Source organism: Alloalcanivorax sp. C16-1, assembly GCF_046507805.1.
In the GTDB taxonomy this organism is placed as follows: Bacteria; Pseudomonadota; Gammaproteobacteria; order Pseudomonadales; family Alcanivoracaceae; genus Alloalcanivorax.
This window is the reverse complement of sequence record NZ_JBKFTK010000005.1, coordinates 114,794-170,344: the sequence shown is the minus strand read 5'-3', so window position 1 is coordinate 170,344 and position 55,551 is coordinate 114,794. Positions and strand designations below refer to the sequence as shown.

General features: G+C 66.9%; 51 protein-coding genes and 1 tRNA gene (2 of these 52 only partly in view). 19 read left to right on the top strand and 33 right to left on the bottom strand.

Annotated features, from left to right (window positions below):
• Window positions 1-189, top strand: partial view of a hypothetical protein gene (locus ACLD0W_RS16130; RefSeq protein ID WP_410308507.1) — the 3' portion only. The gene continues 558 nt to the left of window position 1, outside the view; 189 of the gene's 747 nt are visible here — the last part of the coding sequence; the start codon falls outside the window, past its left edge; the stop codon is at window positions 187-189.
• 60 nt (window positions 190-249) lie between these two features.
• Here the strand turns inward: ACLD0W_RS16130 and htpX are convergent, their stop codons facing one another.
• Window positions 250-1,146, bottom strand: a complete 897-nt coding sequence (htpX, locus tag ACLD0W_RS16125; protein ID WP_410308506.1) for a protease HtpX — start codon at window positions 1,144-1,146, stop codon at window positions 250-252.
• 151 nt (window positions 1,147-1,297) lie between these two features.
• Here htpX and ACLD0W_RS16120 point away from each other — a divergent pair, with 151 nt between their 5' ends.
• Window positions 1,298-2,191 (top strand): class I SAM-dependent methyltransferase, encoded by an 894-nt coding sequence (locus tag ACLD0W_RS16120; RefSeq protein ID WP_410308505.1) that lies wholly within the window; start codon window positions 1,298-1,300, stop codon window positions 2,189-2,191.
• A gap of 12 nt (window positions 2,192-2,203) precedes the next feature.
• On the opposite strand, the gene ACLD0W_RS16115 is transcribed toward ACLD0W_RS16120, so the two are convergent.
• Complete coding sequence (locus tag ACLD0W_RS16115) at window positions 2,204-3,433, bottom strand: pyridoxal phosphate-dependent aminotransferase (RefSeq protein WP_410308504.1); 1,230 nt, start codon at window positions 3,431-3,433, stop codon at window positions 2,204-2,206.
• A gap of 83 nt (window positions 3,434-3,516) precedes the next feature.
• On the opposite strand from ACLD0W_RS16115, the gene ACLD0W_RS16110 reads away from it, so the two are divergent.
• The 8 genes from ACLD0W_RS16110 (at window position 3,517) to ACLD0W_RS16075 (ending at window position 12,063) form a co-directional block, all read left to right on the top strand.
• Window positions 3,517-4,185 (top strand): DNA-3-methyladenine glycosylase I, encoded by a 669-nt coding sequence (locus ACLD0W_RS16110; protein ID WP_410308503.1) that lies wholly within the window; start codon window positions 3,517-3,519, stop codon window positions 4,183-4,185.
• A 76-nt stretch (window positions 4,186-4,261) separates the two neighbouring features.
• Entirely contained in the window at window positions 4,262-6,199 is a 1,938-nt protein-coding gene (locus ACLD0W_RS16105; protein ID WP_410308502.1) for an FTR1 family protein, read from the top strand.
• A gap of 92 nt (window positions 6,200-6,291) precedes the next feature.
• Window positions 6,292-7,122 carry a hydroxypyruvate isomerase family protein gene (locus tag ACLD0W_RS16100; RefSeq protein WP_410308501.1) on the top strand — a complete coding sequence of 277 codons (831 nt, stop codon included), beginning with the start codon at window positions 6,292-6,294 and terminating at the stop codon, window positions 7,120-7,122.
• Window positions 7,119-7,946, top strand: coding sequence for a co-chaperone DjlA (djlA, locus tag ACLD0W_RS16095; RefSeq protein WP_410308500.1), 828 nt, complete (start codon window positions 7,119-7,121; stop codon window positions 7,944-7,946). Before ACLD0W_RS16100 ends, djlA begins: the two co-directional genes overlap by 4 nt.
• Before the next feature lie 58 nt (window positions 7,947-8,004).
• Complete coding sequence (locus ACLD0W_RS16090; protein ID WP_410308499.1) at window positions 8,005-8,244, top strand: YdcH family protein; 240 nt, start codon at window positions 8,005-8,007, stop codon at window positions 8,242-8,244.
• A gap of 101 nt (window positions 8,245-8,345) precedes the next feature.
• Window positions 8,346-9,335 (top strand): LLM class flavin-dependent oxidoreductase, encoded by a 990-nt coding sequence (locus tag ACLD0W_RS16085; protein ID WP_410308498.1) that lies wholly within the window; start codon window positions 8,346-8,348, stop codon window positions 9,333-9,335.
• A 38-nt stretch (window positions 9,336-9,373) separates the two neighbouring features.
• The gene (locus ACLD0W_RS16080; protein ID WP_410308497.1) at window positions 9,374-11,329 is read left to right on the top strand and encodes an ATP-binding protein; all 1,956 of its coding nucleotides are present in this window, start codon (window positions 9,374-9,376) and stop codon (window positions 11,327-11,329) included.
• Window positions 11,329-12,063: a response regulator transcription factor gene (locus ACLD0W_RS16075; RefSeq protein ID WP_410308496.1), complete on the top strand. Its 735-nt coding sequence runs from the start codon at window positions 11,329-11,331 to the stop codon at window positions 12,061-12,063. The genes ACLD0W_RS16080 and ACLD0W_RS16075 overlap by 1 nt, the downstream gene beginning before the upstream one ends.
• A gap of 257 nt (window positions 12,064-12,320) precedes the next feature.
• Here ACLD0W_RS16075 and ACLD0W_RS16070 read toward each other — a convergent pair whose 3' ends face one another.
• From ACLD0W_RS16070 to ACLD0W_RS16040, 7 genes are all read right to left on the bottom strand, one after another.
• Complete coding sequence (locus tag ACLD0W_RS16070) at window positions 12,321-13,613, bottom strand: DUF1835 domain-containing protein (RefSeq protein ID WP_410308495.1); 1,293 nt, start codon at window positions 13,611-13,613, stop codon at window positions 12,321-12,323.
• Between the two features lie 190 nt (window positions 13,614-13,803).
• Window positions 13,804-14,658, bottom strand: coding sequence for a helix-turn-helix transcriptional regulator (locus ACLD0W_RS16065; protein WP_204428006.1), 855 nt, complete (start codon window positions 14,656-14,658; stop codon window positions 13,804-13,806).
• Window positions 14,659-14,670: 12 nt separating this feature from the next.
• Window positions 14,671-15,636, bottom strand: a complete 966-nt coding sequence (locus tag ACLD0W_RS16060; protein ID WP_410308494.1) for an XdhC family protein — start codon at window positions 15,634-15,636, stop codon at window positions 14,671-14,673.
• Window positions 15,623-16,264, bottom strand: a complete 642-nt coding sequence (locus ACLD0W_RS16055) for a UbiX family flavin prenyltransferase (protein ID WP_410308493.1) — start codon at window positions 16,262-16,264, stop codon at window positions 15,623-15,625. Before ACLD0W_RS16055 ends, ACLD0W_RS16060 begins: the two co-directional genes overlap by 14 nt.
• Window positions 16,251-17,201: a LysR family transcriptional regulator gene (locus ACLD0W_RS16050; protein ID WP_410308492.1), complete on the bottom strand. Its 951-nt coding sequence runs from the start codon at window positions 17,199-17,201 to the stop codon at window positions 16,251-16,253. The genes ACLD0W_RS16055 and ACLD0W_RS16050 overlap by 14 nt, the downstream gene beginning before the upstream one ends.
• Before the next feature lie 21 nt (window positions 17,202-17,222).
• Window positions 17,223-18,665, bottom strand: a complete 1,443-nt coding sequence (locus ACLD0W_RS16045; protein ID WP_410308491.1) for an aldehyde dehydrogenase family protein — start codon at window positions 18,663-18,665, stop codon at window positions 17,223-17,225.
• 77 nt (window positions 18,666-18,742) lie between these two features.
• Window positions 18,743-20,164 (bottom strand): UbiD family decarboxylase, encoded by a 1,422-nt coding sequence (locus ACLD0W_RS16040; RefSeq protein WP_410308490.1) that lies wholly within the window; start codon window positions 20,162-20,164, stop codon window positions 18,743-18,745.
• A 379-nt stretch (window positions 20,165-20,543) separates the two neighbouring features.
• Between ACLD0W_RS16040 and ACLD0W_RS16035 the strand changes: the two genes are divergently transcribed.
• The 5 genes from ACLD0W_RS16035 to ACLD0W_RS16015 all read left to right on the top strand — a co-directional run bounded on the left by ACLD0W_RS16035 (window position 20,544) and on the right by ACLD0W_RS16015 (window position 24,972).
• A complete protein-coding gene (locus tag ACLD0W_RS16035) occupies window positions 20,544-21,428 on the top strand; it encodes a TRAP transporter substrate-binding protein (RefSeq protein ID WP_410308489.1) in 885 nt (294 codons plus the stop codon).
• 65 nt (window positions 21,429-21,493) lie between these two features.
• The gene (locus ACLD0W_RS16030) at window positions 21,494-22,063 is read left to right on the top strand and encodes a TRAP transporter small permease (protein ID WP_410308488.1); all 570 of its coding nucleotides are present in this window, start codon (window positions 21,494-21,496) and stop codon (window positions 22,061-22,063) included.
• Window positions 22,064-22,067: 4 nt separating this feature from the next.
• Window positions 22,068-23,327 (top strand): TRAP transporter large permease, encoded by a 1,260-nt coding sequence (locus tag ACLD0W_RS16025; RefSeq protein WP_410308487.1) that lies wholly within the window; start codon window positions 22,068-22,070, stop codon window positions 23,325-23,327.
• An 11-nt stretch (window positions 23,328-23,338) separates the two neighbouring features.
• The gene (locus tag ACLD0W_RS16020; protein WP_410308486.1) at window positions 23,339-24,097 is read left to right on the top strand and encodes an SDR family NAD(P)-dependent oxidoreductase; all 759 of its coding nucleotides are present in this window, start codon (window positions 23,339-23,341) and stop codon (window positions 24,095-24,097) included.
• 83 nt (window positions 24,098-24,180) lie between these two features.
• A complete protein-coding gene (locus ACLD0W_RS16015) occupies window positions 24,181-24,972 on the top strand; it encodes a sterol desaturase family protein (RefSeq protein ID WP_410308485.1) in 792 nt (263 codons plus the stop codon).
• Window positions 24,973-24,975: 3 nt separating this feature from the next.
• Here ACLD0W_RS16015 and ACLD0W_RS16010 read toward each other — a convergent pair whose 3' ends face one another.
• The 9 genes from ACLD0W_RS16010 to ACLD0W_RS15970 all read right to left on the bottom strand — a co-directional run bounded on the left by ACLD0W_RS16010 (window position 24,976) and on the right by ACLD0W_RS15970 (window position 33,868).
• Window positions 24,976-26,046 carry an acyl-CoA dehydrogenase family protein gene (locus tag ACLD0W_RS16010; RefSeq protein ID WP_410308484.1) on the bottom strand — a complete coding sequence of 357 codons (1,071 nt, stop codon included), beginning with the start codon at window positions 26,044-26,046 and terminating at the stop codon, window positions 24,976-24,978.
• The gene (locus ACLD0W_RS16005; protein ID WP_410308483.1) at window positions 26,043-27,203 is read right to left on the bottom strand and encodes an acyl-CoA dehydrogenase family protein; all 1,161 of its coding nucleotides are present in this window, start codon (window positions 27,201-27,203) and stop codon (window positions 26,043-26,045) included. Before ACLD0W_RS16005 ends, ACLD0W_RS16010 begins: the two co-directional genes overlap by 4 nt.
• Window positions 27,204-27,242: 39 nt before the next feature.
• Window positions 27,243-28,790, bottom strand: coding sequence for a class I adenylate-forming enzyme family protein (locus ACLD0W_RS16000; protein WP_410308482.1), 1,548 nt, complete (start codon window positions 28,788-28,790; stop codon window positions 27,243-27,245).
• Window positions 28,791-28,824: 34 nt separating this feature from the next.
• Window positions 28,825-29,247 (bottom strand): Zn-ribbon domain-containing OB-fold protein, encoded by a 423-nt coding sequence (locus ACLD0W_RS15995; protein ID WP_410308481.1) that lies wholly within the window; start codon window positions 29,245-29,247, stop codon window positions 28,825-28,827.
• Between the two features lie 2 nt (window positions 29,248-29,249).
• Window positions 29,250-30,416: a thiolase family protein gene (locus ACLD0W_RS15990; protein WP_410308480.1), complete on the bottom strand. Its 1,167-nt coding sequence runs from the start codon at window positions 30,414-30,416 to the stop codon at window positions 29,250-29,252.
• 5 nt (window positions 30,417-30,421) lie between these two features.
• A complete protein-coding gene (locus tag ACLD0W_RS15985; RefSeq protein WP_410308479.1) occupies window positions 30,422-31,216 on the bottom strand; it encodes an enoyl-CoA hydratase/isomerase family protein in 795 nt (264 codons plus the stop codon).
• Window positions 31,213-31,932 carry an ABC transporter ATP-binding protein gene (locus ACLD0W_RS15980; protein ID WP_410308478.1) on the bottom strand — a complete coding sequence of 240 codons (720 nt, stop codon included), beginning with the start codon at window positions 31,930-31,932 and terminating at the stop codon, window positions 31,213-31,215. The genes ACLD0W_RS15985 and ACLD0W_RS15980 overlap by 4 nt, the downstream gene beginning before the upstream one ends.
• A gap of 104 nt (window positions 31,933-32,036) precedes the next feature.
• On the bottom strand, window positions 32,037-32,873 hold the full coding sequence (locus tag ACLD0W_RS15975) for an ABC transporter permease (protein WP_410308477.1): 837 nt from the start codon (window positions 32,871-32,873) through the stop codon (window positions 32,037-32,039).
• Window positions 32,870-33,868 carry an ABC transporter substrate-binding protein gene (locus tag ACLD0W_RS15970; protein WP_410308476.1) on the bottom strand — a complete coding sequence of 333 codons (999 nt, stop codon included), beginning with the start codon at window positions 33,866-33,868 and terminating at the stop codon, window positions 32,870-32,872. Before ACLD0W_RS15970 ends, ACLD0W_RS15975 begins: the two co-directional genes overlap by 4 nt.
• Before the next feature lie 264 nt (window positions 33,869-34,132).
• Here ACLD0W_RS15970 and ACLD0W_RS15965 point away from each other — a divergent pair, with 264 nt between their 5' ends.
• Complete coding sequence (locus ACLD0W_RS15965) at window positions 34,133-35,032, top strand: LysR family transcriptional regulator (protein ID WP_228233719.1); 900 nt, start codon at window positions 34,133-34,135, stop codon at window positions 35,030-35,032.
• Window positions 35,033-35,074: 42 nt separating this feature from the next.
• Here the strand turns inward: ACLD0W_RS15965 and ACLD0W_RS15960 are convergent, their stop codons facing one another.
• The 15 genes from ACLD0W_RS15960 to ACLD0W_RS15890 form a co-directional block, all read right to left on the bottom strand.
• Window positions 35,075-36,715, bottom strand: a complete 1,641-nt coding sequence (locus tag ACLD0W_RS15960) for a thiamine pyrophosphate-binding protein (protein ID WP_410308475.1) — start codon at window positions 36,713-36,715, stop codon at window positions 35,075-35,077.
• Window positions 36,712-37,707, bottom strand: coding sequence for a TAXI family TRAP transporter solute-binding subunit (locus ACLD0W_RS15955; protein WP_410308474.1), 996 nt, complete (start codon window positions 37,705-37,707; stop codon window positions 36,712-36,714). The genes ACLD0W_RS15960 and ACLD0W_RS15955 overlap by 4 nt, the downstream gene beginning before the upstream one ends.
• 37 nt (window positions 37,708-37,744) lie before the next feature.
• Window positions 37,745-39,709 (bottom strand): TRAP transporter permease, encoded by a 1,965-nt coding sequence (locus ACLD0W_RS15950; RefSeq protein ID WP_410308473.1) that lies wholly within the window; start codon window positions 39,707-39,709, stop codon window positions 37,745-37,747.
• Window positions 39,706-40,944 carry a benzoate/H(+) symporter BenE family transporter gene (locus ACLD0W_RS15945; RefSeq protein WP_410308472.1) on the bottom strand — a complete coding sequence of 413 codons (1,239 nt, stop codon included), beginning with the start codon at window positions 40,942-40,944 and terminating at the stop codon, window positions 39,706-39,708. Before ACLD0W_RS15945 ends, ACLD0W_RS15950 begins: the two co-directional genes overlap by 4 nt.
• A gap of 73 nt (window positions 40,945-41,017) precedes the next feature.
• Window positions 41,018-41,821, bottom strand: coding sequence for an enoyl-CoA hydratase/isomerase family protein (locus ACLD0W_RS15940; RefSeq protein ID WP_410308471.1), 804 nt, complete (start codon window positions 41,819-41,821; stop codon window positions 41,018-41,020).
• Between the two features lie 24 nt (window positions 41,822-41,845).
• Entirely contained in the window at window positions 41,846-43,381 is a 1,536-nt protein-coding gene (locus tag ACLD0W_RS15935; RefSeq protein ID WP_410308470.1) for an AMP-binding protein, read from the bottom strand.
• Window positions 43,374-43,904: a (2Fe-2S)-binding protein gene (locus ACLD0W_RS15930; RefSeq protein WP_410308469.1), complete on the bottom strand. Its 531-nt coding sequence runs from the start codon at window positions 43,902-43,904 to the stop codon at window positions 43,374-43,376. Before ACLD0W_RS15930 ends, ACLD0W_RS15935 begins: the two co-directional genes overlap by 8 nt.
• Complete coding sequence (locus ACLD0W_RS15925; RefSeq protein WP_410308468.1) at window positions 43,888-44,715, bottom strand: FAD binding domain-containing protein; 828 nt, start codon at window positions 44,713-44,715, stop codon at window positions 43,888-43,890. The genes ACLD0W_RS15930 and ACLD0W_RS15925 overlap by 17 nt, the downstream gene beginning before the upstream one ends.
• On the bottom strand, window positions 44,712-47,702 hold the full coding sequence (locus ACLD0W_RS15920) for a xanthine dehydrogenase family protein molybdopterin-binding subunit (RefSeq protein WP_410308467.1): 2,991 nt from the start codon (window positions 47,700-47,702) through the stop codon (window positions 44,712-44,714). Before ACLD0W_RS15920 ends, ACLD0W_RS15925 begins: the two co-directional genes overlap by 4 nt.
• A gap of 131 nt (window positions 47,703-47,833) precedes the next feature.
• Window positions 47,834-48,196: a DUF488 domain-containing protein gene (locus ACLD0W_RS15915; RefSeq protein ID WP_410308466.1), complete on the bottom strand. Its 363-nt coding sequence runs from the start codon at window positions 48,194-48,196 to the stop codon at window positions 47,834-47,836.
• A 61-nt stretch (window positions 48,197-48,257) separates the two neighbouring features.
• A tRNA-Thr gene (locus ACLD0W_RS15910) sits at window positions 48,258-48,333 on the bottom strand.
• 78 nt (window positions 48,334-48,411) lie between these two features.
• On the bottom strand, window positions 48,412-48,837 hold the full coding sequence (gene msrB / locus ACLD0W_RS15905; RefSeq protein WP_410308465.1) for a peptide-methionine (R)-S-oxide reductase MsrB: 426 nt from the start codon (window positions 48,835-48,837) through the stop codon (window positions 48,412-48,414).
• 28 nt (window positions 48,838-48,865) lie between these two features.
• Window positions 48,866-49,486, bottom strand: a complete 621-nt coding sequence (gene msrA / locus ACLD0W_RS15900) for a peptide-methionine (S)-S-oxide reductase MsrA (protein WP_410308464.1) — start codon at window positions 49,484-49,486, stop codon at window positions 48,866-48,868.
• A 106-nt stretch (window positions 49,487-49,592) separates the two neighbouring features.
• Window positions 49,593-50,204 carry a hypothetical protein gene (locus ACLD0W_RS15895; RefSeq protein WP_410308463.1) on the bottom strand — a complete coding sequence of 204 codons (612 nt, stop codon included), beginning with the start codon at window positions 50,202-50,204 and terminating at the stop codon, window positions 49,593-49,595.
• 120 nt (window positions 50,205-50,324) lie between these two features.
• Window positions 50,325-52,346: a neutral/alkaline non-lysosomal ceramidase N-terminal domain-containing protein gene (locus tag ACLD0W_RS15890; RefSeq protein ID WP_410308462.1), complete on the bottom strand. Its 2,022-nt coding sequence runs from the start codon at window positions 52,344-52,346 to the stop codon at window positions 50,325-50,327.
• Window positions 52,347-52,597: 251 nt separating this feature from the next.
• On the opposite strand from ACLD0W_RS15890, the gene ACLD0W_RS15885 reads away from it, so the two are divergent.
• The 3 genes from ACLD0W_RS15885 to ACLD0W_RS15875 all read left to right on the top strand — a co-directional run.
• Window positions 52,598-53,689: an OmpA family protein gene (locus tag ACLD0W_RS15885; RefSeq protein WP_410308461.1), complete on the top strand. Its 1,092-nt coding sequence runs from the start codon at window positions 52,598-52,600 to the stop codon at window positions 53,687-53,689.
• Window positions 53,690-53,700: 11 nt separating this feature from the next.
• Complete coding sequence (locus ACLD0W_RS15880) at window positions 53,701-55,119, top strand: thrombospondin type 3 repeat-containing protein (RefSeq protein WP_410308460.1); 1,419 nt, start codon at window positions 53,701-53,703, stop codon at window positions 55,117-55,119.
• A gap of 170 nt (window positions 55,120-55,289) precedes the next feature.
• Window positions 55,290-55,551, top strand: partial view of a transporter substrate-binding domain-containing protein gene (locus ACLD0W_RS15875; RefSeq protein ID WP_410308459.1) — the beginning only. 1,817 nt of this gene lie beyond the right edge of the window; 262 of the gene's 2,079 nt are visible here — the first part of the coding sequence; its start codon is at window positions 55,290-55,292; the stop codon falls past the right edge of the window.

Genomic DNA, 55,551 nt, shown 5'->3' with positions numbered 1-55,551 from the left:
GCCGCCCGCATGGACGGCTGGGGCAGCCGCTTCCGGCTATCCTGCTCGGACTGCCACAACGCGGTGATCGCCTTCACCCGGCAGCCGGCGCGCAGCATTCACCTGCGCCGGCGCCTGGAGAAACACCCGGACCTGGGCAAGGCGCTCCGCAAAGGCAAGCTGGATTATCATATTCGGCAGTTGGATTGATCGGTCTTGGCGGCCTCAAGCTGCAAGCAGGCCCGGCCTGGCTTGCAGCTTGCCGCTGTTTTACCCGTACCGCTTTTCGTTGAGCGCCTGGATGCGGTCATCCAGCGGCGGGTGGGAGCGGAACAGGGCGGCCAGGCCGTGGCGCACGCCGCTGTTGATGCCGAAGGCCACCAGCGAATCCGGCATCTGATTGGGCACCTCGTACTCCGTCTTCAGGCGCTGCAGGGCGCTGACCATATCGCGGCGGTCGGCCAGCTGCGCGCCGGCCACGTCGGCCCGGTATTCCCGGCGCCGGGAGAACCACATCACGATGGTGCTGGCGGCGATGCCGAAGATGATCTCGGCGACGAACACCACGATGTAATAGCCGAAGCCCAGGCCGCCGTTGCCGTCCCGGCGCAGGAAGCTGTCCACCACCGAACCCACCACCCGGGCGGCGAAGATCACGAAGGTGTTCACCACGCCCTGGATCAGGCTCAGGGTCACCATGTCGCCGTTGGCCACGTGGCCGATCTCGTGGGCCAGCACCGCGCGCACTTCTTCCGGGCGAAAACGCTGCAGCATGCCTTGGGACACCGCCACCAGAGCGTCGTTCTTGTTCCAGCCGGTGGCGAAGGCGTTGGACTGTTGGGCCGGGAACACACCCACTTCGGGCATCTTGATGCCGGCCTTGTCGGACAGTTCTCGAACCGTGTCGAGCAGCCATTTTTCGCCGCTGTTGGACGGCTGTTTGATGGTCTGAACGCGCGCCGACCATTTGGCCATGGGCTTGGAGATCAGCAGCGATACGAAGGAGCCGGCGAAACCGAACACGGCACTGAAGATCAGCAGATTGCCCAGATCCAGGCCGGTGCCGCTCTGCGCCAGATAGGAATTCACGCCCAGCAGGCTGAGGGTAATGCTGGCGACCACGATCACCGCCAGGTTGGTAAGCAGAAACAGCGCGATGCGCATCATTCCGAAAGTACTCCCGAAAAATGGAACGAACGTCTGGAAAGCAAAGCTTCAATGGGGGCGCGGCGGTTGTGTTCAAGACCGGTGACGGCGATACTCGCCGCCTTTGAGCCGTCCCTGACCCCGCATCATGACCCCAGAGAATGTAGACCTATTGGCGCCCTTTCTGGTTCCCCCGAAAGACGCCCGACACCGTCTTTTTCACGGCCGTGGCAAGACCCTGCCCGGCTGGGAAGGGCTGACCCTTGACCGGTTTCCGCCGGTGTTGATGGCCACCTTGTTCGACGATTACCCGGCGCCGCTGCTGGAGGCCCTGCGGGCACGGCTGATCCAGGTGCTGCCGGCGCTGGGTTGCGACACCCTGGTGGTTCAGCATCGCCATCGCCGTCCGGCGGAAACCCGGGTGGTGCACGGCGCCTTGCCGGCCACCCCCTGGGTGGAGGAGGACGGCCTGCGCTACCGGCTGGATTTCGAGCGCGGCCAGAACCTGGGGTTTTTCGCCGACATGGCCCCGGGCCGCGCCTGGCTGCGTGAGCGGGCGGCGGGCAAGCGGGTGTTGAACCTGTTCAGCTTCACCTGTGCGTTTTCCGTGGCGGCCCTGGCCGGCGGCGCCGGGCGGGTGGTCAATATCGATCTGTCGCGGCCGGCGCTGGCCCTGGGGCAGGTGAACCAGCGGGCCAACGGCTTCGGCGACGCGGACGTGCACTACCTGCCGCACAATGTGTTCCGCAGCTGGAAGAAGCTGCACAGCCTGGGGCGCTACGATCTGATCGTGGTGGACCCGCCCAGCGCCCAGAGGGGCAGTTTTCAGGTGGAGCGGGACTACGCCAAGGTGCTGCGCCGCCTGCCCAAGCTGCTGGCACCGGAGGCGGAGCTGCTGATCTGTCTGAACGCCCCCTGGCTGGGGGCGGAGTGGCTGGAAGCGCGAGTGGCGGAGGAGCTGCCCGGCGCCACCCTGGAAGGGCGGTTGCCCGGCGCCCCGGGTTTCGACGAAGCCGCCGAACCGGCCCTCAAGGCGCTGGCTTACCGGTACCGGCGTGGCCATTAACTGGCACGCCGCTTATTTCTTGCGAATGCGGTCCAGGTACTCGGCGATGCGGCCGATGGAATCCTGCAGGTCGTCCAGGCGCGGCAGAAACACCACCCGGAAATGGTCCGGGTGGGGCCAGTTGAAAGCGGTACCCTGAACCACCAGCACCTTCTCCTGACGCAGCAGATCGAGCACGAACGCCTCGTCGTCCTGGAACGGGAACACCTTGGGGTCCAGTTTCGGGAACAGATAGAGCGCCGACTTGGGCTTCACGCAGCTCACCCCGGGGATGCTGTCGAGCATTTCCCAGGCCTTGTCGCGCTGGCGGCCCAGGCGCCCGGTGGGCAGCACCAGGTCGCTGATGCTCTGGTAGCCGCCCAGGGCGGCCTGGATCGCGTGCTGGCTGGGCACGTTGGCGCACAGCCGCATGCTGGCCAGCATATCCAGCCCCTCGATGTAGCTCTCCGCCCGGTACTTGGCGCCGGAGATCACCATCCAGCCGGCGCGGAAACCGGCGGCCCGGTAGTTCTTGGACAGGCCGTTGAAGGTGATGCACAGCAGGTCCTCGGCCATGGAGGCGATGGAGGTGTGCACCTCGTCGTCGTAGAGGATCTTGTCGTAGATCTCGTCGGCGAAAATGATCAGGTTGTGTTCCCGGGCGATCTTCACCATCTCCGCCAGCAGGTCCGGATGGTAGTTGGCGCCGGTGGGATTGTTCGGGTTGATGATCACCAGCGCCTTGGTGCGGCTGGTGATCTTGGCGCGGATATCGTCCAGGGCCGGCTGCCAGTCCTGTTGCTCGTCGCACAGGTAGTGCACCGGGTTGCCGCCGGACAGGCGCACGGCGGCGGTCCACAGCGGGTAGTCCGGCGCCGGCAGCAGCACTTCATCGCCGTTGTTGAGCAGCGCCTGCATGGCCATCACGATCAGCTCGGAGACGCCGTTGCCGATGATGATGTCGTCCACCGTCACGTCGGCGATGCCCTTGGTCTGGGTATACTGCATCACCGCCTTGCGGGCCGGAAACAGCCCCTTGGAGTGGCAATAGCCGGTGGAGTCGGGCAGGTTGTGGATCACGTCCTGCAGCAGTTCTTCCGGGGCCTCGAAACCGAACGGTGCCGGGTTGCCGATATTGAGCTTGATCACCCGGTGGCCTTCGTCCTCGAGGCGATGGGCCTCGCGCAGCACCGGCCCGCGAATGTCGTAGCAGACGTCGTGGAGTTTGTCCGATTTACTGACCGTGGTTTGATTGCTGCTCATGAAGCTGATCCGTCCTGGTCCGGGTAAAGACCGGGATTCTACAATGGCGCGAAAATACTGTATATGAAGCCCAGAGGATGCCGATGATTGAATTCAGGGAGCTGATGGCGCTGGCCGTGAACCGCAAGGGCGGGGTCAGGCAGGTGGAAGCCCAACTGCCGGCGGTGAAGACGCCGGCGCAATTGCGCAAGCCCGACGACGCTTTCTACTTCTCGGCCATGACCCGGCGCGTGTTCCGCGCCGGGCTCACCCATTCCCTGGTGGACGCGCGCTGGCCGGCCTTCGAGGAAGCCTTCTTCGGCTTCGACCCGGAGAAGCTGGTGCTGATGCCGGACACCATGCTGGAAGACCGCATGCAGGACACCCGCCTGATCCGGCACTGGGGCAAGATGAAGGCGATCCGTCACAACGCCCGGCTGGTGCTGGACCTGCGCGAGGAATACGGCAGCGTCGGCAACTGGCTGGCGGACTGGCCGGTGGACGACACCGTGGGCCTGTGGCAGCTGCTCAAGAGGCGCGGCAAGCAGCTCGGTGGCAACTCCGGGGCCGCCTTTCTGCGCATGGTCGGCCGCGACACCTGGTACCCCACCGGCGACGTGGTGGCGGTGCTGAAGAGCCACAACATCATCGACAAGGCGCCGTCCAGCCAGCGCGATCAGCGCGCCGCCCAGGCCGCGTTCAACGCCTGGCAGGCGGAGTCCGGGCGGCCCCAGGCGCACATCAGCAAGATCCTGGCGTTCACGGTGGGTTAAAAACTTTTGACAGACACCGCCCGGGATAGGAACATAAATAAGAATTATTCACCTTTAGGCTTTGGAATCCGGATCCATGACCTTGTTCGCGCGGCGCCCCCTGGGCGTCTTTTTGTTGTTGTCCCTCCTCGCGTTGAGCCTTTCCACCCTTAGCCTTTCCGCCCGGGCGGCGGACCAGACCGCTCTGGTGCAGCTGGTGGAATACGTCGGCGCGGACTACGTCAACGCGGTGCAGGACGGCGAGATCGTCAGCGACGCGGAATACGCGGAGATGGACGAGTTCACCGCGCTGCTCAGCGAGGGCATCGAAGGTCTGCCCGAGGCGGACGGCAAGGACACCCTGCTTCAGCAGGCCCGTGATCTGGAAGCGGCGGTGGACGACAAGGCCCCGGAAGCGCGCATCCAGAGTCTGGCGCAGAAGATCCGTGGTTCCCTGGTGGACGTTTACGGCCTGCCGGTGGTGCCCAAGCAGGCCCCGGACATGGCCGCCGCCGAACAGCTCTACCAGACCCATTGTTTCGCCTGCCACGGCCGCGAGGGCTACGGCGACGGCCCCGCCGGCGCCAACCTGGAACCGGCGCCCACCGACTTTCACGAACGGGCCCGCTACATGGGCCGCTCGGTGCTGGGCCTGTACACCACCATCACCGGTGGCGTGGACGGCACCGGCATGGCCGCCTACGAGAGCCAGCTCAGTGACGCGGAACGCTGGGCGCTGGCGTTCTACGTGGGCAGCATGGCGGTGGACGCGGAAGAGGCGGCCGCCGGCAAACAGGCCCTGGCCGGCGACCCGGAACTGAAAACCGACATGACCCTGGACACGGTGATCGCCAAGGCCCCGGCGGACGCCCGCGATGCCTATGGCGACGACGCCCTGGCGGCGATGGGCTATCTGCGCAGCGAGCCCGGCGCGCTGTTCAGCCAGAACCGGTTCGTGGAAATCAGCGCCGCCAAACTGCGCGAGGCGGACCAGGCCTACGCCGCCGGCGACGCGGCCGCCGCCCGCTCGGCGGCGCTGTCCGCCTATCTGGACGGCTTCGAAATGCTGGAATCGCAGATCGCCGCCCTGGACAGCGGCCTGATGCGCACCACCGAACGGAAGTTCATGGCGGTGCGCGAAGCGATCCAGGAAGGCGACCCCGCCGAGCAGGTCAGCGAGCGCGTGGCCGAGGCCCTGGAAGGTCTCGAGCAGGCCGCCGACGCCCTGGGCGGCGACGGCCTCAACGCCGCCGCCACCTTCTCGGCCAGCTTCTTCATCCTGTTCCGGGAAGGTCTGGAAGCGCTGCTGATCGTGGCCGCGCTGCTGACCTTCACCCGCAAGGCCGGCGCCACCTCCGCCACCCGCCATATTCATTTCGGCTGGTTCGCGGCGATTCTCGCCGGCATCGCCACCTGGTTCGCCGCCTCCACGGTGATCAACTTCAGCGGTGCGTCCCGGGAGCTGACCGAAGGGGTGGCTGGCCTGGTGGCGGCGGTGATCCTGTTCTACGTGGGTTTCTGGATGCACAGCAATTCCAACAGCCAGAAATGGCTCGGCTACCTGAAGGGCAAGGTGGACACCGCCCTGGGCAGCGGCACGGTGTGGACCCTGACCTTCGTGGCGTTCATCTCCGTGTACCGGGAAATGTTCGAGACCATTCTGTTTTATCAGGCCCTGTGGACGCAGGTCACCGAGGTCACCCAGCCGTTCCTGCTGTACGGCATGGGCGCCGCCCTGGTGGCGCTGGCGGTGGTGTGCGTGCTGATCTTCCGCCTCGGCATGAAGCTGCCCCTGGGGCTGTTCTTCAAGGCCACCAGCCTGGTGCTGCTGGTGCTGTCGGTGATCCTGCTCGGCAAGGGCATCGCCGCCCTGCAGGAGGCCGGTCTGCTCAACGCCAACTATCTGCCGGGCTGGCCGACCCTGGAGTGGGTGGGCTTCTTCCCGACCCTGCAGGGCGCCCTGGCCCAGGCGGTGGCGGTGGTGCTGGCGGTGCTGGCCTGGTGGCGCTCCGGCCAGAGCGCCGCCCGCGCCTAGCGCGACGCGGCGGCGTACCGCCGCCGCGATCCAGGCTTGTCATTCAACCCGGGGTCGGTAGGCTGGGGACTCCCCGACCCGGATCGAACCCCATGCCCCGTATCGCCGCCAATATCACCCTGCTGTTCGACCCGTTGCCTTTTCTGGAACGCCCGGCCGCCGCCGCGGCGGCGGGCTTCCAGGGGGTGGAGTGCCTGTTCCCCTACGCCTGGCCCGCCGAGGCCCTGCGCGCCGCCCTGGACCACGCCGGCCTGCCGCTGGTGCTGTTCAATCTGCCGCCGGGGGACTGGCAGGCCGGTGAGCGCGGCCTGGCGGGGCTGCCCGGCCGCGAGGCGGAGTTCCGCGACGGCCTGGACCGGGCCCTGGCCTACGCCGAGGCGCTGGACTGCCCGCGCCTGCACTGCATGGCCGGCATCCCCGGCGCCGGGTTGGCGCCGCACCGGGCTCTGGATACCCTGATCGCCAACCTGGACCATGCCGCCGGGCGCTGCGCCGCCCATGGGCGGGTGCTGACCCTGGAACCGATCAACAGCCGCCTGGACATGCCCGGCTATCTGATCGACACCCCGGGCCGGGCCCGCGCGGTGATCGAGGCGCTGGACCATCCGGCGGTGCGCCTGCAATACGACCTGTACCACGCCCGGGTGATGGGCGAGGACCTGTTCGCCTCCCTGGCCGAATACCTGCCGCTGATCGAGCATGTGCAGTTCGCCGACCACCCGGGGCGCCACCAGCCGGGCACCGGTGATCTGCCGCTGGCGGCGCTGCTGGAGCATCTGGACGGGCTCGGTTACCCGGGCTGGGCCAGCGCCGAATACTTTCCGAGCACCGCCCACGGCGGCGGTGGGCACACCGACTGGCTGGCGAACCTTCGCCGGCGCGCGGGGTCCCTTACAGACCATCGAGAAGGAGAAGTGGATTGAGAAGTTGGGGCGGCAAAATCATCGTCGGCCTGTTGGGCATGCTGGTGGGCGGGCCCATCGGCCTGATCGTCGGCGTGCTGGTGGGGCATTTTCTGGACCGGGGCGTGGAGCGTGTGCGCACCTTCAATCCGTTCCGGCCCTACGCGCCCGGCGAAAAGGAAGCCCTGCAGGAAGCCCTGTTTTCGGCGGGGTTTTCCATCATGGGGCATCTGGCCAAGGCCGATGGCCAGGTCAGCAAGCAGGAAATCGGCGCCGCCGAGGCGGTGATGACGCGCATGCAACTGGACGAGGACCAGCGCCGTCGCGCCCGGGACGCGTTCCGGCGCGGCAAGGAGGACGATTTTCCGCTCGACCAGACGGTGGCGGCGTTCCGTGAGCAGGTCCGCCACCGCCGCCATATGGTGCTGGTGTTCCTGGAACTGCTGCTGCAAATGGCCCTGGCCGATGGCGAACTGGCCCCGGAGGAGGAGCGCATACTGTTCCGGGTGGCCGAAGGGCTGGGCGTGCCGGAGGCGCAGTTCCGCCAGATTCTCAATATGATTCTGGCGCAATCCCGGTTCAGCGGTGCCGGCGCCGGTGCCGGCGGGGCCGCCGCCGACCGCTCGCGGCCGTCGCTGAGCCAGGCCTATCAGGTGCTCGGCGTGACCGAGTCCGCCTCCGACCAGGAGATCAAGAAGGCCTATCGCAAGCGGATGAGCGAGAACCACCCGGACAAGCTGGCCGCCCGGGGCGTGCCGGAAGAGATGATCCGGGTGGCCACCGAGAAGACCGCCGAGATCAGCAAGGCCTACGAAATGATCAAGGAATCGCGCGGTTTTCGTTGATCCGCCCGGTGCCCGATAGTAGCGTGATATTCAGTGTTTCGCGGAGGAAGTAGCAGCCATGCTCGGAGAATCCCACAGCATCCACCAAGAGTTTCCCGAACACCACGCGCGCATCGACGCGTTGATGAAAGACCATCCCGAGTTTCACGCCCAGGTCGAGGAGCACGACCGGTTGGACAAGACCATCCGTGGCCTGGAGCTGCGTGAGAGCCCCATCGCCGACCAGGACATGGAAGCCATGAAAGCCGAGCGGTTGCGCCTCAAGGACGCCATTCTGCGGCGCCTCAATCACGACTGACCTCACTCACGAGTGAAGAGGGCGGGCACGATTGAAAAGCCGGGCGGCGCCCCCACTTGCAAGGGTTCGTTACCGCAAGTCATGCCGGCTCGGGAGGCCCAATGACCGCCTATTCGATTCTTGATCTCGCGCCCATCCTGCGCGGCGGCGACGCCGGGCAGGCGTTGCGCCATTCCCTGGATCTGGCCCGCCACGCGGAGCAGTGGGGCTACACCCGCTACTGGGTGGCGGAGCACCACAACATGCCCGGCGTGGCCAGCGCCGCCACCAGCGTGGTGATCGGCCATATCGCCGCCGGCACCAGCCGTATCCGGGTGGGCTCCGGCGGCATCATGCTGCCCAACCACGCGCCGCTGGTGATCGCCGAGCAGTTCGGCACCCTCGCGGCCCTGTTCCCCGGTCGCATCGATCTGGGCCTGGGCCGCGCCCCGGGCACCGATATGGAAACCGCCCGCGCCCTGCGCCGGGACCTGAACAGCAACGCCATGGAATTCCCCCGGGACGTGGCCGAACTGCAGGGCTACCTGGACGACGCCGGCCCGGAGCAGCGGGTGCGGGCGATCCCGGGGCAGGGCAGCAAGGTGCCGCTGTGGCTGCTCGGCTCCAGCCTGTTCAGCGCCCGCCTGGCGGCGCAGATGGGGCTGCCGTTCGCGTTCGCCTCGCACTTCGCGCCGGAATCCCTGGAAGAGGCCCTGCACGTCTACCGCACCCATTTCCAGCCCTCCGAGCAGTTGGACAAGCCCTATGCCGCCGCCGGCATCAGCGTGTTCGCCGCCGATTCCGACCAAGAAGGCGCCTATCTGGCCACCTCCATGCAGCAGCAGTTCATGAACCTGCGTCGGGGCCGGCCGGGCCCGCTGCCGCCGCCGGTGGAGAACATGGACGAGCTGTGGTCGCCGATGGAAGCCCACGGCGTGCGTCAGGCGATGAAATACGCCATGATCGGCTCCCGGGATACGGTGATGGAGGGCCTGCGTGCCTTCCGCGACCACACCAACGTGGACGAGTTGATCATCACCGGTGGCATTTTCGATCACGATAAACGACTGCGCTCGTTCGACATCGCCGCGCAGCTTTGCCGGGACCTGTAACACCGTGACGGGTCCCCGCGGGAGGGGACCTGCTTTTGATGTTCAGGCGACCACCACCGGCCGCGTCGCGGCCGGCGTTCGTGCCCGCCGGGCTGGCCCTGGTGGCGCTGCTGGGGCTGTTGTTGAGCACGGTGGCGAGCGCATCGCCGCTGCGCCTTGGCCCGGATCTGCCCTACACCCTGGTCGCCGACCCGGGCGGCGCCGCCACCCGGGAGCAGGTGCTGCCGACACTGCGTGACGGCACCCCCCACCTGGACGTTTTCTCTCGCGGTTATACCCGTACCGCCTTCTGGTTAAGGTTCACGCTGCCACCGGACCGGGTCGCCGACGGCGAACACTGGCTGGAGGTAAAGCCCGCCTTCATCGACGATATCCGGCTGTTCATTCGGCCTCTCGGTAGTGACGGCCCCTGGCGGCAACGGCGCGCCGGCGACACCTTCGACGGCCCCATCGGCGACATCGATTACCGCTTTCCCCTGTTCGTGCTGCCGGCGGAGCCGCGCGGCTACGAGATGCTGGTGCGGGTGGCCAGCAGCAGCGCCGTCATGCTGCAGATGAAACTTTGGTCGCCGGCGGAATTTTTGCCGGCGGCGGCCGGGGACGCCGCGTTCTGGAGTTTCTATTTCGGCCTCGCCACGCTCTCCACCCTGCTTGCCCTGGTGCTGGCGGTGGTGCTCGGCAGCCGCCTGCTGTGGGCGGTGACCGGCATCTCCACCGGCTATGTGCTGGTCGCCTGCGTGCAAGGCTATGTGGCCTGGTTGGTGCCGGCGGTGGGCTGGCGCCTGCAGCATTATCTGACCGGCCTGTTGACCCTGGCGTGCTACGGCCTGCTGCTGTGGATGGCCTCCGAGGCCCTGCAACTGCGCCAGCGGCTGCCCTGGGCGCATCGTCTTCTGATGGCCGCCTGCGGATTGCTGGTGGTGCTACTGCTGAGCGTGCCGCTGGATCTGTACGGCGAGGCAATTCGCATTCACACGCTGGTCTATCTGAGCACCGGCGCGGTGTTCGTGCTGGCCTGCGGCTACGTCTGGTGGCGGGACCGTTTTCAGCCGTCCTCGGTGTTGCTGGGCCTGAGCCCGCTGATCTGCATGCTGGCCAGTCTGTTCGGCCTGTTTTCGGCGGTGGGCTGGATTCCGTTTCGCGAGGAGATCTACGTGGTCTGGCAGTACGCCCTGGTGGTGAACATGCTGATGGTCACCGGTCTGGCGGTCTATCAGGTGCGAATCAAGCACCTGCGCGAGCAGGAAAAAAGCCAGCTTGCACGGGCCCTGGACGTGGAGCGGGAAGCGCGCTTCAACCAGCGCCAGTTCATGGGGCTGGTGGCCCACGAATTCCGCACGCCGCTGGCGATCATCGCCGCCAGCTTGCAGAATCTGCGTTATCTGGGCGCCTCGGACCCGCGCCACACCAGCCGCTACGACAAGATCGGCCGTGCCACCGACCGGCTGGTACAGCTCACCGACAACTGCCTGGCGGACGCCCGGCTGGACGCCGACGACTTGTCCGTGGACCGGCGCCGGGTGTGCCTGCGGGAGCTGGTCACCGAGGCGGCGTCGCTGGTGCAACCGGCCGGGCACAGCTGGCGGCTGACCGTGGAGGGCCGGGAACCCGCCGAGCCGCCGTCGCCGCTGCCGGCCTGGCTGGATCCGGCGATGATGCGCATCGCCCTGTCCAATGTGATCGACAACGCGGTGAAGTACGGCGAGGGGCCGCTCCAGGTGGACATCCGCCGGTACGGCACCGCCTGGCGCGTGGCGATCCGCGACCAGGGGCCGGGCATCGACGCCGACCGGCGGGCACTGGTGTTCGAGCGCTATCGCCGGGCCGCGCCGGCCTCCGCCGGCGGTCGGCAGGGCGGGGTCGGCCTGGGGCTGTACGTGAGCCGCCGTATCGCCCGTGCCCACGGTGGTGACCTGGTGTTGGCGGACAACGAGGACCGGGGCTGCTGTTTTCTTTTCACCTTACCGCTATTGCCGGAGGACGTATCGCTCTGATGGAGAACACCGCACCACGGCTCGCCATCGTCGAGGACAACGACGACCTGCGCGAGGAATTGCTGTTTTTTCTGCGCCACAACGGCTACGCCGTCTGGGGCGCGGACAGCGCCGAAGCGTTCTGGAGGCAGTTGCACCGCAATCCGGTGGACATCGTGCTGGTGGATCTGGGCCTGCCCGGCGAGGACGGTTTCAGCGTGGTGGAATACCTGCACCAACTGACCGGCTACGGCATCGTCATCATCACCGCCAAGGGCGGCGAGTCGGAGCGGCTGCGCGGGCTGAACCTGGGCGCCGATCTGTTCCTGGTGAAGCCGTTGAATTTTTCCGAGCTGCATCGGGGCCTGGACACCCTGGGCCAGCGCCTGCGTCAGGCCGCCGACGGTGACCCGGGCCGGGTGCGCCACGGCGACGGGCCCGGGGCCTGGTGGCTGGACGCCGCCGGTGGCCGTTTGCAGGCGCCCGGTGACCGCCAGGTGTCGCTGTCCCAGCAGGAAACGGAATTGCTGAAAATCCTGCTGCGCGCCGCCCAGCAGGTGTTCAGCAAGGAAGCCCTGCACGATCTGATGTTCGCCCATGCGCCGTACCCGGACACCCACCGTATCGACGTGATTCTCAGCCGGCTGCGGCGCAAGGCCCGGGAACAGGGCGTCGATCTGCCGATCCGCTCGATCTTCGGCAAGGGCGTGGTTTTCACCGGCCAGGTCCAACACGCGGATGAGCGAAACGCGTGAGAGGTTTGAGAGAAATGAGACTGACACGGTCGCTTCAGGAAGCCGATACTGAATCGGTCGATGCGGGTGTGTGATTGCGCCGCCGGTATCGGACTGGGGGCGACGACGCCGGAAGGGGAGGTGTCTCGCCAGGGGTGGCGATGCAGGATGCATCGTCACCGGGGTCGGTGATACCGCGGGGGGCGGTATCACCGGCGGTGGCTTAAGCCAGCCCAAAGCCAACTCAAGCCACCGGCCTGATCGTAAAAGACTCTAAATCAAAGCGAATTGGCGGGCCGCCGCTGCGGCCGGCCGTTGGCCTTGTTCAGACACCAGCTCTGCCGATCTCCGTCCACCGCCACGCCGCCGACCCAGCGCCGGGGCGGGTGGGTATCCAGCCAGTTCTGGTGACCGCTGAGCACCGCATGGCCGTGGTCGGTGATGGCCAGCTCCCGATCCTGCCAGGAGCCTTCGTCATCGCCGTGCCATTCCAGTACCGGCGCCGGGCCGGACAGCAACGGCTGCAACATCCAGTGGAACAGGCTGTCGCCAAGATAGGGCAGCGGTTCACGCTCCAGCATCAGATCCCGGAAAATCTCGCCGGCGGGCTTGGGCCCGCGCTCCGCCACCAGCTGCACGATCAGTTGTTCGCTCAGCCCCAGGCCGGTTTCCTCGTCGGGCAACTCCAGCAGATGGCGGCGCAGGGCGCGGCCCAGCATCGGCAGCGCCGGCGTATTGCGTTGCGTGAGACGGTCCAGGGCTTCCGGCGTCTCGTCGCTGATCGAGCGCCAGGCGCGCCGTCCCAGTACCAGCAGCGGCTCTTCCACCGGCTGGCGGCGGTCCCACAGCCAGCCGAGCACCTCCGGCGCCAGCTGGCCGAGACCGACAAAGCGTTTGACGCCGGGAATGGCGTCGGTGGCCACCAGCTCCAGACGCACTCGCGGCCAGCGCCGGCCGAAATGCTCCAGCACATAGGCCAGAATCAGCTGGTCGTAGCTGTCGTGCTCGAACCACAGCACCACCCGCGCCTCGCCGCCCACTTCGCCCAGCTCCCGGTACTCCCGGCGCTGACGGTCCAACGTCTGTTGCGGATCGAGATGCAGGGCCTCGGACAGGAAGCGGGAGCGGTCTTCCACGAAACGTTCGCCGTCGGAGGGGCGTTGCACCGGCCCCACGCAGAACGGGTCGGCGAAGGTCAGGCAGCGGCCCCGCAGGCCGCAGCGGGGCAGGTTCTCGCGCAGATCGTCGCCGCAGCGAATGTGCACCGTATTCTGCTCACCGTCCAACACGTCGCCGGAGCGTCGCTCGGCGGCGTCCAGTTCGCCCACGTATTGCTCGAAGTTCTGCCAGCCGAGGAAACCCATTTCCCGCGCCACGGTGTGCAGGGCGTCCTTCATCTCCAGGGGCGTGCTTGCGGAGGAAGTCCGGTGCAAGGCCAGGCGGGCCTGGGCACGGCCATCGCCGTTACGCGCGGTATCGAGAAGGCGCCGCGCGTCTTCCACCGGGTCGTGCAGATGGAAGCGACCGTTACTGAGCGGTTCGTTTCCCTCAACGGTAACCGATGGCGTCATGTTGCCTCCCTGCCAGGGCCGCCGACTATGCAGCGGCATTCATTGTGTCGATCACATTTGCCTATGGTGAGGCCTGAGTCAATGAAGGAGGCGTGAGCGCGGCGCTCGCGGCGCGGGTTTTTATAAAGCTTTTACCCCGAGCGACCGAAACGGCCCGGATTCGGGCCGTGAAGTGGACGGGCGCGGCCCCTCAACGGGCGGCGTAGGTGTCGATCACGCGCCGGTACTGGCTGGGGGCGGCGCCGATGTGCTGTTGGAAAAAGCGGGTGAAATGGCCCTGCTCGGAGAAGCCCAGATCCTCGGCCAGCTGACCCAGGGTGCCGTTGCGTTCCGTTTCCAGCCAGTCGAAGGCGCGGCGCATGCGCGTGTCATTGAGCATCAGCATGGGCGACATGCCGGTGTCGCGCCGGAACAAGGTGAAGAAGTGGGCCCGGGACAGATTGGCGGCGCGGGCGGCGTTGGTCAGGCACTCCGGATCGTTGAAATGGGTGCGCAGATAATCGCAGGCGCGGCGGATGCGGGTGTCCTGGAAACCGAGCCGGGAGCCGGCGCCCAGGCGGCGCAGCTGGCGCCACTCGGAGTGGTCTTCGATCAGCTCGATCAGAAAGTCGAACAGCAGCGATTCGATGCGTTCCCGAGGCACCAGCTCCGGCGAATAGGCCTCGGCGATCAGCAGATCCGCCAGGCGCCGGTTCTTGCTGTTCAGTTCGATGCCGGACTGGGTGAAAAAGCCCGGATGAGCGCTCAGGGCCAGGGAATGCTGGATCTCCGCCAGCCAGGATGGCTCGATGTAGAGCGCCAGGATCTGGGTGGGGCCGGCGCCGCTCTGGTGATCGTAGAAGTGCGGTTGCCAGGCATTGACCAGCACCGCCTGGCGGTCGGTAAGGGGAACCCGTCGTCCATTGACGTTGAAGAAGGTATCGGCGCCGGCGGCTTTCACCAGCACGTGGCATTCGTGGTGGGAGTGCGTCACCAGCGTGTGGTCCATGTCGAGCAGGGCGACCCGGCCGAACGAACCGTGAAAGACGCGTTGTGCAATGGACATGGTGGGCTACCTCTACAATGAATCCCGTGACTTGCCGCGATAGACGCGCAGCACGTCGGCCATCACCGCCAGGGCGATCTCCGCCGGCGTCTTGCTGCCCAGGTTGAGACCGATGGGCATCTGGATGCGGGCGATGTCCGCGTCGCTCAGTCCGCCGATACGGCGCAGTCGTTCGGCGCGCCGCTCGGAGGTACGCAGCGAGCCCATGGCGCCGATATAGAACGCCGGCGTGCGCACCGCCTCCATCATCGCCAGATCATCGATGCGCGGGTCGTGGGTGAGGGCCACCACCGCGGTGGTGTCGTGGCAGCCGCCCTCGGCGATGAATTCCGACGGCATCACCGGGCGCACCGGGACGCCGGCGGTCAGCACGCCCTGTTTGTCTTCACGGGGGTCGCAGACGATCACCTCGCAACCCAGTTCCACCGCGAAGCTGGCGCACACCCGCGCCACCGGCGACACGCCGGCCAGCAGCAATCGCAATACCGGGCCGATGCGGATCTCCACCCGCTCGCCGAGCAGCCGCGCCGCCTCGCCGCCCTGGTCCGCGCCCAGGGTCAGCTCGCCGCTGCTCAGATCGATATGGCGCACCCGGCGGTGCTGCCCCAGCAGGGTGTAGCGCAGGGTGGTCAGATGCTCGATCCACTCCGCCGTGGCCGCCCGGTGCTCCACCAGCACCTGCAGGCTGCCACCGCAGGGCAGTTCCAGCCGCTGGCGTTCGTCCTCGGTTTCGCCGTAGCGCACCACCTGGGCCGGGGCCGGGAACTCGCCCCGCGCCAGGCCCTCGAGAAATTCCTCTTCCACGCAGCCACCGGACAGGGAACCCACCTGGGCACCGTCGCCCCGCGCCACCAGCATGGCGCCGGGGGAGCGGGGCGCCGAGCCGTAGGTGGACAGCACCGTGCACAGCCACACCGGATGGCCGTCGGTGGCCCAGGCCAGGGCCTGTTCGATCACCTGCAGATCAAGAGGCTGCATGGTCGTCGTCCGTCGGGTCGGTAGCGGAGCGGGCATCGGCGCCGGTGTCGTTCTCGCGCCAGCGCCGCACGATGCCCAGCTCGATGTCGAACAGGTCCAGCACCCGGCCCAGGCTGTGGTCGACCATGTCGTCCAGGGTCTTGGGCAGGGCGTAAAAGGCCGGCACCGGCGGCGCGATGATGGCGCCCAGTTCGGTGAGGTCGGTCATGGTGCGCAGGTGATTCCGGTGCAGCGGCGTCTCGCGCACCATCAGCGCCAGCCGGCGCCGTTCCTTGAGCACCACGTCGGCGGCGCGGGTCAGCAGGGTGGAGGTGACGCCGCTGGCGATTTCCGACATGGAGCGCATGGAGCAGGGCGCCACGATCATGCCCAGGGTCTTGAACGAGCCGCTGGCGATGGCGGCGCCGATGTCCTGATTGGAATAGCACACCGAGGCCATCGGCTTGAGATCCGAGAGCGACAGGCCGGTTTCATGGGACACCGTGATCAGCGCGGACTTGCTGACCACCAGATGGGTCTCGATGGGGGTATCGCGCAGCAGCTCCAGCAGACGCACGCCGTAGATGGCGCCGGACGCGCCGGAGATGCCGATGATCAGTCGTTGTGGGCGGGTATTAACCGAGTTCATGGTCGGGATCCTGGCTGGCGCCTTCCTTGTAGAAATGAATGGCGTTGAGACCGGTGGCAAGGGTCTTGCCGATGATGTCGACGAACAGATGCGCCGCCGGTGTCAGCGGCCGCCGGCTGTCGTGCACGCAGACCATGCGGCGGGTGAGGCCCGGGCTGTCCAGCGGGTAACCGCGCAGGGCGCCTTCCTCCAGGCCCTGGCGCAGCACGGTGGCGGGCAGCACGCTGACATAGTCGCTGCGGCGCAGAAAACTTTCGATCACGGTGAGATCGTCCAGTTCCAGATGCGGCGTCACCTCCAGACCCAGGGAGGCCAGCGCCTGGTCGATAACGATGCGCAGGCCATGCAGCCGCGACGGCAGCACCAGCTTCATGCCGCCGAGGGCGGCCAGCGGCACCGGCGCCGGCACCCGCAGCCGGTTGGCGGCGCCGGTGGCCACCAGCAACTCCTCGTCCACCAGGTCGATGCGGTTGAGCCGTTCCTGCTGAAAAGCCTGGTTGATCACCGCGAAATCCAGATCACCGGCCAGCACCCGGTCGATCAGGTTCTGGCTGTAGCCGTAGCTGATCTGCAGATCCACGTTGGGGTGATGCTCGACGAAATAGGCCAGGGTGCTGGCCAGGGCCTGGTTGGCCGCCGAGGCGATCAGGCCGGCATTGATGCGGCCGCTGATCTCGCCGTTGCGATGAATCAGCGCCTGGCGGGCCTCCAGCAGTTCGCCGAGCAGCGGCATGAACAGGCGGTAGGCCTGTTCGCCGGCCTCGGTGGGGATCATGCCCTTGGAGGTGCGATCGAACAGGGCCTGGCCCAGTTCTTCCTCCAGTTTGGAAATCTGCATGGACAACGCCGGCTGCACGATATTGAGGCGCTGGGCGGCGCGGGTCACCGAGCCCTCCTCGTACAGACAGGTGAAGTACTTAAGCTGGCGTAGCTCCATGGCGGCCTCGGCAGGGTGGATTCAGACCGTACCGACGTTTTGATAGACGTGCTTCAGCTCGGTGAAGTCCATCAACGCATCGAAGCCGTGCAGGCGGCCGAGGCCGCTCTTGCGATAGCCACCGGTCTCCGCCTCGGCGAACAGCTTGTTATGGTCGTTGATCCATACTGTACCATCGCGGAGCGCCCGGGCCACGCGCAAGGCGCGGGCACCGTCCCGCGTCCAGACACTGGCGGACAGTCCGAACTCAGTGTGATTGGCCCGCGCCACCGCTTCCGCCTCGTCCTCGAAGCTCTCCAGCACCAGCAACGGGCCGAAAATTTCCTCCTGGCAGAAGAAGGCGCCGCTGTCGCGGTGATGGATCAGGCTCGGCAACAGGAAGGCGCCGTCCCGCAGGGCGGGATCGCCCGGCTGGCCGCCGGCGAGGATCACCTGGTCGCAGCTCTGCTCCGCTTCATCCATGCGGCGGCCCACCAGATCCCGGGCCCGGTGGTCGATCAGCGGACCGATGCGGCTGTCCGGTTGCAGGCCGTGGCCCAGGGGCAGGGCGGTCAGGGCCCCGCGCAGGGCCTTCTTCATGGCCTCCAGCCGGCTGGCGTGCACCAGCACCCGGCGCGCCGCCGTGCATTGCTGCCCGGAAATAATGGTGGCCGCCGCCGCCAGCTGCGGCGCGATGGCGTCCACGTCCGCGTCCTCGAACACCAGGCAGCAGGACTTGCCGCCCAGTTCCAGGGACAGCTTTTTCATGGTCGGCGCCGCGTCCTGCATGATGCGGGTGCCGGTGGCGGTGGAGCCGGTGAAGCTGAGCACGTCCACCCGCGGGCTGGTGACCAGATGGGCGGCGCCCTGGTGGCCACTTTCCATGAACAGGTTGACCACCCCGGCGGGCAGCGCCTCCAGGGCCAGCAGCGGTTCCAGAATGGCGGCGTTGAACAGGGCGGTCTGCGGTGCCGGCTTGACCACCGTGGTGCAGCCCGCCGCCAGGGCCGGGGCCAGGGCGCGGATCAGCAGCACGGCGGGGGCGTTCCAGGGGATGATCAGCCCGGCCACGCCGGCGGGCTCGCGGAACAGGGCTGAGAATTCCCCGGGGGCCACTTCCATGGCCGGGCCCGGGTTGTGCCGGGCGAGCCCGGCGTAATAGAGAATTTCCGAGATGGCGCCGCCGATCTCGCCCAGGGACTGGGCCAGGGGCTTGCCATTCTCGAGGGTCAGCAGGCGCGCCAGCTCATCGCGGCGCGGCTCCAGCGCCGCCGCCCAGGCCAGCAATACCTGCTGGCGCAGCCGGGGATTCTGGCTCCACAGCGGATTGGCGAAGGCCGCCGCGGCGGCTTCCACGGCGGCCCGGGCCTGGGCTTCGCCGCCTTCCGCGAAGGCGCCCAGCCGTTCACCGGTGGCCGGGTCCAGGCTGTCCACCCAGCCGTCGCCGTCGATCCAGTCGCCATTGATGTGATGTCGTACCTGCATGTTGTTGTTCTCCTGGGAGGCATCCCAAAAAAAGGCGCGGCCGCCACCCGCCACGAGGGCGACGACCGGCACCGAGGTTAACGGGAGGGGGCGAGCCGTTGCTGCCAGTCGTCGCCGGCGGGTTCGCTGACGGCGGCAAGATCCACGTCCTGCTCACCGGGAACACGGATGCGCTTGAAGCGCATGGTCGGAGCGTCCAGAGGCACGGTGGCGTCGAAGCCCATCTTCGAGCCGACGCCGTCGCGGGTGGACGGGTCCAGCTTGGAGCCCTGGCTATCGTGTACCAGCACCAGGTCGCGATCGGCCTGGAAGCGGGTGGCCACCGCCCATTCCACTTCATTGGGATCGTGGATGTTGACGTCGGTGTCCACCACCACCACATGCTTGATGTCGTAGTGGCCGCCAAGGGCGCCGAGGATCACATTCTTGCCTTCGCCCTCGGAGCGCTTGTCGATCTGCACGTACAGGTGATAGCGGCACACGCCGCCACGGGCCAGGTGCACGTCACGCACGGACGGGAAGCTGCGCTGCAAATGCGCCAGCATGGTGGCCTCGCGGGGGATGCCGCCGAGCAGCAAATGTTCCAGGCCCCCGCCGACGATGGTGTGGAACATGGGCGCCTGGCGGTGGGTGATGGCGTCCACTTCGATCACGTGCCGTTCGGCGCGCTCGCCGTAGTACTGGGGGAATTCGCCGAAGGGACCTTCCTGCTCGCGGGTGTTGGCCAGCAGCCGGCCCTCGATAACGATCTCCGCCTCGGCGGGCACGCGAATGCGGTTGGTCACGCATTGCGCCACCTTGAGCGGCTCGCCGTGCAGGGCACCGGCGATCTCCAGTTCGTCGTGATCCAGCGGCACGATCGCCTGGGACGCCATCAGGGTGAGCGGATCGTTGCCCACCACCACGGCCACCTCCAGGTCCTCGCCGGCGCTTTCCGTTTCCTGGAAATAGGCCAGGGTGTGGCGCGGCAGCAGCAGGGCGCCCAGCCGGTTGGCGCTGCTCACCTGCAGCCGGTGGATGGACACGTTCTGCACGCCGGTGCGGGGATTGCGGCTGATCAGCAGCCCGGCGGTGATGTAGGCGCCGCTGTCGTGTTCATTGTGGGTGGGAATGGGCAACTGCTTCAGCAGGTCCACGTCCCGATGCACCACTTGCTGGCAAGGGGCGTCGTCCACTTCGCGCCAGGCGATCGGGTTGAGGCTGGCGTCCTGAAAGCGCGCCAGCACGTCGGCGGGGTCCACGCCCATGGCTTCGGCCATCCAGCCCCGGTCGGAAAGCAGACCGGAAATCACCGGAATGGCATGACCGCCGGGTTCGAGAAACAGGGAGGCGCTGTGACTGTCGAGGCGGTTGGCGATGGCGGCCACCTCGAAACGCAGATCGGTACCCGGACGGATCACGCTCAGCCGCCCGCTTTGCTGCAGGTGGTCGAGCCAGCCGCGCAGGCTGGTACCGGGCGGACTGTCCGGCCGGGTCGGGTCGGAGGGCAAGGTGGGCATGTCATCATCCTTTGTCCGTTTTTATTTGCCCGTCATGCTATAAGCCGGTTCCGCCCCTTCCTATTAAGCAATTCTGATGCGCTTCATCAGCGGCGGCGATAACGCCGGCCCGCCTTCCTCGGCATTATGCTGTCCTGCCCCGTGGGAATAAATGCCGCTCCCTTCCATAATGTTCGGTGATTGGACGAATCACTATAAGTTAATGGGCGCCTTTCCAGGCGCTGTGCTAGCGTCCTTTAAGAACAGGAAATCACTAACAACAAATACATGCAAAAAAGGTAGTGTGATGAAAACAACAAGCGTTTGCTTTCGAGCCTTGATCTGCGTTGCTGTCCTGGCATTTAGTACGGTAGTCGGCGCCAAGGAATTGAAGCTCGGTTTGATCGTGCCCGGTGACCACGCCTGGAGCCAGGCGGCCCGGGAAATGGGCAAGGAACTGGAACAACGCACCGACGGCCGTTACAGCGTCACCCTGTTCCCCGCCGGCCAGCTCGGCAGCGAAGCGCAAATGCTTCAGCAAATGCAGACCGGCGCCCTGGATATGTCCTTTATGACCGTGGCCCAGGTGGTCAACCGGGTGCCCGACTTCGGCGCCCTGTTCGCGCCCTATCTGGTGGACAACGAAAAGCAGGCGGATCAACTGCTCAAGGGGCCCGCCGCCCAGGGGCTGCTGGAAAAACTGCCGGTCAAGACCGGCACCGTGGGCCTGGGCTACGGCGTGGCCGGCATGCGCATGATGCTCAACGCTTTCCCCTCCGACGATCTGGCTTCCCTGCAAGGCCGCAAGATCCGCATCACGCCGTTCCCGCCGGTGCAGGATTTCTACCGGTTGCTGGGCGCGGTCTCCACCCCCATGCCGCTCACCGATGTCTACGACGCCCTGGCCAACGGTCAGGTGGACGGCGTCGACGCGGACCTGGAACTGGTTTGGAAACTGCGTCTCTATGAACGCGCCAAAACGCTGCTGCTCAGCGGCCATATGATGTTTCCGGTGGTGGGCCTGGTGTCCGGCCGTACCTGGGCCGGCATGAGCGAGGAAGACCGCGACGTGCTGCGCGAACTGACCCGCAAGCATCTGGGCGAACTGGCCGCCTACTACATGGCGTTCGGCGAGAAAACCCGCGCCGATATCGAAAGCGAAGGCGTCAACGTGGTGGAAGCCGGTCCCGATTACTTCGGTGACAAACTGGATCAGTGGGAACAGATCTGGATCAAGAAAGCCCCGGTCCTGTCCGAGCTTCGCAAGGAAGCCGAGGCACTCTGAGCCTTGGCGGGCCGTCGCTCCGGCGGCCCGGTCTCTGAAAGAACCACCGTCAGGAAACTCCCATTATGATTGAGGCGTTGAGCAACGGGTTCGCCCGCGTTGAGCGCGGCGCGGTCCGCCTTCTTGTGGTCGCCCTGCCGATCATGATTCTGGTGAATGTGTTCGGTCGCTTCTTCAAGGCACCGATCTTCTGGCTCGATGAGCTGGCCGTGCTGATGATGGTGTGGCTGGCGATGCTGGGCCTGAGCATTACCCTGAAAAGCCGTGACGCGGTGGCGGTGACGCTGCTCACCGGCGCGGTGCCGCCCACCGCCCGCAAGGTGCTGCAGTTGATCTCGGACCTGGTGGTGCTGGGCTTTTGCGTGGCGCTGATCGCGCTCTGCTACCGCTGGTTCAATCCACTGCTGTTGATGCACAGCGATTTCAATATCGAGACCTTCGCGGCGGACAGTTTCAACTATATCTATCAGGAACCCACCGAAACCCTGGGTGTGCCCAAATTCTGGTTCTGGCTGATCCTGCCGGTGGTGTCGGTAACCAGCAGCGTGCACGCCCTGGCCAACCTGCTGCGCACCTGCCGGACCCCGGGCGTGGCGTTCGTCGATCCTCCCGAAGCACAGCCGGTGGCGGAGTAACTCCATGGTAGCGGTAATCTTTCTCGTCCTGCTTTTTATCGGCGTGCCGATCGCGCTGGTGCTGGCGGTCAGCGCCATGGCCTACATCGTCAGCAGTGACAACGCGGTGCTGTTCCTGTCCTACCCGCAGCAGTTTTTCGGCGGGCTCAGTCAGTACGGCCTGCTGGCCATCCCCCTGTTCATGCTGGTCGGCGAACTGATGAACGAAGGCGGGCTGACCCGGCGGCTGGTGGCCTTCGCGTCCGTGTTCCTCGGTTCCATCCGTGGCGGGCTGGCCTACATCAATATCCTCGCCAATATGATGCTGGCGTCCATCGTCGGCTCCGCCAATGCTCAGGTGGCGGTGATGTCCCAGGTGATGGTGCCGGAGATGCACCGCAAGGGCTACGACCGCAGTTTCGCCACCGCCACCACCGCCGCCGGCGCCTTGCTGGCGCCGGTGATCCCACCGTCCATGCTGTTCGTGATCTTTGGCGTGCTGGCACAGATCTCCATCGGCGATCTGTTTATCGCCGGCATCGTGCCCGGGTTGCTGATGGCGGTGGGCTTCATTCTGGTGATCGCCGTGCTCGGCTTTATTCATGAGTATCCGAGGAACGAGCGGCTGACCCTGCGTCAGGCGCTGCACAACGTGGTGGCCAGCATTCCGTCGCTGAGCGTGCCGGTGGTGATGATCGGCAGCATTGTCGGCGGCCTGGCCACCCCCACCGAGGCCGCCGCCGTGGGCGCCGCCATGGCGGTGCTGGTGGGTCGTTTCGCCCACGGCGAAATGAAGACCGACCGCATGGGCGACATGCTGCTGCGGGTGGCCGTCAACAGCGCCGTGGTGCTGGCCCTGGTGGCGGCGGCGGCGGTGTTCGGCTGGGTGATCATCTATGAGCAGCTGCCCCAGCGGCTGGGCGACCTGATGCAAGGCATGACCTCCGACCCGTTCGTTTATCTGCTGCTGTTGATGGGCCTGCTGCTGATGGTCGGCATGGTGCTGGACGGCATCGCCGCCCTGATCCTGCTGGTGCCCATCGTGCTGCCGGTGGCGCAGTCCGTGTACGGCATCAACCCCTATCACCTGGGCGTGCTGATGTGCATCAACCTGACCCTGGGGCTGCTGACGCCGCCGGTGGGTGCCGCCCTGTATGTGGCTTCCCGGGTCACCGGCTGCAAACCCGGCGACATTATCAAGGCGCTGCTGCCGTTCCTGCTGGTGACGGTACTGGTACTGCTGCTGATCACCTGGATGCCCGATCTGGTCACCGCCTTCCTATAAGGAGAACTGTTATGAATCGCATGAAAAACAAGGTCGTCATCGTCACCGGTGGCGCCCAGGGTATCGGCGCCACCTACGCCCGGGCGCTGGCGGCGGAGGGCGCCGACGTGGCCATCGCCGACGTGCTCGACGGCAGTGCCGTGGCCGCCGAGATCGAGGCCGCCGGGCAACGGGCCCTGTACATCAAAACCGACGTCACCGATCAGGCCCAGGCCCGGACCATGGCGGAAACCGTCAAGGAACGGTTCGGCCGCATCGATGTGCTGGTCAACAACGCCGCCATCTATGCCTCCCTGCAAATGCGTCCGTTCGACCAGATCGACCTGGACGAGTGGGACAAGGTGATGGCGGTGAACGTGCGCGGCCCCTTTGTCTGCGCCCGCGCGGTGGCGCCGGTGATGAAGGCGCAGAATTACGGCCGCATCATCAACATCTCCTCCGGCACGCCGTTCAAGGGCACGCCGGGCATGTTGCATTACGTCACCTCCAAGGGCGCCATCCTGACCCTGACCCGGGGTCTGGCCCGGGAGCTGGGTGAGTTCGGCATCGCCGTCAATACGCTGGCCCCGGGGCTGGTGCTCAGCGAAGGGGTGATCGCCAACGAAGCCATGCGCGACACCCTTACCGCGCCGGTACTGGCCAGCCGCGCCCTCAAGCGCGACCAGATGCCGGACGATCTGATCGGGCCGCTGCTGTTTCTGGCGTCCGACGACAGCGCCTTCATGACCGGCGAGACCGTGGTGGTGGACGGCGGATCGGTGATGCACTGATCCCTTGCCGGCGCCGGCGCCTCCATACCTCCGTCATCAATAAGATCAATAAGCATTCCAACAAAGCACGATGGGAGCGGAACATGAAACCCAGTAGAGAAGAAGTCATCGTCAAAAAGTCCCACGCTTTTCGTGAGCAATATCGGGCGTCCACGCCCGCCTGGTACCGGGGCGAAATGCACCTGGCGTTTACCCTGGTATTCACTTTTGGCGTAATCCTGTTTTGCGCCACCCGCCTGCACGACACCACCTGGCCGGAATGGCTGCTGGTGGTGGTGCCCATGCTGGTGTTCGGCAACTGGGCGGAGTGGGCCGGGCACCGCTACCTGCTGCACAGCCCGCGCAGCCTGTTGAAGTCCGCCTACAAGCGGCATGTGGCCACCCACCACCAGTTCTTTTCCCACCGTACCCTGGATTACCACGGCCAGCGCGACTGGCGGGCGCTGCTGTTCCCGCCGTTCGCGCCGGTGCTGTTCGTCGGCGCCGCCGTGCCGCCGGCCCTGTTGCTGGGCATGCTGTGGTCGGCCAACGCCGGTTATATCGCGGTACTGACCATGGCCGCCTACTTTCTCATGTACGAAGGTCTGCACACCGCCTCGCACCTGGAGCATCCGATTCTGGACCGCCTGCCGCTGGTGAACACGGTGCGGCGCATGCACGTGCTGCACCATAATCCGGACTTCATGCACACCCACAATTTCAACCTGACCTTCCCGCTCTGCGATGCCCTGTTCGGCACCAGTGACCTGAACAAGGGCGTGGTCGGCACCCTGTTCAACGGCCAGTCCGATGACGCCCGCAAGCCGGAGATTCAGGCCAAGCTGGATGCGCAGAAGCAGCCCCGACCGGAGCGCGGCGCACCGGCGGGTGAGTGACCTTCAGTGTTCCATCAGCCGGGGTTCCGCCAGCCGGGCATATGCGAGCAGATGCCCGGTTTCGCCCCCACCCGGGGCCGCCATGGCCATGGCCTTGCGGCGGAACAGGCCGATATCGTGCTCGTCGGAAAAGCCGATGGCGCCGTGGCATTGAATGGCTTCGGCGGTGATCCGCAGCGCGCCGGCACCGGCCTGGGCCACCGCGGCGCGCGCCGCGGCGGCCTGCCGGTCGGTGTCCCGTGCCAGGCACGCTTCCGTGAGCAGTGCCCGGGCGGCGATCAGATCCACGTGGCAGGTCGCCATCCGGTGCTGTAACGCCTGAAAAGTGCCCAGAGCGCGACCGAACTGGTTGCGCAAGCGCAGATAATCGAGGGTGATATCCAGCGCCGCCTCGGCCAGGCCATTCAGGTAAGCGGCCCGGGCCAGCCATTGCAGATCGCGGCCATCGGCGAAGGCGGCCCGCGCCTTGTCATTCTCGGCAAGCCGGGGCGCGTCCCGCCATACCGACGGCGACAGGACCAGGCGGGTGAGGCTGCCGCCGTCCACGCAGCTCTGGCGCGTGGCCTGGATACCGGCCTGCTGCTCGCCCAGCATCACCAGCCGGGCGCCGTCCCGATCCTCAACCAGAACCATCAGGTCGCTGCCCGGCGGGCACTCCGGAATGTCGTTGATGATCGAGGATTCCCCCGGCGCCAGCGGCTCCGGGAACAGCACCACGTTACGGTCTCCACGCAGCAGGGCGGCCAGGGCCCGGTCGGCGTTGTCGCCGGCGCAGGCGGACAGGGCCTGCGCCGACGCCACCGCGCCGATCAGCGGGTCGGGCAGCAGATAGCGGCCGGCCATGGCCGCCAGCGCGCAGGTCGGGTGCCAGCCCATGCCGGCGCCGCCCCGCGCCTCGGGCACGGCGATACCGAACCAGCCCGGTTCGGCGAAGCGCGCCCGCTGATCGGCATCTTCATGGAAGCGCGGGTTGTCCTTGGCGTCTCGTGCACGGGCCAGGCCGCCGAGGCGTTCGGCGAACTGACGCAGACTGTCGGCCACCAGGGTGGCGTCGCTATCGGGGCGGTGGGTCATGACCGGGCTCCGGCGGGCAGATTCAGGGTCTTCTGGGCGATCAGGGTACGTTGGATTTCATTGGTGCCGCCGTAGATGCTGAGGCGATGGGACTGCAGAAACATTTCGCTGTAATCCAGGGTCAGCGCGCCGTCGCGGCGCGGATCGCGGAGCGCCGCCGAAGCACCGGCCAGCCGCTGCAGAGTGTCGAGGGTACGCTGCACGGTCTCCGTGGCCAGCACCTTGAGGCTGGAGCAATCCGCCGGCCGGCCGTCGTCGAGAGCCTCGGCGGCGGCCAGGTAGGCGGCGATCACCGCCTCGGTCTCGACCTCGGCCCGGGCGATGCGCTCGCGCAGCGGGCCCCGGGCGGTTTCGCGGTGTTCGACCGAGGCGGCCAGGTGACGCAGCCGGGTCAGCGCTTTCAACGCGAGGGCCGGGGAGCCCAGCCGTAGACGTTCTTCGTCCAGCAGCGCGGTGGCCACCGACCAGCCCTCGTTCAAATTGCCCACCACCTGATCCACCGGCACCCGCACGTCGTCGAAAAAGACCTCGCACAGCTCGTCGTCCCCGGCCAGGGTGGTGATCGGGCGGCGGGTGATGCCCGGCGAGGCCAGGTCGATGAGTACGAAGGTGATGCCTTCCTGGCGCCGGCGGCCCTTGCCGGTGCGGATCAGCGCGAACATCCAGTCCGCGTGGTGACCCCAGGTGGTCCAGATCTTGTGGCCGTTGATCACCAGGGTGTCGCCGTCCAGCTCGCCCTTGGTGCGCAGGCTGGCCAGGTCCGAGCCGGCGCCCGGTTCCGAATAGCCCTGACACCAGATCACGTCCCCGTTCAGGATCGCCGGCAGATGACGGGCCCGTTGCCGTTCACTGCCACGGTGCATCAGCAGCGGACCGATATGGTTCAGGCCCTGGGTCGGCAGGTCCGGGGCGCCGGCCCGCGCCATCTCCTCCATCAGAATCACCTGCTCCACGGGCGTGGCCCCCAGCCCGCCGTGTTCCCGGGGCCAATGGGGCGCGATCCAGCCATGGGCCGCCAGGGTGCGGTACCAGGCCATGGCCTGGTCCGGCGGCGGACGGAAGGTAAGGTGCCGCAGCGAATCGGGCAGGGTATGGGCCAGCCAGGCGGCGATGTCGGCGCGCCAGCGGGCTTGTGCTTCGGTCTCTGCTCTCAGCATATTTCTGCTCTCGGAAGGGTCGCTTCCCGATGACGGCCGTCAGGCCTGTCGGGCCTGGGGGTCTTGCGCCAGCGCGCGTTCGCGCAATACCGGCTTGAGCACCTTGCCCAGCGGAGTACGTGGCAGGGCGTCGACGAAGTACAGATATTTGGGCTTCTTGTAGCCGGCCAGGCGCTGACGGGTGTGCTCGATCAGTTCCGTCTCGGTGACCGTGAGGCCAGGCACCGCCTCCACGAACGCCACCACCGCCTCGCCGAAGATCGCATCGGGAATGCCGATCACCGCCGCGTCGGCCACCGCCGGATGCTCCACCAGCGCCTGCTCCACTTCCTTGGTGTAGATGTTGAAGCCGCCGGACAGCACCATGTCCTTTTTACGGTCGACGATGTACAGGTAGCCGTCGGTGTCGAAGCGCGCCATATCCCCGGTGTGCAGCCAGCCGTCGGTGAGAGCGGCGGCGCTTTCCTCGGGGCGGTTGAAGTAGCCTTGCATGGTGGTGAACCGCCCGGGGGTGCCCGAGCGCACCAGCATTTCGCCCACTTCCCCCACCGACACCTGCGCCCCCTGGGCGTTGACCAGCTTGACCTCCACGCCGGGCGTGGGCCGGCCCACGGAGCCCGGGTGGGAGAACTGCTCATCGTGTTCCAGGCTGGTGACCGAGCCCACTTCGGTCATGGCGAAGAACGAGTGCAGACGGATCGCCGGCAGCAGTTCGATCAGTCGGCGTTTCAGGTCCACCGGGAACGCCTCGCCGGTGACGATCAGGTGGCGCAGGCTGCCACACCGACCGGCCTGCTCCTCGAGCAGCGGCATCAGCATGCGGCAGATGGTGGGCACCATTCCCAGAGCGGTCACCTGTTCCCGCTCAATCGCCTCGATGGCGCCGGCGGGGTCGAAGCGGTCCATGACGATCAGCGTGGCGCCCAGCAACAGCGCGTTGAGCATGCGCGCCAGCCCGGTGCGGTGGGCCAGGGGCGTGGTGACCAGGAAACGGTCATCGCGATCCAGCCCCCACTCGATGGCGTTCAGAAAGCAATGCTGAACAATCAGATTGGCGTGGGTGATCAGCGCGCCTTTCGGCCGGCCGGTGGTGCCCGAGGTGTACATGATCATGCAGGCCTCGGCGTCCAGCGGCACCTCGGGCAGGGTTTCGTCGTTGGCGCGGTTCAGCTCGGCCCAGTCGAGGCAGTCGTCCACCGGCGCGCCCACCGCCACCCATCCAACCCCGGTGTGCCGCTCGCGAAGCGCCGCCAGGGCCGGGGCCTGGTCGGCGTGAAACAACACCAGTACCGGCTCGCTGTCGTCGATGAAGTAAGCCAGCTCCTGGGCGGTCATCCGGGTGTTGACGGGTACCACCACGGCGCCCACCGCGAAGGCGGCGAACACCGCCTGCACGAACTCGATGCCGTTGGGCAGATAGACCAGCACCCGCTGGCCCGGGGCGGCGCCGTGCTGGCGCATGCCGAGCGCCAGCGCGCGGGCCTGGCGATAAAGCTCGCCGTAGGTAACGCGTCGCCCGCCGATGACCACCGCGGTTTTTTCCGGCGAGCGGCGGGCGTGCGCCTGCAGGATGGTGTCCTGACGCATAATTCAGTGCTCCGACAAGATAAGGAGGTCCGGATCAGGCCCGGGTCAGGGCGAACGCCGGGTAGGGCTGGCCGTCGGACAACGCGTCCCAGACCAGATGAACCGGTTTGCCGATCGCCAGCTCTTGCGGCTCGCAGTCGACGATATTGGCGATCAGGCGCACGCCCTCGTCGAGCTCCACGGTGGCCACGCACAGCGGCAGCCTGCCGTCCAGGCCCGGCCCGGGGATGCGCACCACGGTGCAGGCGTAAATCACGCCGTCGCCCTTGACCGGTCGCCACTCCAGGGTGCGGCGTCCGGTAAAAATCGACACCGGGCGGGGGTAATGCTGAAAGCGCCGCGCTTCGGTGCAGTACTGCATCATCAGCCGGCCGTCCCGCGTCGCCTCCCAGAACGGTTGGGTGTCCACGTAGGCGTTGGCGCGCGGTGTCGGTCGTTGCATCGGTTTGCTGTCCATGGTCAGGCCTCCAGAATCATGGCGGAGCTGGTGCCCCAGTTGCGGGCGTAGGGGATGACGCCGATGCCGGTGACCAGCGCATTGCGGGCATCGTCCACCTGGGTGGCGCCGCCTTCCCCGAACAGTTGCCGCACCGCTTCGGCCAGGTTGAGGCCGCCGCTGGCGAGGCCCGGCTGGCCGGCGGAGATCTGCCCGCCGCCGGTATTCAGGGGCAGGGCGCCCCGGTGGGACAGATCGGTACGCAGCACGAAGTCGGAGGCTTCGCCCTTGGCGCAGAAGCCGAACGCTTCCAGCTGCATCAGAATGGCGATGGTGAAATCGTCATAGGGTTGGAACATGCGGATCTCGGACGGCGTCAGGCCGGCCTTGCGCAGCAGCGCCGGGCCGATGCGGTCGAACCCGGATTCGGTGATGTCCGGCGTCGACTGGTTGCCATTGACGTTGGTGACCTCGGCGTAGGCCACCGGATAGGCGACACGGGTGAGGCCCAGCTGTTCGGCCCGTTTCTCGCTCATCACCAGGAAGGCATTGGCGCCGTCGCAGAACATCACGCTGTCCAGCAATCGCAACGGATCGGCGATCACCCGGGACGCCAGATAGTCGTCCATGCTCAGCGGCTTCTTGAACTTGGACAGCGCATTGGGATTGTGCAGAGCGTGCTCGCGCTGGGTGATGGCGATCTTGCCCAGGGCCTCCGGTTTCAGATCGTACTGGTGGGCGTAGCGGCTCATCAGCAGGCCGAAGGTGGCCGGCGGGCCCTGCACACCGGGCGGGTCCTGGAACTCGCCGCGAAAGGCGCCGTAGTTGGCCCGCCAGTCGGTGCTCGGCGCGTCCGCCGACAGCACCAGCGCGATGTCGCAACTGCCGTCGCGGATCGCCGACATGGCGCGGGCCACGCCGCCGGTGGCGGAACAGCCGCCCATGCCGCCCAGATTCAGCCAGGTCGGCGTCAGCCCCAGGGCCTCGCACATATAGACCGCATAGAACGGGTTGGACGCCTCGCTGAGCGCGGTGGTCACCGACAGACCGTCGATCAGATCCTTGTCGATGCCGGTGCGCTCCAGCAGAGCATCCAGCGCTTCGCCGGCGAAGTCGTAGGCACTGCGGCCGCTTTTGTAAAGCACCGGCGTTTCCGCATAGCCGGCGATGACGATGTCTTTCTGTTTCATGGTGGTTACTCCCCGCGGAACGACGGGCTGCGTTTGGCGCCGAACGCCGCCAGCCCCTCGTCCCGGTCGTGACTGAAATAAAGCATGAAGGACAGGTCGCCCTCGGCGTCCATGGCCTGGGGCAGCGGCTGGTCCAGCCCCTGGTCGATGGCCAGCTTGCTGAACATCACCGACAGCGGCGCCGCGGCGCTGATGCCGGCGGCCAGTTCGCGGGCTTTGTCGAGCGCCGCGCCAGCCTCGGTGACGTGGTTGACCAGCCGGTATTCCAGCGCTTCACGGGCGTTCAGCCGGCGCCCGGTCCAGATCATCTCCTTGGCCAGGGCGGCGCCGACGCGGCGCGGCAGGGTGGCGGTGCCACCGCCGCCGGGCATCATGCCAAGACGTGCCTCCGGCAAGCCCAGCCGGGCGTTCTCGCCGGCCACCAGCAGATCCCCCAGCAACGCCAGTTCCAGGCCGCCGCCCAGGGCGTACCCTTCGATCACCGAGATCACCGGCTTGCTGTAGCGCTGCAGTTGGCGGAACAGTTGATTGACCGGCCGCGCGGTGCGGCGGCGCCGATAGAAGTCGAAATACTGGTGCGCCTCGATGGTGAAGCCGCTGGTGTCGATGCCGGCGCAGAAGGCTTTCTCGTTGCCCTGGATCAGCACGCAACTCACCGAGCGGTCCTGTTCCACCTCGGCGAGCACGGTGGCGATCTCGGTGGCGGTTTGATCGCGCAGGGTGTTCATCTTCGCCGGGCGGTTCAGGGTGATCTCCACCCAGCCCTCGCGCCGCTCGATCTGTATATCTTCGTAGCTCATGACAGGTCCTGATTTTCAGAGTAATTCGGATCGTGGTCCGCCGATTCCGTGTCGCCGCCGATGGCCTGGGCGATCTGCTCATGCAGGTCGGCCAGTGCGCGGGGATCGCGGCGGGTCTGTTCGCTGACGCTGAGCGCCAGGCAGACGCGCGCCGGCGCGTCCAGCACATAGATGCGGTCGGCGATGTCCAGGGCGTCCTCGATGCGGTGGGTCACGAACACGCAGGTCTTGCCCACCTCGCGCACGATGCGGGAGAAATCCCGGCGCAAAACCTGGGAGGTCACGTGGTCCAGCTGGCTGAACACCTCGTCGAGGAAAATCAGCTCCGGATCCACCGCCAGGGCCCGTGCCAGAGACACCCTCTGGCGCATGCCGCCGGACAATTCGTGCACGTATTTGTGCTCGGCGCCTTCCAGCTTTACCCGCGCCAGCCAATGCAGCGCGGCCTCGCGGGCCTGGGATTTGGAGTGGTTGAGGATCAGCAGGCCCAGTTCGGCGTTCTCCACCGCCGTGCGCCAGGGCAGCAGGCGATCGGTCTGAAAGGCCACCGCCATCTTGCCGCGCAGGGCGTCGAACTCGCTGGACGGGTCCACGCCGCCCACCCGCACGGTGCCGTGGTCCGGGGCGATGGTGCCCATGGACAGGCTCATCACCGTGCTTTTGCCGGCGCCGGTGCGCCCCAGCAGGGCCACGATTTCACCGCGCCGAACGGTCATCGAAAGCTGGTCCACGGCAACGAAGTCACCAAAATGCTTGCAGACGTCGCGCATCTCTATAAAGGCATCGCCGTGGGTCGTCGTGGTTGGATTCGCTGTCGGGTTCATCGTACTTTCGCCTCCGCGCGCCATTTAAGAACGTGCCGTTCCACCAGGTTGAGCAGCGACTGCAGCACCAGATTGAGAACCACCAGCAGGAAGGTCCAGGCCAGCACATAGTCGATACGGAAGGTCGATTGGGCGAGACTCATGCGCGAGCCCACGCCCACCGCCGACGCCACCAGTTCCGCGAAAATCACCATGCGGATCGCATAGCCGATCACCGATTTGGTGGTCATGAAGACGTACTGAACGATGTGCGGTATCACCAGATAGCGCATCAGCTGCCAGCGCGAAGGGCGAAAGCTCTCCATCATGTCGACCCACTCCCTGGGCATGGAGCGCACCCCTTCGTAGACGTTGAGCGCGTAGAAGGGCAGCAGGATCACGGTGAGGATAAAAAAGATGCGCGCTTCCGGGTCCTTGAACCAGAACACCGCCACCAGCATCCAGGACAGCGCCGGAATACCGGTGTCGATGATCACCAGCGAATTCAGATACGGGCCGAGACGTCGGGAGGTGCCCATCAGCAGCCCGATCAGCACACCGACGAACATGGAGAAGGCCACCGCCGCCGCCAGCCGCAGCAGCGTCACCGACACGTGGTGCCAGTCGCTGGTCAGCAACTCCAGCACCGCCTGGCCGACCACCAACGGGGACGGCATGATGAACGGCGGCACGAAGCGGCTGGCCACTTCCATGGCCAGAATCAGCAACACCGACACCACGCCCAGGGCGGTCAGGTCGCGGCGCCGGCCGGGTCGGGCCGCCGGCCGCGCGGCGGCGCGCACGCTCGGGCGCGAAGGGTTGAGGGGTGAGGCGGTCCGCGCGGGCTGGCTCATACCGCGAAGAACCCGTCGTCCAGCTCGCGCGGCAGGGAACCGTTACGGATCAGGAAGCCGGCGGCGGTGCGCACCGCGTCGCGACCGTCCGGGGTGGCCATGGAGAGGTGCTTGAGCGCCATGCGACCGGAGGTGATCGCCAGCTTCAGCACTTCGGGCGGGAAGCCGGAGCGCTCGGCGGTCAGGCCGACGGCTTCGTCCACGTCGCCCATGATGCCGTTGACGCAGGCACCGAATGCCTGGTCCAGCCGCTGCACCAGTTCCGGGTCGCGCTCGGCCACTTCCCGGCGCACGGCGATACCGAAGTAGGGCAGTTCCTTGCCAAGGCGCTTGCGGTACTCGTCGCCGGCGTTGTACAGCACCCGCATGTCCGGGGCCTTGACCAGGCCGGCGCTGATGTTGGGTTCCCAGGACAGCACCGCGTCGGCGCGGTCGGCCATCGCCAGGGTGACGGCGGCGGCCGGGTTATCCACGTTCTGAACCCGCATGTACTGTTCCAGATCGATGTCATGCAGCTCCTTGATCACCGCGCGCATCATCCGGTAGGTGCCGCTGGATTGAGGCGCCGCGAAGATCTTGCCCTTGAGCGCTTCCAGGGTGCCCTCGCCGCCGCTCGGGGTGAGGATATTGATCATGCTGCCGGTGCTGATGCCGCACACGAACTGCACTTTCACGCCGGCCAGGTAACGAGCGGCGAAAGTGTCCCAGCTGCCGATACAGACGTCGTAATTTCCCGCGATAAAGTCGTTATAGTAGGTACCCACGGAGGCGTAAGTGGTAGGTTCGCGGAGATTAAGCCGGTATTCCTTGTCCAGCCCCTTGGCGCGCAGATATTCCGAAATAAGAATGGTGAAGCCGGGCATCAGATTGGCCCAGCTGAGGCTGGCCGCCTGGGCGCGGGTGAGCGCGGGAACGCCGAGGCTGGACGCGCACAGACCGAAGGCCAGGCTCTGGGCCGTGCCGCGAAGAAACTGTCGCCGGTTGAGGTTTTGCATAATGTTCTCCGAGCCGGGCCGCGGGCGATTTTTGTAGCGGTCGCGTTCGCGGGCACCGTGTATTTGTTGGAATTTTTGATCGGTGTTTTTTGCCACTTCTTGTCGTGATTAAGCTAGCAGCGCCTCCACACGGCGCCTAGCGAAGGAAGCAGGACACGGTGTTCCAATAATGGAACGCACGGCGCCGTTATCCATGTTTCAATGATTACGACGCCCACTGTGACGCCGGGCATGGATCGGCTGGCCTTTGTAAGGGGTACGCGGATGCATCACCGTTTGGACCTGAACACGCTCAGGCTGTTCTGTGAGGTCGCCGAGGCCGGCAGCATGACCCGCGCTTCCGAGCAACTGAGAATTTCCAAATCCACCATCAGTCGCCGTCTCGATCAGCTTGAGCAGCACTTCGGTGCCTTGTTATTGAAACGGGGCGCCAAGGGGCTGGCGTTGACCGAGATCGGTTCGGTGCTCTACGAGCAGGTGCAATGTCTGGTGTCGGAGATCGAGGAAATCGGCGTCAACGCGGCGGAGTTGCAGGCCGGTCTGAGCGGCTCGCTGCGGGTCAGCATTCCGGTGGATTTCGGGGTCGGCTGGATCAGCCGGGCCATCGCCGGCTTCGTGTTGCGCTACCCGGAAGTCAATGTGGAGGTCGAGGTGAACAGCCGCGAGGTCAATCCGCGGGACGATCCCTATGACCTGACCATACAGCTGGGCCCGCTGAAGGAATCCAACCTGATCTACCGTCGTCTCGCCACCATTACCCGTGGCGTTTATGCCAGCCCGGAGTATCTGCGTCGACGGGGCACGCCCCGGGCGGTGGAGGATTTCGCGCTGCACGATTGCGTGACCACCGATCAGCAGCGGCAGAACGGGGTGTGGACGTTCCGCAATCAGATCAAGCACCAGTTTATCGAGGTGCAGGGCAAGGTGGTGGTGAACAATATCGCGGTGGCCCGGGAGCTGGCCATCGACGGGGTGGGGTTGAGCATGTTGCCGAACGTGATGTGCCGCAACGATGTGAAAAGCGGGCGGCTGGTGCGGGTGCTCACCGCTTGGGAAAGCCCACCGGTGGAAGCCACCGCGCTGATCCTCAGCCGCACCCGGGTGCCGGCGCGCACCCGGGCGTTTCTGGATTATCTGTCGGAACGCCTGACCGACGAGCTGTAGTGGCTGATCGCGGCTCAAGCGGCGTACCGCTTCAGCCGCGATTCAGGGCTTGAGAATCGACGGGTCGATGGTCAGCTGGATAAGAAACGGGCGATCCGCCTCCAGGGCCCGTTCAAACACCGCCGGAAAATCCTCGCTGTCTTCCACACGCTCCGCGTCCGCACCGAAGGACTTCGCCAGGCCGACCAGGTCCGGATTAACCAGGTCGGTGCCGTAGCGCCGGCCCGGGTACTGCCGCTCCTGGTGCATGCGGATGGAGCCGTAGGAGCCGTTGTTGACCACGATCACGATTACGTTGGCGCCGTATTGCACGGCGGTGGCGAGCTCCTGACAGGTCATCAGAAAGCAGCCGTCGCCGGCGAAACACACCGCCGGCCGTTGCCGGTCGGCGAGCTTGGCGGCGATCGCCGCCGGCAGGCCGTAGCCCATGGAACCGGAGGTGGGCGCCAGGGCGCTGCCGAAGGCACGGAACGGATAGAAACGGTGCACCCAGAGGGTGTAGTTGCCAGCGCCGTTGCTGATCACCGCTTCCGGCGGCAGCCGTTGGCCGAGCCACTCCACCACCCGGGCCAGTTGCATGGGGCCGGGGGCTTCGGTGGGCTTTGCCCAGTCCCGGTACACCTGACCGGCCCGTTCCAACCAGGCCCGGCGCTTGTCGTCCAGCGGCCGGTCGGCGCGCAGGGCAACGGTTTCGGCGAAGCCGCGCACGCCGGCGCAGATCGCCAGATCGGTGTGATAGACGCGGCCCAGCTCTTCCGGCTGCGGGTGCACATGGATCAGTTGCTGGCGGGGGCGGGGCACCTCCAGCAGTTGGTAGTGGCGGGTGGTGATGTCGCCGAGCCGGGTGCCCACCGCGAGGATCAGATCCGCTTCCTCGATCAGCGCCGCCAGGGCCGGGTTCATACCCAGCCCGGCGTCGCCGGCGTACAGCCGGTGGCTGTTGTCGAAGCGGTCCTGGCGCCGGAAGCCGGTGACCACCGGTACGCCGTGGGCCTCCGCGAAGCGGCGCAGTTTGTCGTGGCTTTCGCTGTCCCAGCCGGAGCCGCCGAACACCGCCAGCGGGCGGCGCGCCGCCGCCAGCCGGCGTTCCAGGGCGCGCACGTCGCGCACCGCCGGATAACTCCGCGCCGGCGTTACCGGGGCGGTGTCCACCGCCGCCACCGATTCATAGAGCAGGTCCTCGGCCAGGCCGATCACCACCGGCCCCTGGCGGCCGGAGCGGGCGGTGACGAAGGCGCGGCCCAGATATTCCGGCAGCCGCTCGCTGTGCTGCAGGTCCACGGCCCACTTCGCCACCGAACCGAACAGCGCCTGCACGTCCACTTCCTGCCAGGCTTCCCGTTCCTGAAAACCACTCGGCACCTGGCCGACGAACACCAGCAGCGGCGTCGAGTCCTGGGCCGCCACGTGCAGGCCGGCCAGCGCGTTGGCGCTGCCCGGGCCACGGGTCACGAAGCACACTCCGGGCCGGCCGGTGAGCTTGGCATGTGCCTCGGCCATCATGGTGGCGCCGCCTTCCTGACGGCACACCACCAGTTCGATGTCCGGGGCGTCGTGCAGGGCGTCGAGGACCGGCAGAAAACTTTCCCCCGGCACCGTGAACACCCGGTCCACGCCGTTGCGACGCAGCAGGTCGACGATCACCTGGCCGCCGGTGCGGCGTTGTGGGCTGGCGGTGGTCATTGCGCTTTCGCCGCTTCCTGGTAGTACTTTTGGGCGCCCGGGTGCAGCGGCACCGCCAGGTTTTCGTCGGCGGCGGCGCCTTCCACGGTCCAGCCGGCCATGGAACCGAAGGAGCGTTGCACGCTTTCACGGCCTTCCATGATCGCCTTGGTGATCTGGTAGGCCTCTTCTTCCGGCATGTCCGCGTTGGCGTAGATGGAGGTGCTGAAGCCCACGCCCTTGACCGGCTCGCTCTGACCCTCGAACAGGTCCGCCGGCATGGTGGCCGGGCTGAAGCCGTATTTTTCCAGGTAGGCGATGGCGTCGTCGCTGAGGCTCAGGAAGCGCTGGCCGGGGGTGATCGACAGCTGTGAGGTGTTGGGGTGGCCGGCGGTGGTGATGCCGATGATCATGTCCAGTTTACCGTCGCCGAACTGGTCCTGAAGAATGCTCAGGCTCGAGCGGCTGACGCTGCCGCCGAAGGATTCGATGTCCTCGTAGCTGAGGTCGTTGGCGGCCAGGATCAGGCGCGCGATGTACTCATTGAGGCTGCCCTGGGGGCCGGTGCCGATGCGCACCGCCAGCTTGCCTTTCTTGATCTCGGCGAGACTTTTGATGTCGCTGTTCTTCTGCACGGTAACGCGCTGGTAGTACTGGTCCAGGCCGCCCACCAGTCCACGGATATTGTCGATTTTTTTATCGAACGGGCCGAAGCCGCGTTCCGCCCAGGACGCCACCGGCGGGAAGATCAGCGCCACGTCGGTGCGTTTGGCGGTGAGCAGCTTGGTATTGGCGATCGCCATGGGCGTGCCGAGGATGTCCACGGTGGAACCCTGCGGCAGGCCGTTGAGCATTTCCGTGCGCAGGGCACCGGCGTAGGCGTACCAGGTGGTGCCGGTGGGGCCGGCGGCGAACTTGACCTTGACCGGATCGGCGGCCTGCGTGGCGCCGGTCAGGGCGAGCAGGGCCGCGAACAGGGCGAGACTGAGAGAGCGGAAGCTGAGATGTCGCATTTTTTGTTCTCCTGATAATAAAAAGTTGGGTCTGACGTTATTCCCGGGCGGTGGCTACCGAGGCGGTGTCCGCCGCGCGCCGGCGCCACAGTTGCCCGCCCATCACCACGACGAGCAGCACCAGGCCGACCAGCGAAGCGGCCAGCTTGGGCGTGATCAGCAGTACGGCGGCGGCCAGCAGCAGAACCGATTCCAGTTTGGCGTTGCGGGTGCGCAGGAAGCCGGCCACGCAGCCGGCCAGGGCGTAGCAGCCGATGGCGGCGGTGATCGTGGCGGTGGCGATCTTGGTCCATTCGCCCTGCAGCAACAGTGCCGGGCTGAAAGCGAACGCGAACGCCACCAGGAAGCCAGCCAGGCTGTAGCGGAACGCCGCCCAGCCGGTTTTCCAGACATCCGCCTTGGCGATGCCGCCGGCCACGAAGGCGGCCAGCGCCACCGGCGGTGTCACCATGGACAGGGCGGCGAAGTACAGCACGAAAAAGTGCGAGGACAGCTGCGGCACGCCCAGCTTGTCCAGGGCCGGAATGGCGAGAATGGCGCCCATGATGTAGGCGGCGGTGGTGGGCATGCCCATGCCCATCACGATCACCATGATCATCACCAGCAGCAGGGCCGGGATCATCATGCCGCCGGACAGGGTGGTCACGAAGGTGCCGAAGGTCAGGCCCAGGTTGGTGCTGGAGGCGATGCCCACCACGATGCCGGCGCCGGCACAGGGAATGGCCACGGCGATGGCGCTGCGCGCGCCGGAGTCCAGCGCCTGCACCGAGTCGGCCACCACCGATCGCACGGCGCCGACCAGCCCGGCGGGGCCGTGCTCGCGCACCCCTTCCCAGCCACGGGTGAACAGCCCCAGGAACACGGTCAGCCAGACCGCCTCCAGGGTGGCGGAGCTGAGCGCGCGACCGGCCATGATCTGGTAGACCAGCACGCCCACCGGGATCAGCAGATAGAGCCGCTTGAGCACGCTGCCCCAATCGGTTTCCAGTTCCGACTTGGTCAGGCCGCTGAGGTTATTGCGGCGCGCCAGCAGATCGACCACGAAGTACAGCGCCAGATAGAACAGCAGCGCCGGAATGATCGCCGCCAGCGCTACCTCGGCGTAGGGAATGCCCATGAACTGGGCGATCAGGAAGGCGGCGGCGCCCATCACCGGCGGCATCAGCTGCCCGCCGGTGGAGGAGGTGGCCTCCACCGCGGCGGCCTGCTCGGCGCGCATCCCCGAGCGCTTCATGGCGGGAATGGTGAACATGCCCATCACCGCCGCGTTGGCGGTGGCGCTGCCACTGACCGCGCCGAACAGGGTGGAGGAGACGATGGACACCTTGGCCATGCCGCCGCGCAGGCGACCCACCAGCAGCATGGACAGATCCATGAACAGCTGGCCGCCGCCGAACAGTTGCAGGAAGGCGCCGAACAGCAGGAAGTAGAACACCTGGCCGTAGGAGACGATGCTGGGAATGCCGAACACGCCCTCGTTCTGCATGGTCTGCAGGTCGATAAAGGTCTCGAAGAACATGCGGCTGGGCTGGCCGTCGTGGCCGATGATGCGCAGCAGCGGAATGTCGCGCAGCAGCGGGCCGCAGAACTGATAGACCAGGAACACCAGAATCACCGTGGTCAGGCCCATGCCCAGGGAACGGCGCACCGCCTCCACCACCAGGGCGATGGTGACCACGCCCACCACCAGGTCGGTGGTGGTGGGCAGATCGACCATGGCGATGCGGGTGATCAGCGTTTCGCCGCTCAGGTAGTAATGCACGGCGATGGCGGCGGCCACCGCCACCAGCAGGTAATCACTGGCGCGGCTGGCGCCAAAGCGTCGCGGGCCGGTTTCCGGCGGCGCGATCAGCGGATGGGTAATGAAGGTGAGCATCACGCCGAACATCACGTGGATCGGCACCGCCACGATCAGCTCCAGCGGCGAGCCGTACACCATCCAGATCTGGAACAAGGCCCACAGCAGTGCCACCACGCTGGCCGGGTTGCAGTACTTTTTCATGCCTGTGTCTCCTGGCGCCGGGCGGCGCCGAGTTCACCGAGCAGGGCGGAGGTGGCCACGCCCAGCAACAACGCCCAGAAGGGCGAACTGATCCCCAGCAGGGAAAATTTGCTCATCGCCACGGTCAGCGCCACGAAGGCGCCCACCTGGCAGGGGCCGTTCTTGCGGAACGCCTGCTGAAAGGCGCCCAGCAGCACGCCGATCATGGCCAGGCCGGCGATCACCATGATCAGTGCCTTGGGCAACGCCAGAATAAAGGGTACCGCGAAGCCCGCGAACAGGCCGAAAAGGATGAACAGCACGCCGTTGACCACCGAGGCGCCGTAGCGCAGGCGGCGGTCCTCGCCGGCCTGTTCCGAGGAACAGATGGCGGTCATCGGACCGGCGATATTGGCGTTATGGCCGCCGCACAGGCCGGCCAGCAGGCCGCCGATGCCGCTGGCGATGGTCATGGCGTTGACCGGCGGCCGGTAGCCCTCCGCCATCAGCACGCCGATGGCCTGGGCATTCTCGGCGCCGATCACCAGGGCGGTAAGCGGCACCGAGATGGCGAAGAACGCCTGCCAGGAAAACGCCGGCGCGGTGAAGGCCGGCATCACCAGTTCCAGGGACACCTGGGCGGTTTGCAGTTCACCGAGCCACAGCGCCATGCCCAGGCCCACCACGCCGGCCACCAGCACCGGCGGCACCGCGCGCGTCAGACGCCCGGTGAGGAAAAAGGCCAGCGCGGCGATGCCGGCCACCCAGGGCGCCGCCACCACCGAGTCCACCGCGCCGGTGGCGAAGCGGAACAGGGCGCCGGCGATCATCGCCATGACGATGGGTACTGGCAGCCAGTGCGCCAGGCGGCCGATCAGGCCGCTGAAGCCCAGCGCCAGCACCAGAAGCCCGCTGGCGATAAAGGCGCCCACCGCTTCGTTGAAGGGAATCATCTGCAGGGAAGCGGCCAGAATGGCCGCGCCCGGAATGGTATAGGCGCCGCTGATCGGAAGACGATAGCGTAACGCGAAGAACAGGCTGATCAGACCGCCCAGCACATAGATGCCGAACAGCCAGGCCACGGTCTGGGCGTTGGACAACTGTCCGGCCTCGGCGGCGTTCATGACGATCACCGCCGGGCCGGTGCAACCGAACAACGCCGCCACCACCCCGGTGCTGAGCGTGCGGCCGTTGAAAGCGGCACGCAAAGGCGGACGGTTCCGTTCGCCGGTATCGAGGGGCACTTCGTGGGGCATGCTAAGCCTCCGTTTTTGTTATCAACCGGTGGCGGTCGACCACCGGGTGTTGTCATGGCGCGGGCGCGGTACTTTATTCGCCCTTGAACACCGCCGGACGCTTGGCGTGGAACGCCTCCACGCCTTCCTTGAAGTCCTCGGAGCTGCGCAGGCGGCTGTAGCAATGGCCTTCCATTTCGATGGCCACCTTCAGCGGCGAGTCCTCGTTGTCGTTGATCAGCTTCTTGGCGGTGCGCTGGGCCAGCGGCGAGAACCGGCGCAGCTCTTCCACCAGGGCGTCGGTGGCGCTTTCCAGCTCGTCGTCCGGCACGCATTCGGTGACGAAGCCCCAGGCCAGGGCCTGTTCGCCGCTGACCCGCTTGGCGCGCATCACCATGTGCTTGGTGCGGGTGATGCCGATCATTTTCTGCAGACGGGCGGAGCCACCGGAGCCGGGGATCTGACCCAGGTTCTGTTCCGGCAGGGCGTAGCGGGCGGTTTCCGAGGCGATGCGGAAATCGCAGGCCAGCGACAGCTCGAAGCCGACGCCGAAGGTGTAGCCACGGTTGGCCACGATCACCGGCTTGCTGCAGCGCTCGGCGGCGGCCACGTTCCAGGCCAGTTTGGAGACGTGCTCCGGGGAGGCTTCCAGAAAGCCGCGAATATCGCCGCCGCTGGAGAAATGCTGGCCCTCGGCGCGCAGCACGATGACGCGCACGCCCGGGTGGGCGTCCAGCGCCTCGAACACCTGGCGCAGGTACTCCCGCTGGCTCATGGCGATCACGTTATAGGGCGGGCGGCCCAGGATGATGTCGCCGCGCTCCTGGTCGGTGCGCAGTTCCACCTTGAAGCCGTCGAACTCGGTATTCAGAAACTGTTCAATCTCGGACACGTTCATCGTGTTTTTCCTTTTCTGGGTCATTCAGGGCTGTTCCGCCGGCTGCGGATCGCCGTAGTCGGCCACCAGCACGCGGCGCAGGATTTTGCCCACCGGGGATTTGGGAATCTGTTCAATGAACTCGTAGCGGCGCGGCCGTTTGAACCGGGCCAGACCGGAGCTCACGCAATGGGCGTCGAGCACCTCGTCGGTGATCGGCTCGCGCACCTTGATAAAGGCGGTGACCAGTTTGCCCCACTGTTCGTCGGGCAGGCCCACCACGGCGACTTCCTCCACGGCCGGGTGCAGGGACAGCACGTTCTCGATTTCCGCCGGGCTTACGTTTTCGCCACCGGTGATGATCAGGTCGTCCACCCGGCCAGTGACGAACAGATCGCCGTCGTCGTCGAAGAAGCCGGTGTCGCCGGTGAAGTACCAGCCGTCGCGAATCGATTTGGCGTCCGCGTCCGGGCGGCGCCAGTAGCCCTCGAAGGCTTCGTCACTGGCCAGGTCGGCGATGATCTGGCCTTCCTCGCCGGGCGGTGCCACATCGGCGGGGGATTCGCTGGTCAGGTGCACCACGCGGATGCGCTGGTTGAGCGCGCTGCGGCCGGAGGACCCGGGTTTGCGGTTGGCGGCCTGATCGATGGTGAAGGTGTACACCTCGGAGCTGCCGTAGTGATTGACGAACAGGTCCGGCTGGAAGGCGTCCTGCACCCGGCGCATCAGGCCGTCGCTCATGGGCGCTCCGGCGAAGCCGATCTTGCGCACGCTGGCGACCCGCTCCGGGCTGAACGCCGGGTGTTCGATAAGCATGTGATAGAGCGTCGGCACCAGGTACAGGTTGCTGATGCCTTCGCGCTCGATGGCGTCCAGGGTGGCTTCCACGTCGAAACGCGGCACGCACACGAAGTGGCCATCCAGCAGCGCCATGGACAGCAGCGAACGCACGCCCATGGTGTGGTACAGCGGCATCACGCCGAGCGTGCATTCCTGCTGGCTGTACAGGTTCTGGGCCACATGGGCGAGGGCGGCGGCGCGCTCGGCGCGGTGCCGGCGTGGCACGCCCTTGGGCCGGCTGGTGGTGCCGGAGGTGTACAGCATCAGTGACCAGTCCTCCGGGCCGGCGCGCAGCAGGGTGTCGGCCGGCGCGCGGGCGCACAGGTCCTCGAAAACAAGGGCCTCGGGGAACGCGGCCTCGCCGACGCTCACGCAGGGCACCGCCGGGCGGCCCATGGCGCGCACCGCCTCGAGCACCGAGTCGTCGTGCACCAGGGCGCGGGCGTCCGCGTTTTCCAGGGTCCAGGTCAGATCCTCGGCGGTGCAGCGCCAGTTGAGCGGGGTCATGATGATGCCGCTGAACTGGCAGGCCCAATGCAGCGTGGCCATTTGCCAGCGGTTCTGCATCGCCGCCACCAGGTGGTCCCCCTTGGTGAGCCCCAGGTCCTCAAGGCCCCGCGCGGCGCGCTGAATGACATCGAACCAGGCCTCGTAGCTGAGGCGTTGGGGACCGTCGCTGATCGCCGTCGCCTGGGGGCGACGTTCCACCGCGGCCAGAAAGCTGCGTCCAAGATCAAACATCGTTGCGGTTCTCCGAAGCATTTTGTTGTGATTCGCCGCTTTGGCGTTGGCCGGCTACTTCCAGCACCGCGCGCACGATGCCGGTGTAGCCGGTGCAACGGCACAGATGCCCGGACAGCATGTCGCGCACCTGCGCTTCATCCGGGGTCGGCACCCGTTGCAGAAATTCCACGCAGGACATCAGGATGCCGCTGGTGCAGAAGCCGCATTGCAGGGCGTGATGGCGACTGAAGGCCTGCTGCAGGTCGTTCATCACGTCGTCCCGGGCCAGGGATTCCACGGTGTCGATGCGGCGTCCGTCCGCCTGCACCGCGAGCATCAGGCAGGAGCGCGAGGCGACGCCGTCCACCAGCACCGTGCAGGCGCCGCACACGCCATGCTCGCAACCCACGTGCACGCCGGTGGCGCCCAGCTCGTGGCGCAGGAAGTCGCACAGCTGGGTGCGCGGCTCGGCGCGGCCATGGCGGGTTTCGCCGTTCAGTTCCAGTTCGATCTCACTGCGCTGTTCAGCGGGGGCGTGCATGGGAAGGCTCCTCGATCAGTCGCTGGCCCAGTTCGCGCACCAGCTGGCGCCGGTAGGCCGCGGAGGCATGAACGTCGTCCTGGGCGCCCAGCGACCAGGCCAGGGTGTTGAGGGCATCGGGCAACTCGCCGCCCAGCGGCAGCGTTTGCGCCACCGGCCGGTCGGCGACGCCGCCCACGCCCAGGTGGGCGCCGTCGTCGCGCAGGCACAACGCCAGCGCCACCAGGGCGAAGTCGCCGTGACGCATGGCGATTTCCTGGAAGCGGTAGTCGGTGCCGTCCTGCGCCAGCGGGAAGCGCACCTCGCTGATCAATTCCCGGGGCTGGCGGTCGGTGGTCAGCAGACCCTGGAAAAAGTCCGCCGCCGGCACTTCCCGCCGTTTGCCCTTCAGCGATTCCAGCACCACGCTGCCGCCCAGGGTCACCAGGCACAGCGGAATCTCCGCGCTCGGGTCGGCATGGGCCACGGAGCCGCACACGGTGCCCCGGTTGCGGGTCTGGAAGTGGCCGATCCAGGGCAGCGCCTTGGCCAGCAGCGGCACTTCCCGGGCCAGCTCGGCGCGATCGGTGAGCTGCACCTGGCGCACCGCCGCGCCCACCGCCAGATAACCGCTTTCGTTGCGGATCCGGTTGAGTTCCTCCACCCGGTTGATGTCGACCACCACCTTGGGCTGGGTGAGCCGCATATTGAGGGTGGCCATCAGCGACTGGCCGCCGGCCAGCAGCCGGGCGTCCTCGCCGTGCTCGTGGAGCAACTGCAGCACTTCCTTCTTGCTGGAAGCGCGCACGTAATCGAACGACGCCGCCTTCATGATGCGTCTCCCTTGCCGAGCAGCCGCGCGATCAGCGCGCGCAGCCGTTGCCAGAGGCCGCCGCCCACCGGCTTGCCGGTGAGGCGCTGGGCGAGCCGGTTGAACACCTGGCCGATAATGATTTTCGAGGCGCTTTGCAGCATGCGGCCGCCCACCGCCGCGATCTTGCCGCCCACGTCCACCTCGTAGACGTACTCCAGGCGGGTGTGGCCGTTGTCCAGTTCCACCAGGGTCACGTGGGCGCTGCCGGAGGCGGAGCCCATGGCGCTGTCGCCGGAGCCGGACAGCCGCAGGGAGCGGGGCGGGTCCAGATCGCTGAGCCGGACCCGGGCGGCGAAGCGCGCCTTGATCATGCCCACGCCGACGGTCACGTCGGCGCGGTACTGGTTGTCGCCTTCCAATTCCAGGGCGTGGCAGCCGGGAATGATGGCGCGCAGGGTTTCCGGATCGAGCACGGTGTCGTAGACGGTCTGCGGCGACGCCGGCACCACCACCGAGTCGCGGGCCTGCAGGGCCGGCCCGCCGGCGCGCGGCGCGGCCAGCGGCTCCAGCCCTTCCGGGGCCGGCGGCTCGTCGATGCCGATCAGGCCGCGCACCCGGGACGGGGTCAGCGGCAGTTGTATGTCGTCGCGGCCCAGGGCATCGGCCACCGCGTTGGCGATGCACACCGGCGTGCTCATGTTGTTGCCTTCACCCACGCCCTTGGCGCCCAGGGGCGTGAACGGGGAGGGCGTTTCGGTGTGCAGGATCAGCGGTTCCACCGCCTCCGGGGCGGTGGGCAGCAGATAGTCCGCCAGGGTGCCGGACAGGAAACTGCCGTCCTCGCCGTAGGCGAACTCTTCCATCAGCGCCACGCCCAGGGCCTGGGTGAAGCCGCCGCGGATCTGGCCGTCCACCAGCATCGGGTTCAGCAGGCGGCCGGCGTCGTGGCAGGTCACGTAGCGGTCGATGTGAACCTCGCCGGTGACCCGGTCGATCTCCACCCCGCAGTAATCGAAGATAAAGCCGTGGCACAGCGAGCTGTTGATGTGGTCGTCGTCGTCCGGCGCCTCCAGCTGGGGCGGCGTCCAGAACGCGGTTTCGCGCAGGCCGCCCGTTTCACCGTTCGGCAGCAGCGCCGGGGACCAGTGGGCGGTGCCGGCGACACGATGGAAGCCCAGGCTGGGGCCGTCCTCGATAAAGACTTTGCCGCCGGCGAAGCGCACCTGCCCGGGGTCGGCTTCCATCAGGGTGGCGGCGATGTTGGCCAGCCGCGCGCGCACCTGCAGCGCCGCCTTGTGCACGGCGCCGGCCACGGCGCCGGCGAAGCGGCTGGAATAGTTGCCGGAGGCGATCGACCAGGGGTCCTTGCCGGTGTCCAGCTCCACATTGACCAGGATGCTGGCCGGGTCCACGCCCAGCACCTCGGCCACCACCTGGGCCACCACGGTCTGGTGGCCCTGGCCCTGGGGCGTGGAGGACACGTGCACGGTGATGCCGCCGAGCGGATCGATGCTGAGGGTGGCGGTGCTGACCGCGCCGTTCTTCGGGCCCGCCTTGGCGCGCTGCTCCGGCGTCAGGGCGGTGGTGATGTAGCCCATATTGGAGATCGACGGCTCCACCACCGCGCACAGGCCCACGCCGTACAGTTTGCCCTCGGCCCGGGCCTGGTCACGGCGCCGGATCAGCTCGTCGTAGCCGCCGTCGCGCAGGGCCAGGTCCACGGTGTCGGCGTAGTTGCCGGAATCCAGCAGCGCCCCGGAGGCGGTGCGATAGGGGAAGGCGTCCGCCGGCAGCAGATTGCGGCGCATCACGTCCAGCGGGTCCAGGTTCAGCTGTCGCGCCACCTGGTGCATCAGACGCTCCAGGGCGAAGTACATCTGGCCGCCGCCGAAGCCCCGGTTCAGGCCGCTGGGCAGTTTGTTGGTGAGCACCACCCGATTGCGCACCGCCAGGTTGCGGATGCCGTAGGCGCCGGTCAGATTGCCGTGCATGCGATAGAAGGTGGCCGGCTCCGGCGCGCGCAGATAGCCGCCGCAGTCGTCGATCTGGTCGTAGCGCAGGGCGGTGACGCGGCCGTCCGCGTCCACCGCCGCCTCCATGTCCGCCACCCGGTTGGTGGCGCTGGAGGAGGCCTGCAGATGCTCCAGCCGGTCTTCCACCCATTTCACGGGGGCGCCGGCCTTGCGCGCCGCCAGCCCCATCAGCACCACATAGGTGAGCACACCCTGCTTGATGCCGAAGCTGCCGCCGGAGTCCGGCGGCGTGCGCAGCCGCAGCCGGTTGCTGCTCACGTTCAGGGCGCGCGCCATCACCGAATGCAGCGCGTAGGGGCCCTGGAAGTTGGACAGAATGTCGTACACGCCGGTGGCCGGCTGATACTGACCCACCACCACGTAGCACTCGATGGGGGTGCAGGAGTTGCGCGGAAAGCGCACCTTGATGGACACCCGGTGTGCCGCCTCCTCGAAGGCTTTTTCCGGATCGCCGTAGCGGAAGTGGCGCTCGTTGACCACGTTGCCGCCCACCGCCTCGTGCAGCACCGGCGCGTCCTCGGCGGCGGCTTTCTCCGGATCGATCACCGGCTTCAGCGGCTCGTATTGCACGCGCACCAGCTCCAGGGCGTCCTCCGCCCGGTAGCGGTCCTCGGCGATCACCACGCACACCGGCTCGCCCACATAGCGCACCTTGTCCACCGCCAGGCACCAATGCTCCATGGGCGCGCCGCGCACCCCCACCGGGAACGGATGGGCCCAACGCTTCACGTCCTCGCCGGTGAGCACCGCGCGCACGCCCTTGAGGGCGAGCGCTTCGGAGGCGTCCACGGACAGCACCCGGGCATGGGCATGGGGGGAGCGCACGACGGCGGCGTGCAGGGTACCCGGCGGCGTCGCCAGGTCGTCGGCGTATCGGCCCAGGCCACGCAGCAGGGCCTGATCCTCGAAACGGGTCTGGGACCGGCCGATGTGACTGCCATCGGCTCGGGTCTCGGTGCTGTGATCGCTCATCCAGGACTCTTTATTCTCTTATCCGAGAGCCCTAGTGTCGGTCGCGCGCCTTGGCGATGCCTTGCCGGGCGCGATGGATTTCTGTCCCCGGGTCGGGGAATTTACCTTTGAGTCTGATTTCGGGGCGGCCGCTACCGGCCGTCCAAAAGGAACATCCGCAGCGCCACCGCGTTGTTGTGCTCGCGGTCGCGGGCGGCGAACAACAGGGTCAGCACCCGGCCGTCGCAGGCGGCGAGCAGGCTATCCACCTGTTCCGGTCGCTGGCGCAGCTCGGCGTGGAATTTCTGGTAGAACGCCGCCCAGCGGGCCGGATCGTGGCCAAACCATTTGCGCAGCTCGGTGGAGGGCGCCAGGTTCTTGCGCCAATCGTCGGCTTTCAGGGCTTCTTTTTTGATGCCACGGGGCCAGATCCGGTCCACCAGCACGCGGTAGCCGTCGGACGGTTCCGCCGGATCCTGGACACGTTTGCATTGAATGCGGGAGGGCTGCTTCATGGCGTGCTCCGGCGGTGAGGTTCCGGACAAGCGGACCGGGGAGAAAAGCCAGGGAAAAGAATGGTGCCGGAAAGAGGAATCGAACCTCCGACCTACTGATTACGAATCAGTTGCTCTACCGACTGAGCTATTCCGGCACGCCCCCGCCCGGACGGGCGAGGCGGGCTAGTTTAGCAGGACCGCCCGCCGAGACAAGCCCGGCGGGCGGGGATCGCTCAGTCGCCGGCTTCGAACACCAGTGAGGCGGAGTTCAGGCAGTAGCGCAGGCCGGTGGGCGGCGGGCCGTCGGGAAACACGTGGCCCAGGTGGCCGTCGCAGCGGGCGCAGCGGATCTCGGTGCGGACCATGCCGTGGCTGTCGTCGCGCAGTTCCTTGACGTGCTCCGGGTCCACCGGTTGGTAGAAGCTGGGCCAGCCGGTGCCGGATTCGAATTTCTCGTCGGAGCGGAACAGGGGCAGGTGGCACAGCTTGCACTGGTAGGTGCCGCTTTCCTTGTTGTCGAGCAGGCCGCCGCAGAACGGCGGCTCGGTGCCCTGGTTGAGCAGGATGCGGCGCTCCTCGGCGGTGAGGCCGGCGGCGCGCTGTTGTTTTTCGGCGTCGGTGAGCGGCGTCAGGTCGTATCCGCTGGCGGACGTACTCATGGACGAACCTCTTTGATCAGTGGGTCGGTCAGGATTTCAGCAGATCGGGAAAGGCGGCGTGAAGCTTGTCCAGCTTGGGCCGCGCCACGTGCTGAATATAAGGCTGGTTGGGGTTACGCCGGGCGAAGTCCTGGTGGTAATCCTCCGCCGGGTAGAACGGGTGCCCGGTTTCGATGGTGGTGACGATGGGGGCGGTGAAGGCGCCGGCATTGTTCAGTTGGGCGATGTAGGCCCGCGCCATCCGTTCCTGCTCCTCGTCCACCGGGAAGATCGAGGAGCGGTACTGGGGCCCCCGGTCGTTACCCTGGCGGTCTTTCTGGGTGGGGTCGTGGGCCACCGAGAAGAACAGCTTGAGCAGCTCGCCAAAGCCGATGCGGGCCGGGTCGTAGGTGATTTCCACCACTTCCGCGTGGCCGCTGCGACCGCCGCACACCGCCTCATAATTGGCGCTGTCCGCGCCGCCGCCGGCGTAGCCGGAGACCACGCTGTTGACTCCGTCCAGGGCGGCATACACCGCCTCCACGCACCAGAAGCAGCCGCCACCGAGAATGGCGCGGCCGGCGTCCCGGTCGGCGGGCAGGGTGTCCGCCGGGTCCGGGAACCGGTCCGGATGGATCGCCAGGGATGTTCCGGGAATCACGGCTTTCATGGTACCTCCATGGATGCGGGATCAGGGACAGGGGCTCACGGGGCCCGGTGCATGCTCAGCAGATGGGGGCGTCCACCCCGGGTATCAATGCCCGGGGCGGTGGGGGTCAGGGCAGCAGTCCGTCCCGCCGCAGGCTGTCGCGCAGGGCGCGACACTGGCTCTTGGCGATGGCGGCCTGGTCGTTGGCTTCGTGGGTGCGGGCGATGCCGTACCACAGGGAGGCGCCGGTGCCGTCCATCAGATAGGCCGGGAAGCGGTCCTCGGTGTCTTCCAGGGGCGCCTTGGGGATGCGCTGGCCGTCCAGGCCCAGGCGCCAGGTGGGTTGCACCTCGGTGTCCTGGTTGAGCGGGTTGAGTTCCCGGTCGCCGGGCAGGTTCGGGGCCGACATCAGCAGCCGGGTCAGGTCCACCAGCAGGATCCGGTCGGCGCCGTGTTCGCCGGCCCAGTCGCTCAGCGCCTGGCGCCCGTCCTCGTCCCAGAACGGCACTTCCTGGTGAGCCAGGTGCACGGTGATGCCGGTGCGGGCAAAGATCGGCCGGCAGGTCAGTTCCCAGGTTTCTCGGGTGTCGCTTTCCGGGCTCTGGGCGGCCAGCAGCAGGGTGGTGGCCGGCGGCGGCGGGGTGTCGGTGACGGTGCGGGTGGTGACCTGGGTGGTGCTGGCGCAGCCGGCCAGGGCCGCCGCCGCGAGGACGGTCAGGGGGAAAAACAGAGCCCTCATGGACGATCTCCTATCAATAAGGCGCCAGTGTAGCAGCGCGCCCGCCGCTGTCACCGGATGGCGCCGCAAATCCCGCATAAAAAAAGATGTCCCGCCTGAAACCGTGCCCGCCTGGAAGATTCAGGGGAACGCCGGTGAGGTCAACGCCGGCGCCCGCTCACCGGCCCGCACCTCCAGTTGAAAGCGGCCCGGCGGCGCCGGCGGTGGGTGATACCAGCGCACCTCGTAGAGGGCGCCCCGGTCGTCCTGGTCGATCAGCCGCAGGGCCAGGTCGCCGCTCTCGTCGTCGATCACCGGCGCCCGGTCGTCGGCCCGGGTGATGCGCAGCAGCGGCCGGTCCAGCGCCAGGGCGCCGGGGGGCTCGCCGTGGAAGCGCCAGGCCCAGTAGGCGCCTTTCTCGCCCTCCGGTTCCTGGAAGCGGGCCGGTTGCCGCCATTGCCGGGCCCAGCGCCGGTCGGCCGGGGCGCTGGGCCAGTAGTCGTGGCGCAGCAGGTCGAAGTCGGCGCGGGCGGGCAGTTCGTCCACGGCGCCGGCGGCGAACAGGTCGCCACCCAGCCGCGCGCTCTGCGCGGCGAGAAAGTCCAGGGTATGCGGCCCGTACAGGGTGTGCCCGCCCTCGTAGTTCTGGGCGCCGTATTCCTCCGGGGTCACCGCGTAGCCCAGAAAACCGTTGGCCAGGCTGGAGATTTCCACCCGCCAGGGGCGGCCGCCGGGCAGCGCGTCCAGCACCGCGCCACGGATGCGGTTGCCGCTTTCCAGGGTGATCTCCCAGGGCAGGGGCACCAGCACCAGATCGTTGACGCGCAGTACCTGGAACAGGGCGCGGTGGGGGAACGCCTCCGGCGTCAGCAGCAGCTGGGCCTTGGACAGCATCCATTGTTTGACGCCCTGGCAGCCGTCGGTGAACCAGCGCCTGGGCCAGCCCTCCTTGAGAAACGGCAGGTAGGACACCGGGAACACCTCATCGCCGTTGGCGGCGCCGGCCACCGCCGCGCCCACCACCGCTCGGGGGCACAGGCCGTGGCGCTGTGGGTGGGTGAGGGTCAGCAGGTCCAGTTGGCGGGCGCCGGCGGCGGTGACCAGGCGCGGGGAAAGCCCCGGGTCCAGGGACAGGAACAGGTCGGCGGCCTGTTCGCCCAGGGCGGTACCGATGCGCCGTGCCTCCAGGTCGCCACGGTGGTCCGGGTGCCAGGCCGGGTTGTTGTCGGCGTGGGTGGCCTGCACCGCGCCGTGCACCAAGGGCCAGGGCAGGTCCCCGGCGGCGAAGCGGCGCCCCGGGCCCCGCGCCAGCCAGTGCCAGACGTCCGCGTGGTAGGGGCCGGTAAAGGCGGGGATGGCGGTGCCGTGCACGGAGAACAGGGTCAGGGCGCCGGCCGGGTAGTAACGGCCGTCGTCCGCCTGCAGGTCGATGCGCAGCTGGGTCATGCGCGGGTTCACCGCGCCCAGGGCGGTGTTGCCGTCCACGCGGTCCGGGTCCAGGTGGTGATTACGCGCCCAGGCCCGTGGCGAGCGGTTGCGGGTCAGCCCCCACACGTCCCTGCCGCCCACCGCCAGGCGGGCCGGGCGACGATCCCGGTAGGCGCGGGTCACCGCCGTGGCGATGCGATCGGCGAGAAAATCGAACAGTGCCGGGTCGAAGCCCGGCCGGTTGCCGCCAAACACATTATAGAAGTCGCTGCCCAGGTACTGGCCGGGCCCGGAATGGGTGTGGGTGACCAGCAGGCTGAGCCCATGGGCGGGCACGTCGGTGGTGGCGGCGATGCGCTCCGCCACCGCGTAGTGCAGCGGCAGGGAACCGGCGCCCAGATCCAGCTGTACCAGTGCCAGCGGCGTGCCGCCGGGGCCGTGCAGATAAAAGGCACGGGCCTTGAGGCGGGTGCGCAGGCCGTCGCCGTCCGCCGCCCAGGCGGAATAGCCGAATTTGGGCAGGCCGATGGCCGGTGTGATGTCCACCTCGGCGACGCCGGCCAGGGCCACGTCGCTGGGCGTCGAAGGACGCGGTGACGGTACCTCGAAGCGCAGCGCCTCGCGGGGATAGAACAGAAATGGCCAGGCGGTGTGCAGCAGGGCGCCGCCGACCAGCAGCAACAGGGTCAGCACAGCCAGCCACAGGGGGCGACGGAATCGGCGACGGGAAGGCATCAGGGGCGAGTCCTTTTATTTTTGCACGAACGTACCATTCAGTGGCGGCACCCACAACAAAAAGGCGCTGGTTCGGTGACGCGGGTACAGAGCGGATACAAAACGATACCGCCGGGACAAGTTGTGCAAAGGCAGAGCGAAGTTCTCAACACTAATCCTACTGGAAGTCACCGGAAGTCTGTTTTTTTTAAGCCCCCCGGCTATTCCAATGCTTGCAGTGTAATCCGTTGATACCCGAGGGGGGTAACACCATGAAAGTAAGCTTGAAATTGTCCCCGCTGGTAATGGCCGTGGGGCTGGCGATGCAGCCGGCTCTGGCGGAAGAGCATTACGAAGAGGATGTGAACACGCGCCAGTACGTGGGTGGCTTCGGCTCCTACGTGGATCTGGACAAGGACCGCCAGTATGACGACGATGCCGCTGGCTACAGTGTCTTTTACGGTCGTCAGCTGTCCGATCACTTCTGGTGGGAGACTGAATTCGGCTTCTACAAGATGGATCCGGGTATCCCCAACACCCAGGATTTCTATCAGTACCACCTGACCACCGGTCTGGCCTACGCCTTCGGTGACCGCACCGGCTTCACCCCGTACGCCATCGTTACCGTGGGCGCCATCGATCAGGAAGTGCTGCCCGACGACGACCAGGACACCAACTTCGGCGCCACCGCCGGCCTCGGCGCGGTCACCGGCCCGGTGTTCGACAACGGCCTGAAATTCCGTGGCGACGTGCGCTACGTGTACGACGACTTCGACGGCGCCGGCCCGGCCCGTGGCGACGGCGCCTTTGGCGACGTGCGTTTCTCCCTGGGTGTGGAATTCCCGCTCGGCTACACCAAGGTCATCACCAAGGAAAAAGTGGTGGTGGAGACCCGCGAAGTGCGCATCCAGCCCAAGCCGTCCGTGGATTCCGACGGTGACGGCGTGCCGGACGATCGCGATCAGTGCCCGAACACCCTGCAGGGTGGCCAGGTGGACGCCAAGGGCTGTTTGATCGCCAACCAGACCGTGACGCTCAGCAACATCAACTTTGAATTCGATTCCGCCCGTCTGACCACCGGTTCCGAATCCACCCTGGACCGCATCGCCGATTCCCTGAAGGCGCAGACCGACTTCCGCGTGGAAGTGGCCGGCCACACCGACAGCGTCGGCAACGCCGATTACAACGAGCAGCTGTCCCGCCAGCGCGCCGAAGCGGTGCGTCAGTATCTGGTGATGCGTGGCGTCGACGCCGACCGCGTGACCGCCCGGGGCTACGGCGAACTGGACCCGGTAGCCAGCAACGACAATGAATCCGGCCGTGCCATGAACCGCCGCGTTGAATTCCGCGTCACCGAGAAGTGAGGAGAAACCACATGTTGAAGCTCAGAAACCTGACCATGCTGGTCCTGCTCGCCGTGCTCGGCGCCGGGATCTATGGTTGCAACGCCAGTGACAGCGACGGCGGTGGCGGCGGTAACAACCCGACGCCGAACGCGCCCGAAGACCAGGACAACGACGGCATTCCGGACGATCAGGACAACTGCCCGGCGGTGCCCAACCACAGCCAGCTGGATCAGGACCAGGACGGCATCGGTGACGCCTGCGACGACGACATCGACGACGACGGCATCGAGAACGACGATGACAACTGTCCGCGGGTGGCCAACCCGGACCAGACCGACACCGACAATGACGGTATCGGCGACGCCTGCGACAACAACATCGACCAGGACGACGACGGCATCGAGGACAACGAGGACAACTGTCCGGCGGTCCCCAACCCGAACCAGTCCGACATCGACGGTGACGGCATCGGTGACGTGTGCGACAACGACATCGACGACGACGGCATCCAGAACGACGACGACAACTGCCCCTACGTGGCCAACTTCGACCAGCTCGACACCGACGGCGACGGCACCGGCGACGCCTGTGACGGCGACACCGACGGCGACGGCGTGCCCAACCAGGACGACAACTGCCTGCTGATCCCCAACCCGGACCAGGAAGATCTGGACGGTGACAACGTGGGCGACGTGTGCGACGACGATCTGGACGGTGACGGCGTGGACAACGTGGATGACGAGTGCCCGCGTACCCCCGGCCCGGCCATCAACAACGGCTGCCCGGTGGACGACACCCAGGATCAGGACGACGACGGCGTGCCGGACGACATCGACAACTGCCCGACCGTCGCCAACGCGGACCAGGCGGACGCGGACGGTGACGGCATCGGCGACGTGTGCGACACCGACGGCTTCACCTGTAACGACAGCACCACCTATCAGCCGCTGCTGAGCCCGGACTATCAGGGCAATGGGGGCTCCCTCGGTGTCGCCATCGCCAGTGTGGACAATCCGGAATACCTGACCGACGACGTCGAGCAGAACTTCGCCGAGATGAACGTGTCCGCCGCGCTGATCTACGGTGGCGCGCAAATCAGCGCCGACGCCGCGGATGAGAGCAACGACATCACCGGCATCGACCGCATCGGTTTCGTGATCTCCGATCCGGCCTCGTCCCTGCTCAACCTGGGCCTGCTGGGCAACTTCCTGACCCTGCGGCTGATCGACGACGGCGAGGTGGTTCAGAGCTTCACCGTGGACGGCGGTCTGCTGGATCTGGAACTGCTGGGTCTGTCCCTGAACAGCGACCAGCGCTTCCTGTCCGCCGAGGTGGACACCGGCGCGGTGACCTTCGACAGCGTGGAACTGGAGTACGCGGGTCTTCTCAACGTGAACGACAGTCTGCGGATCCACCGCGTTTGCGCCGGCAATACTCCGGCACCTTGATACTCCTTCTCTGATCAGGCAGATCATGGGGCGCCTTGCGGCGCCCCTTTTTTTCGCCCGCGTTTTTTCTTCACCCGCCTTGCCCTCGCCCCGGTTTCACGCCCTCCATTTAACAATTCGCCGCCGGTCACCCTTTTCGGTTAGATTGGTGCGCAGGAGGGAACGATTGCATGACCAACCACCCCGTGACCACCGCGCTGCTGGCGGTGCTGACGCTTGCGTTGCTGGCCGGCTGCGGCCAGGGCCCGGACTACACCGAAACCGGCGACCTGGAGGCGCTGCAAGAGCGCGGCGTGCTGCGTCTGGCGGCGCCGCGCTTCGACGAGGAGCAGGCGCTGGTGCGCGAAGGCGTGCCGCTGCAGGAGTTCCGTGAGCAGGCGGAAGCCGCCGCCGAGGCCCTGGGGCTGGAACCGCGCTGGGTCTACACCGACG

What these genes read in the sequence shown, in the direction of transcription:
- htpX (WP_410308506.1), bottom strand. Translation starts at nt 1,146, where the DNA reads ATGATGCGCATCGCGCTGTTTCTGCTTACCAACCTGGCGGTGATCGTG.
- ACLD0W_RS16115 (WP_410308504.1), bottom strand. Translation starts at nt 3,433, where the DNA reads ATGAGCAGCAATCAAACCACGGTCAGTAAATCGGACAAACTCCACGAC.
- ACLD0W_RS16110 (WP_410308503.1), top strand. Translation starts at nt 3,517, where the DNA reads ATGATTGAATTCAGGGAGCTGATGGCGCTGGCCGTGAACCGCAAGGGC.
- ACLD0W_RS16105 (WP_410308502.1), top strand. Translation starts at nt 4,262, where the DNA reads ATGACCTTGTTCGCGCGGCGCCCCCTGGGCGTCTTTTTGTTGTTGTCC.
- ACLD0W_RS16100 (WP_410308501.1), top strand. Translation starts at nt 6,292, where the DNA reads ATGCCCCGTATCGCCGCCAATATCACCCTGCTGTTCGACCCGTTGCCT.
- ACLD0W_RS16090 (WP_410308499.1), top strand. Translation starts at nt 8,005, where the DNA reads ATGCTCGGAGAATCCCACAGCATCCACCAAGAGTTTCCCGAACACCAC.
- ACLD0W_RS16085 (WP_410308498.1), top strand. Translation starts at nt 8,346, where the DNA reads ATGACCGCCTATTCGATTCTTGATCTCGCGCCCATCCTGCGCGGCGGC.
- ACLD0W_RS16080 (WP_410308497.1), top strand. Translation starts at nt 9,374, where the DNA reads ATGTTCAGGCGACCACCACCGGCCGCGTCGCGGCCGGCGTTCGTGCCC.
- ACLD0W_RS16075 (WP_410308496.1), top strand. Translation starts at nt 11,329, where the DNA reads ATGGAGAACACCGCACCACGGCTCGCCATCGTCGAGGACAACGACGAC.
- ACLD0W_RS16070 (WP_410308495.1), bottom strand. Translation starts at nt 13,613, where the DNA reads ATGACGCCATCGGTTACCGTTGAGGGAAACGAACCGCTCAGTAACGGT.
- ACLD0W_RS16065 (WP_204428006.1), bottom strand. Translation starts at nt 14,658, where the DNA reads ATGTCCATTGCACAACGCGTCTTTCACGGTTCGTTCGGCCGGGTCGCC.
- ACLD0W_RS16060 (WP_410308494.1), bottom strand. Translation starts at nt 15,636, where the DNA reads ATGCAGCCTCTTGATCTGCAGGTGATCGAACAGGCCCTGGCCTGGGCC.
- ACLD0W_RS16055 (WP_410308493.1), bottom strand. Translation starts at nt 16,264, where the DNA reads ATGAACTCGGTTAATACCCGCCCACAACGACTGATCATCGGCATCTCC.
- ACLD0W_RS16050 (WP_410308492.1), bottom strand. Translation starts at nt 17,201, where the DNA reads ATGGAGCTACGCCAGCTTAAGTACTTCACCTGTCTGTACGAGGAGGGC.
- ACLD0W_RS16045 (WP_410308491.1), bottom strand. Translation starts at nt 18,665, where the DNA reads ATGCAGGTACGACATCACATCAATGGCGACTGGATCGACGGCGACGGC.
- ACLD0W_RS16040 (WP_410308490.1), bottom strand. Translation starts at nt 20,164, where the DNA reads ATGCCCACCTTGCCCTCCGACCCGACCCGGCCGGACAGTCCGCCCGGT.
- ACLD0W_RS16030 (WP_410308488.1), top strand. Translation starts at nt 21,494, where the DNA reads ATGATTGAGGCGTTGAGCAACGGGTTCGCCCGCGTTGAGCGCGGCGCG.
- ACLD0W_RS16025 (WP_410308487.1), top strand. Translation starts at nt 22,068, where the DNA reads ATGGTAGCGGTAATCTTTCTCGTCCTGCTTTTTATCGGCGTGCCGATC.
- ACLD0W_RS16020 (WP_410308486.1), top strand. Translation starts at nt 23,339, where the DNA reads ATGAATCGCATGAAAAACAAGGTCGTCATCGTCACCGGTGGCGCCCAG.
- ACLD0W_RS16015 (WP_410308485.1), top strand. Translation starts at nt 24,181, where the DNA reads ATGAAACCCAGTAGAGAAGAAGTCATCGTCAAAAAGTCCCACGCTTTT.
- ACLD0W_RS16010 (WP_410308484.1), bottom strand. Translation starts at nt 26,046, where the DNA reads ATGACCCACCGCCCCGATAGCGACGCCACCCTGGTGGCCGACAGTCTG.
- ACLD0W_RS16005 (WP_410308483.1), bottom strand. Translation starts at nt 27,203, where the DNA reads ATGCTGAGAGCAGAGACCGAAGCACAAGCCCGCTGGCGCGCCGACATC.
- ACLD0W_RS16000 (WP_410308482.1), bottom strand. Translation starts at nt 28,790, where the DNA reads ATGCGTCAGGACACCATCCTGCAGGCGCACGCCCGCCGCTCGCCGGAA.
- ACLD0W_RS15995 (WP_410308481.1), bottom strand. Translation starts at nt 29,247, where the DNA reads ATGGACAGCAAACCGATGCAACGACCGACACCGCGCGCCAACGCCTAC.
- ACLD0W_RS15990 (WP_410308480.1), bottom strand. Translation starts at nt 30,416, where the DNA reads ATGAAACAGAAAGACATCGTCATCGCCGGCTATGCGGAAACGCCGGTG.
- ACLD0W_RS15985 (WP_410308479.1), bottom strand. Translation starts at nt 31,216, where the DNA reads ATGAGCTACGAAGATATACAGATCGAGCGGCGCGAGGGCTGGGTGGAG.
- ACLD0W_RS15980 (WP_410308478.1), bottom strand. Translation starts at nt 31,932, where the DNA reads ATGACCGTTCGGCGCGGTGAAATCGTGGCCCTGCTGGGGCGCACCGGC.
- ACLD0W_RS15975 (WP_410308477.1), bottom strand. Translation starts at nt 32,873, where the DNA reads ATGAGCCAGCCCGCGCGGACCGCCTCACCCCTCAACCCTTCGCGCCCG.
- ACLD0W_RS15970 (WP_410308476.1), bottom strand. Translation starts at nt 33,868, where the DNA reads ATGCAAAACCTCAACCGGCGACAGTTTCTTCGCGGCACGGCCCAGAGC.
- ACLD0W_RS15965 (WP_228233719.1), top strand. Translation starts at nt 34,133, where the DNA reads ATGCATCACCGTTTGGACCTGAACACGCTCAGGCTGTTCTGTGAGGTC.
- ACLD0W_RS15960 (WP_410308475.1), bottom strand. Translation starts at nt 36,715, where the DNA reads ATGACCACCGCCAGCCCACAACGCCGCACCGGCGGCCAGGTGATCGTC.
- ACLD0W_RS15955 (WP_410308474.1), bottom strand. Translation starts at nt 37,707, where the DNA reads ATGCGACATCTCAGCTTCCGCTCTCTCAGTCTCGCCCTGTTCGCGGCC.
- ACLD0W_RS15950 (WP_410308473.1), bottom strand. Translation starts at nt 39,709, where the DNA reads ATGAAAAAGTACTGCAACCCGGCCAGCGTGGTGGCACTGCTGTGGGCC.
- ACLD0W_RS15945 (WP_410308472.1), bottom strand. Translation starts at nt 40,944, where the DNA reads ATGCCCCACGAAGTGCCCCTCGATACCGGCGAACGGAACCGTCCGCCT.
- ACLD0W_RS15940 (WP_410308471.1), bottom strand. Translation starts at nt 41,821, where the DNA reads ATGAACGTGTCCGAGATTGAACAGTTTCTGAATACCGAGTTCGACGGC.
- ACLD0W_RS15935 (WP_410308470.1), bottom strand. Translation starts at nt 43,381, where the DNA reads ATGTTTGATCTTGGACGCAGCTTTCTGGCCGCGGTGGAACGTCGCCCC.
- ACLD0W_RS15930 (WP_410308469.1), bottom strand. Translation starts at nt 43,904, where the DNA reads ATGCACGCCCCCGCTGAACAGCGCAGTGAGATCGAACTGGAACTGAAC.
- ACLD0W_RS15925 (WP_410308468.1), bottom strand. Translation starts at nt 44,715, where the DNA reads ATGAAGGCGGCGTCGTTCGATTACGTGCGCGCTTCCAGCAAGAAGGAA.
- ACLD0W_RS15920 (WP_410308467.1), bottom strand. Translation starts at nt 47,702, where the DNA reads ATGAGCGATCACAGCACCGAGACCCGAGCCGATGGCAGTCACATCGGC.
- ACLD0W_RS15915 (WP_410308466.1), bottom strand. Translation starts at nt 48,196, where the DNA reads ATGAAGCAGCCCTCCCGCATTCAATGCAAACGTGTCCAGGATCCGGCG.
- msrB (WP_410308465.1), bottom strand. Translation starts at nt 48,837, where the DNA reads ATGAGTACGTCCGCCAGCGGATACGACCTGACGCCGCTCACCGACGCC.
- msrA (WP_410308464.1), bottom strand. Translation starts at nt 49,486, where the DNA reads ATGAAAGCCGTGATTCCCGGAACATCCCTGGCGATCCATCCGGACCGG.
- ACLD0W_RS15895 (WP_410308463.1), bottom strand. Translation starts at nt 50,204, where the DNA reads ATGAGGGCTCTGTTTTTCCCCCTGACCGTCCTCGCGGCGGCGGCCCTG.
- ACLD0W_RS15890 (WP_410308462.1), bottom strand. Translation starts at nt 52,346, where the DNA reads ATGCCTTCCCGTCGCCGATTCCGTCGCCCCCTGTGGCTGGCTGTGCTG.
- ACLD0W_RS15885 (WP_410308461.1), top strand. Translation starts at nt 52,598, where the DNA reads ATGAAAGTAAGCTTGAAATTGTCCCCGCTGGTAATGGCCGTGGGGCTG.
- ACLD0W_RS15880 (WP_410308460.1), top strand. Translation starts at nt 53,701, where the DNA reads ATGTTGAAGCTCAGAAACCTGACCATGCTGGTCCTGCTCGCCGTGCTC.